The 51,543-nt window shown below is 64.1% G+C and carries 59 protein-coding genes; 37 read left to right on the top strand and 22 right to left on the bottom strand.

The genetic code is table 11. From position 1 onward, the window contains the following. A partial coding sequence (locus tag Q1L50_RS16115) for a hypothetical protein (RefSeq protein WP_300340583.1) occupies nucleotides 1-212 on the top strand: 212 nt, incomplete at its 5' end. A gap of 27 nt (nucleotides 213-239) precedes the next feature. On the opposite strand, the gene Q1L50_RS16110 is transcribed toward Q1L50_RS16115, so the two are convergent. The 4 genes from Q1L50_RS16110 to Q1L50_RS16095 form a co-directional block, all read right to left on the bottom strand. Beyond that, nucleotides 240-1,538: a type II toxin-antitoxin system HipA family toxin gene (locus Q1L50_RS16110; protein WP_300340581.1), complete on the bottom strand. Its 1,299-nt coding sequence runs from the start codon at nucleotides 1,536-1,538 to the stop codon at nucleotides 240-242. After that, nucleotides 1,535-2,458, bottom strand: a complete 924-nt coding sequence (locus Q1L50_RS16105; RefSeq protein WP_300340579.1) for a methylated-DNA--[protein]-cysteine S-methyltransferase — start codon at nucleotides 2,456-2,458, stop codon at nucleotides 1,535-1,537. Before Q1L50_RS16105 ends, Q1L50_RS16110 begins: the two co-directional genes overlap by 4 nt. After that, nucleotides 2,455-3,333 (bottom strand): DMT family transporter, encoded by an 879-nt coding sequence (locus Q1L50_RS16100; RefSeq protein WP_300340577.1) that lies wholly within the window; start codon nucleotides 3,331-3,333, stop codon nucleotides 2,455-2,457. Before Q1L50_RS16100 ends, Q1L50_RS16105 begins: the two co-directional genes overlap by 4 nt. A 94-nt stretch (nucleotides 3,334-3,427) precedes the next feature. Continuing rightward, the gene (locus Q1L50_RS16095) at nucleotides 3,428-3,592 is read right to left on the bottom strand and encodes a hypothetical protein (RefSeq protein WP_300340574.1); all 165 of its coding nucleotides are present in this window, start codon (nucleotides 3,590-3,592) and stop codon (nucleotides 3,428-3,430) included. Nucleotides 3,593-3,664: 72 nt separating this feature from the next. On the opposite strand from Q1L50_RS16095, the gene aroC reads away from it, so the two are divergent. The 21 genes from aroC (at nucleotide 3,665) to Q1L50_RS15990 (ending at nucleotide 25,753) form a co-directional block, all read left to right on the top strand. Further along, nucleotides 3,665-4,768, top strand: a complete 1,104-nt coding sequence (gene aroC / locus Q1L50_RS16090) for a chorismate synthase (RefSeq protein WP_300340573.1) — start codon at nucleotides 3,665-3,667, stop codon at nucleotides 4,766-4,768. A gap of 93 nt (nucleotides 4,769-4,861) precedes the next feature. Beyond that, on the top strand, nucleotides 4,862-5,113 hold the full coding sequence (locus Q1L50_RS16085) for a DUF465 domain-containing protein (RefSeq protein WP_300340570.1): 252 nt from the start codon (nucleotides 4,862-4,864) through the stop codon (nucleotides 5,111-5,113). A 103-nt stretch (nucleotides 5,114-5,216) separates the two neighbouring features. Beyond that, nucleotides 5,217-6,416, top strand: a complete 1,200-nt coding sequence (locus tag Q1L50_RS16080) for an MFS transporter (RefSeq protein ID WP_300340567.1) — start codon at nucleotides 5,217-5,219, stop codon at nucleotides 6,414-6,416. A gap of 8 nt (nucleotides 6,417-6,424) precedes the next feature. Further along, a complete protein-coding gene (locus Q1L50_RS16075; RefSeq protein ID WP_300340564.1) occupies nucleotides 6,425-7,264 on the top strand; it encodes a M48 family metallopeptidase in 840 nt (279 codons plus the stop codon). A gap of 134 nt (nucleotides 7,265-7,398) precedes the next feature. After that, complete coding sequence (gene leuC / locus Q1L50_RS16070) at nucleotides 7,399-8,805, top strand: 3-isopropylmalate dehydratase large subunit (protein WP_300340562.1); 1,407 nt, start codon at nucleotides 7,399-7,401, stop codon at nucleotides 8,803-8,805. A gap of 19 nt (nucleotides 8,806-8,824) precedes the next feature. Further along, complete coding sequence (locus Q1L50_RS16065; RefSeq protein ID WP_300340559.1) at nucleotides 8,825-8,953, top strand: entericidin A/B family lipoprotein; 129 nt, start codon at nucleotides 8,825-8,827, stop codon at nucleotides 8,951-8,953. A 21-nt stretch (nucleotides 8,954-8,974) separates the two neighbouring features. After that, nucleotides 8,975-9,613 carry a 3-isopropylmalate dehydratase small subunit gene (gene leuD, locus Q1L50_RS16060; RefSeq protein ID WP_300340557.1) on the top strand — a complete coding sequence of 213 codons (639 nt, stop codon included), beginning with the start codon at nucleotides 8,975-8,977 and terminating at the stop codon, nucleotides 9,611-9,613. A gap of 18 nt (nucleotides 9,614-9,631) precedes the next feature. Next, nucleotides 9,632-10,696 carry a 3-isopropylmalate dehydrogenase gene (gene leuB / locus Q1L50_RS16055; protein WP_300340554.1) on the top strand — a complete coding sequence of 355 codons (1,065 nt, stop codon included), beginning with the start codon at nucleotides 9,632-9,634 and terminating at the stop codon, nucleotides 10,694-10,696. A 57-nt stretch (nucleotides 10,697-10,753) separates the two neighbouring features. Next, the gene (asd, locus tag Q1L50_RS16050; RefSeq protein WP_300340551.1) at nucleotides 10,754-11,884 is read left to right on the top strand and encodes an aspartate-semialdehyde dehydrogenase; all 1,131 of its coding nucleotides are present in this window, start codon (nucleotides 10,754-10,756) and stop codon (nucleotides 11,882-11,884) included. A gap of 155 nt (nucleotides 11,885-12,039) precedes the next feature. Further along, the gene (locus Q1L50_RS16045) at nucleotides 12,040-15,090 is read left to right on the top strand and encodes a FimV/HubP family polar landmark protein (protein WP_300340548.1); all 3,051 of its coding nucleotides are present in this window, start codon (nucleotides 12,040-12,042) and stop codon (nucleotides 15,088-15,090) included. Nucleotides 15,091-15,177: 87 nt separating this feature from the next. After that, nucleotides 15,178-15,771 (top strand): CbiQ family ECF transporter T component, encoded by a 594-nt coding sequence (locus tag Q1L50_RS16040; RefSeq protein ID WP_300340545.1) that lies wholly within the window; start codon nucleotides 15,178-15,180, stop codon nucleotides 15,769-15,771. A 3-nt stretch (nucleotides 15,772-15,774) separates the two neighbouring features. After that, nucleotides 15,775-16,569 carry a tRNA pseudouridine(38-40) synthase TruA gene (truA, locus tag Q1L50_RS16035; RefSeq protein ID WP_300340543.1) on the top strand — a complete coding sequence of 265 codons (795 nt, stop codon included), beginning with the start codon at nucleotides 15,775-15,777 and terminating at the stop codon, nucleotides 16,567-16,569. A gap of 17 nt (nucleotides 16,570-16,586) precedes the next feature. Next, nucleotides 16,587-17,219 (top strand): phosphoribosylanthranilate isomerase, encoded by a 633-nt coding sequence (locus Q1L50_RS16030; RefSeq protein WP_300340589.1) that lies wholly within the window; start codon nucleotides 16,587-16,589, stop codon nucleotides 17,217-17,219. Nucleotides 17,220-17,375: 156 nt separating this feature from the next. Further along, a complete protein-coding gene (trpB, locus tag Q1L50_RS16025) occupies nucleotides 17,376-18,581 on the top strand; it encodes a tryptophan synthase subunit beta (protein ID WP_300340540.1) in 1,206 nt (401 codons plus the stop codon). Between the two features lie 2 nt (nucleotides 18,582-18,583). Then, nucleotides 18,584-19,408, top strand: a complete 825-nt coding sequence (gene trpA, locus Q1L50_RS16020; protein ID WP_300340539.1) for a tryptophan synthase subunit alpha — start codon at nucleotides 18,584-18,586, stop codon at nucleotides 19,406-19,408. Beyond that, nucleotides 19,405-20,277: an acetyl-CoA carboxylase, carboxyltransferase subunit beta gene (gene accD, locus Q1L50_RS16015; RefSeq protein ID WP_300340536.1), complete on the top strand. Its 873-nt coding sequence runs from the start codon at nucleotides 19,405-19,407 to the stop codon at nucleotides 20,275-20,277. The genes trpA and accD overlap by 4 nt, the downstream gene beginning before the upstream one ends. 85 nt (nucleotides 20,278-20,362) lie before the next feature. Further along, entirely contained in the window at nucleotides 20,363-21,637 is a 1,275-nt protein-coding gene (gene folC / locus Q1L50_RS16010) for a bifunctional tetrahydrofolate synthase/dihydrofolate synthase (protein WP_300340586.1), read from the top strand. Between the two features lie 26 nt (nucleotides 21,638-21,663). Then, nucleotides 21,664-22,521 (top strand): SPOR domain-containing protein, encoded by an 858-nt coding sequence (locus tag Q1L50_RS16005; RefSeq protein WP_300340534.1) that lies wholly within the window; start codon nucleotides 21,664-21,666, stop codon nucleotides 22,519-22,521. Then, on the top strand, nucleotides 22,518-23,006 hold the full coding sequence (locus Q1L50_RS16000; protein ID WP_300340532.1) for a CvpA family protein: 489 nt from the start codon (nucleotides 22,518-22,520) through the stop codon (nucleotides 23,004-23,006). The genes Q1L50_RS16005 and Q1L50_RS16000 overlap by 4 nt, the downstream gene beginning before the upstream one ends. Before the next feature lie 9 nt (nucleotides 23,007-23,015). Next, nucleotides 23,016-24,542 (top strand): amidophosphoribosyltransferase, encoded by a 1,527-nt coding sequence (purF, locus tag Q1L50_RS15995; RefSeq protein ID WP_300340530.1) that lies wholly within the window; start codon nucleotides 23,016-23,018, stop codon nucleotides 24,540-24,542. Between the two features lie 5 nt (nucleotides 24,543-24,547). Further along, the gene (locus tag Q1L50_RS15990) at nucleotides 24,548-25,753 is read left to right on the top strand and encodes an O-succinylhomoserine sulfhydrylase (protein ID WP_300340528.1); all 1,206 of its coding nucleotides are present in this window, start codon (nucleotides 24,548-24,550) and stop codon (nucleotides 25,751-25,753) included. Here the strand turns inward: Q1L50_RS15990 and Q1L50_RS15985 are convergent. Next, complete coding sequence (locus tag Q1L50_RS15985; protein WP_300340525.1) at nucleotides 25,750-26,049, bottom strand: hypothetical protein; 300 nt, start codon at nucleotides 26,047-26,049, stop codon at nucleotides 25,750-25,752. The genes Q1L50_RS15990 and Q1L50_RS15985 overlap by 4 nt on opposite strands. Before the next feature lie 361 nt (nucleotides 26,050-26,410). After that, nucleotides 26,411-26,902 carry a bacteriohemerythrin gene (locus tag Q1L50_RS15980; RefSeq protein ID WP_300340522.1) on the bottom strand — a complete coding sequence of 164 codons (492 nt, stop codon included), beginning with the start codon at nucleotides 26,900-26,902 and terminating at the stop codon, nucleotides 26,411-26,413. A gap of 375 nt (nucleotides 26,903-27,277) precedes the next feature. On the opposite strand from Q1L50_RS15980, the gene Q1L50_RS15975 reads away from it, so the two are divergent. Both Q1L50_RS15975 and Q1L50_RS20090 read left to right on the top strand, forming a co-directional pair. Further along, nucleotides 27,278-28,792 (top strand): SPOR domain-containing protein, encoded by a 1,515-nt coding sequence (locus Q1L50_RS15975; RefSeq protein WP_300340519.1) that lies wholly within the window; start codon nucleotides 27,278-27,280, stop codon nucleotides 28,790-28,792. A 243-nt stretch (nucleotides 28,793-29,035) separates the two neighbouring features. Beyond that, nucleotides 29,036-29,278 carry an aldo/keto reductase gene (locus Q1L50_RS20090; RefSeq protein ID WP_366145257.1) on the top strand — a complete coding sequence of 81 codons (243 nt, stop codon included), beginning with the start codon at nucleotides 29,036-29,038 and terminating at the stop codon, nucleotides 29,276-29,278. Between the two features lie 222 nt (nucleotides 29,279-29,500). Here the strand turns inward: Q1L50_RS20090 and Q1L50_RS15970 are convergent, their stop codons facing one another. After that, nucleotides 29,501-30,457 carry a transketolase C-terminal domain-containing protein gene (locus Q1L50_RS15970; RefSeq protein ID WP_300340516.1) on the bottom strand — a complete coding sequence of 319 codons (957 nt, stop codon included), beginning with the start codon at nucleotides 30,455-30,457 and terminating at the stop codon, nucleotides 29,501-29,503. Nucleotides 30,458-30,467: 10 nt separating this feature from the next. Next, a complete protein-coding gene (locus Q1L50_RS15965) occupies nucleotides 30,468-31,430 on the bottom strand; it encodes a thiamine pyrophosphate-dependent dehydrogenase E1 component subunit alpha (RefSeq protein WP_300340514.1) in 963 nt (320 codons plus the stop codon). Between the two features lie 390 nt (nucleotides 31,431-31,820). Here Q1L50_RS15965 and Q1L50_RS15960 point away from each other — a divergent pair, with 390 nt between their 5' ends. After that, on the top strand, nucleotides 31,821-32,846 hold the full coding sequence (locus tag Q1L50_RS15960; RefSeq protein WP_300340511.1) for a metal-dependent hydrolase: 1,026 nt from the start codon (nucleotides 31,821-31,823) through the stop codon (nucleotides 32,844-32,846). Between the two features lie 253 nt (nucleotides 32,847-33,099). Here Q1L50_RS15960 and Q1L50_RS15955 read toward each other — a convergent pair whose 3' ends face one another. The 5 genes from Q1L50_RS15955 to Q1L50_RS15935 form a co-directional block, all read right to left on the bottom strand. Beyond that, nucleotides 33,100-33,885, bottom strand: coding sequence for a PEP-CTERM sorting domain-containing protein (locus tag Q1L50_RS15955; RefSeq protein WP_300340509.1), 786 nt, complete (start codon nucleotides 33,883-33,885; stop codon nucleotides 33,100-33,102). 543 nt (nucleotides 33,886-34,428) lie between these two features. After that, nucleotides 34,429-35,640, bottom strand: a complete 1,212-nt coding sequence (dinB, locus tag Q1L50_RS15950) for a DNA polymerase IV (RefSeq protein ID WP_300340507.1) — start codon at nucleotides 35,638-35,640, stop codon at nucleotides 34,429-34,431. Next, nucleotides 35,637-36,848, bottom strand: coding sequence for a DUF1343 domain-containing protein (locus tag Q1L50_RS15945; protein WP_300340504.1), 1,212 nt, complete (start codon nucleotides 36,846-36,848; stop codon nucleotides 35,637-35,639). The genes dinB and Q1L50_RS15945 overlap by 4 nt, the downstream gene beginning before the upstream one ends. Before the next feature lie 11 nt (nucleotides 36,849-36,859). Beyond that, nucleotides 36,860-37,441 carry a DOMON-like domain-containing protein gene (locus Q1L50_RS15940; protein ID WP_300340502.1) on the bottom strand — a complete coding sequence of 194 codons (582 nt, stop codon included), beginning with the start codon at nucleotides 37,439-37,441 and terminating at the stop codon, nucleotides 36,860-36,862. 127 nt (nucleotides 37,442-37,568) lie between these two features. Next, on the bottom strand, nucleotides 37,569-37,874 hold the full coding sequence (locus Q1L50_RS15935) for a hypothetical protein (RefSeq protein ID WP_300340499.1): 306 nt from the start codon (nucleotides 37,872-37,874) through the stop codon (nucleotides 37,569-37,571). A gap of 46 nt (nucleotides 37,875-37,920) precedes the next feature. Between Q1L50_RS15935 and Q1L50_RS15930 the strand changes: the two genes are divergently transcribed. The 11 genes from Q1L50_RS15930 to Q1L50_RS15880 all read left to right on the top strand — a co-directional run bounded on the left by Q1L50_RS15930 (nucleotide 37,921) and on the right by Q1L50_RS15880 (nucleotide 46,717). Then, nucleotides 37,921-38,514 carry a tetratricopeptide repeat protein gene (locus tag Q1L50_RS15930; RefSeq protein ID WP_300340497.1) on the top strand — a complete coding sequence of 198 codons (594 nt, stop codon included), beginning with the start codon at nucleotides 37,921-37,923 and terminating at the stop codon, nucleotides 38,512-38,514. Nucleotides 38,515-38,735: 221 nt separating this feature from the next. Further along, the gene (locus tag Q1L50_RS15925) at nucleotides 38,736-39,749 is read left to right on the top strand and encodes a PEP-CTERM sorting domain-containing protein (RefSeq protein ID WP_300340494.1); all 1,014 of its coding nucleotides are present in this window, start codon (nucleotides 38,736-38,738) and stop codon (nucleotides 39,747-39,749) included. Between the two features lie 297 nt (nucleotides 39,750-40,046). Next, nucleotides 40,047-41,549: a DUF1538 domain-containing protein gene (locus tag Q1L50_RS15920; protein WP_300340491.1), complete on the top strand. Its 1,503-nt coding sequence runs from the start codon at nucleotides 40,047-40,049 to the stop codon at nucleotides 41,547-41,549. Beyond that, entirely contained in the window at nucleotides 41,546-41,893 is a 348-nt protein-coding gene (locus Q1L50_RS15915) for a transcriptional regulator (protein ID WP_300340488.1), read from the top strand. Before Q1L50_RS15920 ends, Q1L50_RS15915 begins: the two co-directional genes overlap by 4 nt. 70 nt (nucleotides 41,894-41,963) lie before the next feature. Continuing rightward, on the top strand, nucleotides 41,964-42,359 hold the full coding sequence (locus tag Q1L50_RS15910; protein ID WP_300340485.1) for a CBS domain-containing protein: 396 nt from the start codon (nucleotides 41,964-41,966) through the stop codon (nucleotides 42,357-42,359). Nucleotides 42,360-42,371: 12 nt separating this feature from the next. Continuing rightward, nucleotides 42,372-42,809, top strand: coding sequence for a hypothetical protein (locus tag Q1L50_RS15905; protein WP_300340482.1), 438 nt, complete (start codon nucleotides 42,372-42,374; stop codon nucleotides 42,807-42,809). A 235-nt stretch (nucleotides 42,810-43,044) separates the two neighbouring features. Then, on the top strand, nucleotides 43,045-43,488 hold the full coding sequence (gene queD / locus Q1L50_RS15900; protein WP_300340481.1) for a 6-carboxytetrahydropterin synthase QueD: 444 nt from the start codon (nucleotides 43,045-43,047) through the stop codon (nucleotides 43,486-43,488). 179 nt (nucleotides 43,489-43,667) lie between these two features. Further along, nucleotides 43,668-44,180 (top strand): inorganic diphosphatase, encoded by a 513-nt coding sequence (locus Q1L50_RS15895; RefSeq protein ID WP_300340478.1) that lies wholly within the window; start codon nucleotides 43,668-43,670, stop codon nucleotides 44,178-44,180. 127 nt (nucleotides 44,181-44,307) lie between these two features. Then, nucleotides 44,308-46,008 carry a DUF1538 domain-containing protein gene (locus Q1L50_RS15890; RefSeq protein ID WP_300340476.1) on the top strand — a complete coding sequence of 567 codons (1,701 nt, stop codon included), beginning with the start codon at nucleotides 44,308-44,310 and terminating at the stop codon, nucleotides 46,006-46,008. After that, entirely contained in the window at nucleotides 46,005-46,388 is a 384-nt protein-coding gene (locus Q1L50_RS15885; protein WP_300340474.1) for a P-II family nitrogen regulator, read from the top strand. Before Q1L50_RS15890 ends, Q1L50_RS15885 begins: the two co-directional genes overlap by 4 nt. Continuing rightward, the gene (locus Q1L50_RS15880) at nucleotides 46,385-46,717 is read left to right on the top strand and encodes a hypothetical protein (RefSeq protein ID WP_300340471.1); all 333 of its coding nucleotides are present in this window, start codon (nucleotides 46,385-46,387) and stop codon (nucleotides 46,715-46,717) included. The genes Q1L50_RS15885 and Q1L50_RS15880 overlap by 4 nt, the downstream gene beginning before the upstream one ends. Nucleotides 46,718-46,746: 29 nt before the next feature. Here the strand turns inward: Q1L50_RS15880 and Q1L50_RS20085 are convergent, their stop codons facing one another. From Q1L50_RS20085 to Q1L50_RS15860, 5 genes are all read right to left on the bottom strand, one after another. Next, nucleotides 46,747-47,133, bottom strand: coding sequence for a hypothetical protein (locus Q1L50_RS20085; RefSeq protein ID WP_366145256.1), 387 nt, complete (start codon nucleotides 47,131-47,133; stop codon nucleotides 46,747-46,749). 60 nt (nucleotides 47,134-47,193) lie between these two features. Then, a complete protein-coding gene (locus Q1L50_RS20080; RefSeq protein WP_366145255.1) occupies nucleotides 47,194-47,607 on the bottom strand; it encodes a transposase in 414 nt (137 codons plus the stop codon). A 221-nt stretch (nucleotides 47,608-47,828) separates the two neighbouring features. After that, nucleotides 47,829-48,227, bottom strand: coding sequence for an HNH endonuclease signature motif containing protein (locus Q1L50_RS15870; RefSeq protein ID WP_300340468.1), 399 nt, complete (start codon nucleotides 48,225-48,227; stop codon nucleotides 47,829-47,831). Nucleotides 48,228-48,569: 342 nt separating this feature from the next. Continuing rightward, on the bottom strand, nucleotides 48,570-48,827 hold the full coding sequence (locus tag Q1L50_RS15865; RefSeq protein WP_300340467.1) for a hypothetical protein: 258 nt from the start codon (nucleotides 48,825-48,827) through the stop codon (nucleotides 48,570-48,572). Then, nucleotides 48,820-49,299 carry a hypothetical protein gene (locus Q1L50_RS15860; protein ID WP_300340464.1) on the bottom strand — a complete coding sequence of 160 codons (480 nt, stop codon included), beginning with the start codon at nucleotides 49,297-49,299 and terminating at the stop codon, nucleotides 48,820-48,822. Before Q1L50_RS15860 ends, Q1L50_RS15865 begins: the two co-directional genes overlap by 8 nt. 59 nt (nucleotides 49,300-49,358) lie before the next feature. Here Q1L50_RS15860 and Q1L50_RS20075 point away from each other — a divergent pair, with 59 nt between their 5' ends. Next, nucleotides 49,359-49,682 (top strand): Lar family restriction alleviation protein, encoded by a 324-nt coding sequence (locus Q1L50_RS20075; protein WP_366145254.1) that lies wholly within the window; start codon nucleotides 49,359-49,361, stop codon nucleotides 49,680-49,682. Here Q1L50_RS20075 and Q1L50_RS15855 read toward each other — a convergent pair. The 4 genes from Q1L50_RS15855 to Q1L50_RS15840 all read right to left on the bottom strand — a co-directional run bounded on the left by Q1L50_RS15855 (nucleotide 49,668) and on the right by Q1L50_RS15840 (nucleotide 51,357). Then, nucleotides 49,668-50,177, bottom strand: coding sequence for an SHOCT domain-containing protein (locus Q1L50_RS15855; protein ID WP_300340461.1), 510 nt, complete (start codon nucleotides 50,175-50,177; stop codon nucleotides 49,668-49,670). The two genes, Q1L50_RS20075 and Q1L50_RS15855, sit on opposite strands and share 15 nt — an antisense overlap. 21 nt (nucleotides 50,178-50,198) lie before the next feature. Next, nucleotides 50,199-50,507, bottom strand: a complete 309-nt coding sequence (locus Q1L50_RS15850) for a hypothetical protein (RefSeq protein WP_300340459.1) — start codon at nucleotides 50,505-50,507, stop codon at nucleotides 50,199-50,201. Nucleotides 50,508-50,639: 132 nt separating this feature from the next. Beyond that, a complete protein-coding gene (locus tag Q1L50_RS15845; RefSeq protein ID WP_300340456.1) occupies nucleotides 50,640-51,038 on the bottom strand; it encodes a hypothetical protein in 399 nt (132 codons plus the stop codon). Between the two features lie 19 nt (nucleotides 51,039-51,057). Next, nucleotides 51,058-51,357 carry a hypothetical protein gene (locus Q1L50_RS15840; protein WP_300340454.1) on the bottom strand — a complete coding sequence of 100 codons (300 nt, stop codon included), beginning with the start codon at nucleotides 51,355-51,357 and terminating at the stop codon, nucleotides 51,058-51,060. Nucleotides 51,358-51,543: the final 186 nt, after the last annotated feature.

The following is a 51,543-nucleotide window of genomic DNA, read 5'->3' as shown; positions in this document are numbered from 1 at the left end:
TCCGGGTCGCGCGCCGCGGCGTGGCTGATCAGTTCGGCGAGCAGGTGGGCATCGGTCATGTCTGGGTGCGATGGGGCAATCGAGTAGTCGCCGATTTTAACGGGATGCGCAGGGGTGACCGTGAAATTATTCCCATTGGGTTGAAGGGCGCCGCCAGCAGGGCGGGAGTGCAGGCGGTCCCGCGCTTCCGAGTTGCCGGAACAAGGCCATGAACCTGCCGGCTGGCCAGGTTTACCGCTTCAGAGCGGCAGCAAATCGCCGCCGACTGCAGCCGCGCTGGCCGCCCCGAGCCCGGCGTCTCTGGCAAAACGGGGCCAGCAGGCCAGCGCGTCGCGCACATCGGCCAGAACATCGAATGCGCGAAGGACGCCGAAGCGCTCGGCTTCGATCAACAGGTCGGCACGCGTGATGCCTTCGAAGCGGCCGTTGATCGACAACTGGTGCTGACGGGTCCACTGGCCGCGTGGGTTATGGGCGTGGGTCAGGTCGTAGGCCGGAGCCAGTTCCCATTCGCCACCCTGCTTCAGCCGGAAGGAGAAGTTCTTGCTGTGGTCGTCACAGTTGCGCGCCATGACGTTGAACGCCATCCGGCGAAAAGCCTGGCCGACCGCCAGCGGACCCAGTCCGAGCCGGTCGATGACCGCAAACAGGCGGGCATAGGCGTGCGTCCGCCGCAGCTTGTAGTCGACGTGGTCGATGCCGCACAGCGTTTGCAGGTGGTGGCGGGCGCTGTGCTCGCCGGCCACCTGGCGATCGAATCGTCGGGTCATGAAATGGGCACGGCCGTTTTCCTCGAGCAGCCGGCACGGCGACATGGTGATCCCGGCCGCACCAGCCATCTGCGCGTAGGCGTACTCGATCCGGCCGTCTTCGCCGCCTTTTGCCTCGCCGACGCCGTCGAACTTGAGCAGCCAGTGCTCGAAACCCGCGTCGACGTCGAACTGGCCGCTGCGCAGCGCACCGGTGTGCGGGTTCCAGGCTACGGCCGCCTTGGCGCGCGCACCGCCGGCTGACGTGCCGACCCGGGTCAGCCTGGCCAGCGCGCTCCGCGCCAGGCGATCGCCGCCCGCACCCCTGGCCAGGTCGCCGTGCAGGACTCGCCGGGCGACCTCCACCAGCGAGGGCATCTGCAGCGCTTCGGCACTCTCGCGAGGCGCTCCGCGGGCTGGTCTGAACTCCAGCGCGCCGAAGCCACGCCGGCCGATGAAGGCCAGCCGGTCAAGCGCGCTGATGGCTGTTTCCGGGATGCCCTTGCTGTTCATCCAGGCCTCGATCAGGGCGTTGCCGAAGTCGTCCGGCAGGGCGTCGGCGAGCATCCCGGGCAGTCCGCGATAGCTCGCCGTGGACAGATCCGGGAAGGCGAAGCGGTCGCCGCCGGCCAGTGGCATGGTCAGCGGCGCCAGTTCGATGCCGGTACGCCGCCACCCCGGGTCCCAGGTGAATACCTGGCAGTCGCGCTGCGGGGCCGCCGCGACGCTGCCGACGCCCTGTCCCCAGATCCGGACCTCGACCGTCGGCGGTGTCGCTCGGGTGTTCATTCGGCGGCCGCGGGCGAGGCGCCGGAGGAGCGCCACCGATTCCTGGAGCGTTCAGCCTCGACCGCCAGCAGAGCGTGTTTGCGTTCGCTGCCCCAGCGGTAGTTGCCGATATCGCCATTCTCGCGGATCACGCGATGGCAGGGAATCAGCACCGCGAGCCGATTGCGCGCCAGCGCCGAGCCGACCGCGCGCTGGGCGCGCGGGTGGTCGATGATCGTCGCCAGCGTCCGGTACGAGACGACATTGCCGGGCGAAATGTTGATCAGCGCTCCCCAGACCTTGATCTGGAAGTTGGTTCCACGCAACAGCAGGTGCAGCGGTTGCTGTCCTTCGACGCCCGAAAAGACCCGCCCGATGGTTTCGGAAAGCGCTTCGTCGTCACGCTGCAGGCTGGCGTGTGGCCACTCCGACTGAAGTTGCGCGATGGCATCGGTGTCCTGGTCCGACGCGGTGAACTGCAGATGGCACAGGCCGCGCGGGGTGTTCCCGGCGATCACCCGTCCGAATGGCGTCGCCGCGAAGCCAAAGGTGATGCGCAAACCCTCGCCCAGCGAGCGGACCTCTCCCGGGGTCACCGCGTCGCAGGCGACCAGCAGGTCGTGCAGCCGGCCTGGCCCCGACAGGCCGGCCGCGTACGCTGTAGCGAGCACGTCGTTCTGCGCGCGTAATAGCGACCGCGCATGCGCGCTGGTCAGGTACTGCAGAAAACGTTTGGGTGAAATGCCCGCCCAGACGCTGAAGGTCCGTTGCAGGTGAAACGGGCTGACCCCGACATGCTCGGCGATCTCTTGCAGACCCGGCTGGTACGGGCGGTGCTGCCTGACGAAACGGATCGCTCGGGCGACCGTCTCGTAAGCCCCGCAGCGTTCGTCGAGTTCGGCGGTCGCGATGGCCGCTTTGGCGTTGCTGTCCTCGTTCATGCCGGCTGCCGTCGTGGTCCGAAGAGGCCGGCGGTGGTGGCAATGCCGGTCAGGATCAGCGCGCCGCCGAGCACGGTGTGCCAGCCGATGGCCTCGTCGAGGAACACGGCGCCCCACAGGACGCCGAAGACCGGGATCAGAAAGGTGACCGACAGCGCGCGTGTCGGCCCGACATCGTCGATCAGCCGGAAGTACAGCAGGTAGGCGGCGCCGGTGCAGACGATTCCCAGCAGCGACACCGCCGCCCAGTCGCCGGCGTCCGGGAACTGTCGAATCGGCGCGAACAGAAACAGCGGCAGGACGACCAGGGTGGCCATCCACATGCTGCCGTGGGCGTTGTTGAACGGTGTCGCCAGGCCAGGGCGGGACTTGGTGTAGATGCTGGCGACGCTGTACGACAGCGGCGCCAGCAGTCCGGCGGCTATGGCCGTCCACTCGCTGGTCCCGGCCAGCGCCAGGTTCTGGCCGACCAGCACGGTGACGCCCGCCAGGCCGCACGCCAGACCGACGGCGACCGCGCCGGTCAGGGGCGTGCGCAGCCAGAGGGCGCCGATCGCCGCGCCGAAGAGCGGCGAGGTGGCGTTGAGAATCGCCAGCAGCGAGGCCGGCAGCGACTGCGCGGCATAGGCAAAGAGGATGAACGGCAGCGCCGAGTTGAGGACGCCGATAATCAGGAAATGCCGCCACAGCCGGCCTGCTTGCAGGGGGTGTTTGAAGAACCGGCCGGCGAGCCAGAGAAATGCCGCGGCGATCCCGACGCGGAACATGATCAGCGCCACCGGTCCGAAAGCGGGGACGCTGACTCGCATGAACAGGAAGGAGGCGCCCCAGATCGCGGCGAGGAAGAACAGGCGGGTGATGCTGGCGGCGTCCATGATGGCTTTCATCGAGATGGGGATGCCCGGATTGTCGGTCCGGCAGGAGCCGTTGGCCACCCGATTCTTGCGCTTTGTGCTGCCGACCGGTGCGCTAGCGTCCGCCCTTGCTGCCACCCTTGTCCCAGCCATAGCGAATCGTTCGCTGCCAACGGTTTTCGGCCTGGCGCGGCGTCTTCCCGGCGGCCGCGGCAGGCCGCTGCGGCGGCGCCTTCGGCGTCGGCGTTGCTTTGCGGGGGCGTGCCAGCTTGGCGGTCATGGTGGTCGGCGCGGATCGGGCGGGAGCCGCTATGGTAGACTTTGCGCTCATTCTAACGCGCAAGAGAAAGCCATGTCCGGTAACACCCTTGGCACGCTGTTCACCGTGACGTCGTTCGGTGAGTCGCACGGTCCGGCGATCGGCTGCGTGGTCGATGGCTGTCCGCCCGGCCTGGCGATCAGCGCCGCCGACATCCAGGCCGAACTCGACCGCCGCCGGCCAGGGACATCGCGGCATGTGACGCAGCGGCGCGAGCCCGACGAGGTCGAGATTCTGTCGGGGGTCTTCGAGGGCCGGACCACCGGCACGCCGATAGGCCTGCTGATCCGCAATCAGGATCAGCGCAGCCGGGACTACGGCAACATCGCCGAAACTTTCCGTCCGGGCCATGCCGATTATGCCTATACGCAGAAGTACGGTTTCCGCGATTATCGTGGCGGCGGCCGTTCGTCGGCGCGCGAGACGGCGGTGCGCGTTGCGGCCGGGGCGATCGCCCGCAAGTGGCTGGCCGAGCGCTACGGCGTCAGCATCCGCGGCTGGATGAGTCAGCTCGGGCCGATCGAGATCCCCTTCGTTGCCGCCGCCGAGATCGCCGGCAATCCGTTTTTCGCGCCGAACGCGGCGATCGTTCCGCAACTCGAGGACTACATGGATCAGCTGCGCAAGTCCGGCGATTCGGTTGGCGCGAAGATCAGCGTTGCCGCCAGCGGCGTGCCGCCGGGCTGGGGTGAGCCGGTCTACGATCGCCTCGACGCCGAAATCGCCTACGCGATGATGAGCATCAACGCGGTCAAGGGCGTCGAGATCGGCGCCGGTTTTGCCAGTGTCGTCCAGCGCGGCAGCGAGCACGGTGACGAGATGACGCCGCAGGGTTTCCTCACCAATCATGCCGGGGGGGTTCTCGGTGGCATCTCCACCGGGCAGGAGGTGTTGGTCAATCTGGCGATCAAGCCGACCTCGAGCATCCGCCTGCCGCGACGCTCGGTCAGCCTCGATGGCACGGCGACGACGGTCGGAACGCATGGTCGGCACGACCCCTGCGTGGGCATCCGCGCGACGCCGATTGCCGAGGCGATGCTGGCGCTGGTCTTGATCGATCACGCGCTGCGTCATCGCGCGCAGTGCGGCGACGTGCTCTGCACGACGCCGCGGATTGCCGCCGCTGTCTTGCGGTGAGAGGCGAACGGTGACGGCGGAGAGCCGCATTGCTTATAATCGCATGGTCTGGTCGCGCATCGGTTCGGCCAGGATCAGCAAGGGGCCACGATCATGCACGTTGAACACCACGACCTTCAACACGACTTTCCCGAGTATCTGGATTCGATTCACGCTCTCAAGGCGTCGAGCGAGCATTTCGGCGGCCTGTACGACGAATACCAGAACCTGACCCGCGAGGTCGAACGCCTCGAGGAGGACGACCTGCCGGTCGACGATTTCACCATCGAGACGATGAAGAAGCAGCGGGTGCTGCTCAAGGACCAGATGTACCGGATGCTGGTCGCCCACCGGAACGGCGATTAGGTTGAATTGCTGGCGCGTGCGCGACGGCGCGCGATCGGGTACGCGCCAGCAGCGACACGGCGATACGGTCTGAAGCGTCCGATGCATCCGGTAGAATGGCCGGATGTCTGTCTTGCCGTATTGGCGCCTGTCCGGATATTACTTTTTCTATTTCGCCTTCATCGGCGCTTTCTCGCCGTATTTCGGGCTCTACCTCCAGTCGTTGAGCTTTTCGGCCTGGGACATCGGCTTGTTGATGTCGCAGATGCAGTTGATGCGCCTGTTCGCGCCGTATCTATGGGGCGCGCTCGCTGATCGTCTCGGCCGGCGGGTGGCGATCATCCGGCTGGCGGCCTTGCTGAGCCTGCTCGGGTTCTCGGTTTTCTTTGGCGTACGCAGTTTCGAGGCGATGCTCGTCGCCATGGCGGCGTTGGCCTTTTTCTGGAGCGCCGCGCTGCCGCTGGTTGAAACAGTGACTTTCGATCACTTGCGCGAGCAGCCCGCGCGCTACAGCCGGATCCGCCTATGGGGATCAGTGGGCTTCATCGTCGCCGTGATGGGCACCGGCGCGCTGCTCGATCAGCTGCCGCTGTTCGCCCTGCTGTGGGTAATTGTCGCGACGCTGGCCGGCATTCTGGGCTACGCGCTGGCCGTCCCCGAGGCGCCGACGCATGCGCCGGCCGACGATTTCCTGCCGGTCGGCCAGATTGTCCGCCAGCGCCGTGTCAAGGCGCTGTTTGCGGCCTGTTTCGCGATGTCGGCGGCGCACGGCGCACTGTATGTCTTTTACTCGATCCACCTCGCTGGACACGGCTACAGCAAGTTCCTGGTCGGCTGCCTGTGGTCGCTTGGCGTACTGGCCGAGATCGTGGTCTTCTTCTTCATGATCGGCTTGCTGCGCCGTTTCGGACTCCGTACCATTCTGCTGGTCAGCTTCGCGGCAGCGATACTGCGCTTCCTGATGATCGGCTGGGGCGTCGAGTGGCTGTCGGTGATCGTCCTCGCGCAACTGCTGCACGGTCTGACCTTCGGCGCCTACCATGCGGCGGCGATTGCCGCGGTCAACCGCTGGTTTCCCGGTCGCTGTCAGGCGCGCGGCCAGGCGCTGTATTCGAGTCTGTCGTTTGGCGCCGGCGGGTTGGCCGGGAGCTTGTTGAGTGGCTGGACCTGGGATGCCTGGGGTGCGGCGCCGACCTATACGCTGAGTTCGGCGTTCGCGGTCATCGGGCTGGTCCTGGTCGCGCTGGGCGTGCGCGCGGGCGATCTGGATGCTGGCGGCGAGCCACTTCCGGCCCCTCTTGCCGAAACGGCCCAGCGCTTATGAGGTGCGTGATGAGATCGTGTTTCCTTCGTCAATGGGCGCTGCCGGTCCTGGCAGCGGTTCTCGCGACGGCTTGCGCGACGACCCGGACTACCGGTGGCGGTAGCGTCGGCGTCGATCGCGAGCAGACCATGCTGGTTTCTTCGGCCGCGGTCGATCGCTCGGCGGCCAAGGCCTACCAGGAGGCAATGAGCGCTGCGCAAACCAGGAATCTGCTCAATCGTGATCCGCAGCAGCTCGAGCGGGTGCGGACCATCGTCAAGCGGCTGATTCCGGTAACTGCCGCTTTTCGCAGCGATGCGCCCGCCTGGCGGTGGGAGGTCAACGTTGTCAGCTCCAAGGAACTCAACGCCTGGTGCATGCCCGGCGGCAAGGTCGCGGTGTATACCGGCCTGATCGAGCAGCTGCGGCCCACCGACGACGAGCTCGCGGCGGTGCTGGGGCACGAGATCGCGCACGCACTGCGTGAGCACGGTCGCGAAAAGGCCGGTCAGGAAGCCGGCCTGAACGTTGCGGCAGCCGTCGGCGGGGCACTGATCGGCGCTTATTTCGGGATCGATGCCGGCCTCGGGCAGAGCATGATCGGTGGCGTTGGTGACCTCGCCTTCATGCGTCCCAATTCCCGCGAGATGGAGCAGGAAGCGGACCGGATCGGCGTCGAACTCGCCGCCCGGGCGGGTTACGACCCGCAGGCGGCGATCTCGCTGTGGGAGAAGATGGGCCGCGTCGCCGGCGGGCAGCCGCCACAGTGGCTGTCCACCCACCCGTCGCACCAGTCGCGGATCGCCGATCTGAGGGTCTATGCGCAGCGCGTGCAGCCGCTGTACATCGCTGCCCGCCGCTCGCTCTGAGCGGCGCAGACGGCCGCGCCACACGTGCTGGCAAGGCGGTCACCGGCGAGGCGGCGCTGACAGCGGCCAGCGCGGTGTGACATAATCCCGCTTCTATCGGCTCTCATGGCCGAACTTGCTCGGATCGCCGATCTATGCCACAGACCTTGTACGAAAAGCTTTGGCTGGACCATCTGGTGCATCAGGAAGCCGATGGCACGGCGCTGATCTATGTCGACCGCCATCTGGTGCACGAGGTGACCAGCCCGCAGGCCTTCGAGGGCCTCAAGCTGGCTGGCCGCAAGCCCTGGCGGGCTTCTTCGATCGTCGCTACGGCCGACCACAACACGCCGACCGACCACTGGGACCGGGGCATCGAGGATCCGGTATCGCGACTGCAGGTCGAGACGCTCGACGCCAACATCCGAGAAGTCGGCGCGCTGGCCTACTTTCCGTTCAAGGATCCCCGGCAGGGGATCGTGCACGTGGTCGGTCCGGAAAACGGCGCGACGCTGCCCGGGATGACCGTCGTCTGCGGCGACTCGCACACCAGCACGCACGGCGCTTTCGCGTGCATGGCGCAGGGCATCGGCACGTCCGAGGTCGAGCACGTGCTGGCGACACAGTGCCTGCTGCAGAAGAAATCGAAGACCATGCTGTTGCGGGTCGATGGCGTGCTCGGCAAGGGCGTTACCGCCAAGGACGTGGCGCTGGCGATCATTGCTCGCATCGGCACCGCCGGCGGCACCGGCTACGCCATCGAGTTCGCCGGCAGCGCGATTCGAGGCTTGTCGATGGAGGGCCGCATGACGCTCTGCAACATGGCGATCGAGGGCGGCGCGCGCTTCGGGCTGGTGGCGGTCGATGAACTGACGATCGACTACCTGCGCGGCCGCCCCTTTGCGCCGAAAGGCGAGCTGTGGGAGCAGGCCGTCGCGCACTGGCGCAGCTTGCACAGCGATGACGGCGCCGAGTTCGATTCCGTGATCGAACTGCCCGCCGGGGAGATCAGCCCGCAGGTGACCTGGGGTACCTCGCCGGAGATGGTGGTGGCGATCGATGGCTGCGTGCCCGACCCGGCGCAGGAGGGCGATCCGGTCAAGCGTGAGGGGATGGAACGGGCGCTGCTCTATATGGGTCTCCGTGCCGGCACACCGATCCGTGAGATCGCTCTGGACAAGATCTTCATCGGCTCATGTACCAACTCGCGCATCGAGGATCTGCGCGCCGCTGCTGGCGTCGTCCGCGGCAAGAAGGTCGCGAGCGGTATCCGCCTGGCGCTGGTGGTGCCGGGTTCGGGGCTGGTCAAGCGGCAGGCTGAAGCCGAAGGGCTGGACGATGTCTTCCGCGCGGCCGGCTTCGAGTGGCGTGAGCCGGGTTGTTCGATGTGCCTGGCGATGAACGCCGACCGTCTGGAGGCCGGCGAGCGCTGCGCCTCGACCTCGAACCGCAACTTCGAGGGGCGGCAGGGCGCCGGCGGGCGAACGCATCTGGTCAGTCCGGAGATGGCCGCCGCAGCGGCGATTGCCGGGCATTTTTGTGATGTACGCGAGTTGCTTTGACTCACTTGAAGGAGAAGCCATGAACAAGCTGACACGGATTCTGGTGGCCATCATCGCCGTCGTTTCGCTGGCCGCCTGCAACACTGTGCAGGGCGTCGGCAAGGATGTCGCCAAGGGCGGCGAGGCGATCGAAAAGGCAGCCAAGTAAGGCTGGAGCACAAGGAAACGCATGGACAGGTTCGTTCGTCTTGAAGGATTGGTAGCGCCGCTCGACCGCGCCAACGTCGATACCGATGCGATCATTCCCAAGCAGTTCCTGAAGTCGATCAAGCGCTCGGGCTTTGGCCCGAACCTGTTCGACGAATGGCGCTATCTGGACGCCGGCGCGCCAGGCCAGGATCCTTCGCAGCGGCCGCGCAACCCCGATTTCGTGCTCAATCAGGCACGTTACCAGGGGGCGCAGATTCTGCTTGCGCGCAAGAACTTCGGCTGTGGCAGTTCGCGCGAGCACGCGCCATGGGCTTTGCTCGACTTCGGCTTCCGGGCAGTGATTGCCGAAAGCTTTGCTGACATCTTTTTCAACAATTGCTTCAAGAACGGCATTCTGCCGATCGTCCTGCCGGCTGCCGAAGTGCAGGCGCTGTTTGTGCAGGTCGGGGAAACACCGGGTTACCGGTTGCTGGTCGACCTGCAGCGGCAGCGGGTGGTTCGTCCCGATGGCAAGCTGCTGCCGTTTTCGGTCGACGCTTTCCGCAAGGAATGTCTGCTCAACGGTTGGGACGATATCGGGCTGACCTTGCGTCACGCCGATCTGATCACCGCTTTCGAAGCGCAGCGCCGTCGTCAGCAGCCGTGGTTGTTCGCTTGAAAGACAGGAAATGACGAAATGAAGATCTGCGTCCTTCCGGGCGACGGGATCGGCCCGGAGATCATCGCCGAAGCGGTGCGCGTCCTGCAGGCGCTCGATCTGGATTGCGATCTGACGGAGGCGCTGCTCGGCGGTTGCGCGGTCGATGTTACAGGTGATCCGTATCCGGAGGAGACGCAGCGCCTGGCGCAGGACGCCGACGCGGTGCTGCTTGGTGCCGTCGGTGGTCCGCAGTGGGATGGCCTGCCGCGCGACCAGCGTCCCGAGCGCGGCTTGCTCGGCATCCGCAAGCAGCTCGGCCTGTTCGCCAATCTGCGCCCGGCGATCGTCTATCCCGAACTGGCCGACGCGTCGACGCTGAAGAGCGAGGTAGTCGCCGGGCTGGACCTCCTGATCGTCCGTGAGCTGACCGGCGACATCTATTTCGGCCAGCCGCGCGGGATCGAGACGCGCGAAGTCGATGGCCATCGGGAGCGTTTCGGCTTCAACACCATGCACTACAGCGAGAGCGAGATCCGCCGCATCCTGCGGGTCGCTTTCGAGGCTGCGCGCCGGCGCCGCGGCAAGCTGTGCTCGGTCGACAAGATGAACGTCCTGGAGACCACCCAGTTGTGGCGTGACGTGGCCAACGAGACCGCCGTCGACTATCCCGATGTCGAGCTCAGCCACATGCTGGTCGATAATGCGGCAATGCAGCTGGTGCGCAATCCCCGGCAGTTCGACGTGATCGTCACCGGCAACATGTTCGGCGACATCCTCTCGGATGAGGCGGCGCAGCTCACCGGCTCGATCGGCATGCTGCCGTCAGCGTCGCTGGACGCCGACGGCAAGGGCTTGTACGAGCCCTGCCACGGTTCGGCGCCGGATATCGCCGGGCTGGGAGTGGCCAATCCGCTGGCGACGATTCTCTCGGTGGCGATGATGCTGCGCTACACCTTTGCCCGGGAGGGTGCCGCCTTGCGCATCGAAAACGCCGTCGAGAAGGTCCTGGCCCAGGGCTACCGGACGGCCGACATTTGCCAGCCGGGGACGCGGAAGGTGGGAACGAGGGCCATGGGCGACGCGGTGCTGGCGGCGCTGTGAGTCCAGTGAGTCGCCTGAGTCGAGTGTTTGAACACGATTATTGACCGAGGGAAACGGATGAACAAGGTAGGTCTGGTTGGCTGGCGCGGCATGGTCGGCTCGGTGCTGATGCAGCGGATGGTCGAAGAGGGCGATTTCGAGCACATCGAGCCGGTCTATTTTTCGACGTCCGCGGCGGGCAGCAATGCACCGGCATTTGCTGGCAGGGAAGCGGGCACACTGCTCGATGCAGCGTCCATCGACGACTTGCGCCGGATGGATATCGTCATCAGCTGTCAGGGCGGTGATTACACCAAGGAGGTCTTTCCCGGGCTGCGTGCGGCTGGCTGGCGAGGCCACTGGATCGACGCGGCTTCGACGCTGCGCATGGCCGATGACGCGGTAATCATTCTCGACCCGGTGAACCGCGACGTGATCGACGCGGCGCGGGCCAGCGGCGGGCGCAACTGGATCGGCGGCAACTGCACGGTGTCGCTGATGCTGATGGGCATCGGCGGACTGTTCCGCCACGATCTGGTCGAGTGGGTCAGCGCGATGACCTACCAGGCTGCTTCGGGCGCTGGTGCGCAGAACATGCGCGAGTTGCTGCTGCAGATGGGTGCCCTGCACGAGGCGGTAAGGGCCGAATTGGCCGAACCCGACTCGGCGATTCTCGAGATTGACCGAAAGGTGGCCGCAAGCATGCGTTCGCCGGGCTTTCCGACCAGGAACTTCCGCAATACCGCGCTGGCTGGCAGCGTCATCCCGTGGATCGACGCACCGGTCGCAGGTGGCCAGTCGAAGGAAGAGTGGAAGGGTGGTGCCGAATGCAACAAGATCCTCGGTCGCCCGGCGTTCCGGACGCCAGGCAGCATTCCGGTCGACGGCCTGTGCGTGCGCGTCGGCGCGATGCGTTGTCACTCGCAGGGTCTGACCATCAAGCTCAAGCGCGACCTGCCGCTCGATGAAATCGAGGAGGTCATCGCGCTGGCCAACCCGTGGGTGAAGGTCGTTGCGAACGAGCGCGAAATCAGTGAGCGGGAACTGACTCCTGCCGCCGTCACCGGCAGCTTGACGGTCCCCGTCGGTCGGCTGCACAAGTTGGCGATGGGACCGGAGTATCTCGGCGCGTTCACGGTCGGTGACCAGTTGTTGTGGGGGGCTGCCGAGCCACTCCGCCGCATGCTTCGCATCATTATTGATAACTGATTGAAATAAAACATCAAAGCATTCTGATATAAGGCGCAGATCCGGCTTCCGGAGGGTCGTGATTCAAGAAGCATGTTTAGCTTGCATGGCTAACTTCATGATGTTATTTTAATAATTCCGATTTCGACGCTCAGGGTGGCGCCGTGGCCAAGACAATGCGTAAAACAGCAAACAATTTCAGCTTGCGGACTTCGGCCTTGGCGGTCGCGTCAACCCTGGTTTTCGCGGCTGCGCCCTGGGCTACGGCGGAGGCCGCCGGCCTGGGCAGGCTCAAGGTCTTCTCCGCCCTCGGTCAGCCGTTGCGTGCCGAGGTGGAAGTCTTTGCCTCGCGCGAAGAACTCTCCGGAATGAAGGTGCAACTTGCCGGCCCAGACGAATTCAAGCGGGCAGGGGTCGATTACTCGTCGACCCTGCTGGGGATCAGCTTCGCGGTCGCCAAAGGTCAGAACGGGCAGCCAATCATCAAGCTGAGTTCTGACAGGCCGATCAACGATCCCTTTGTTGACCTGCTGCTGGAGCTCAACTGGCCGTCGGGCCGCCTGATTCGGGACTATACCTTCCTGCTCGATCCCCCCGAGTTCGCCTCCAGGGCTGCGAGCGCTGCGCCGCCGGCGGTCGTCACCCGGCCGGTCGCGCCGGCCAGGAGCGTTGCCGAAGCGCGCCCGATCGAGGCCAGACCAGCAGCCAGGGCGGAGCCGCCGCGGCCGCCGCTGCCAGCGGCCCCGCAAGGCGCGGCTGGTGCTGGTGGCAGCTACGAAGTCAGGCGTGGCGACACCTTGAGCAAGATCGCCCGTGAAACTCAACCTGCCGGGGTGTCGCTCGATCAGATGCTGGTGGCCTTGTTCCGCGCCAACCAGGGTGCATTCGACCGTGGCAACATGAACCGGCTGCGTGCCGGCAAGATCTTGTCGATACCCCACAAGGGTACGCTGGAAGCGGTGTCGCCCGATGAAGCCAGGCAGGTCGTGCTCGCGCAGTCGTCGGACTGGGGCGCCTATCGCCAGAAGCTTGCGTCCGCGGCGGACGCTGCTCCTGCGGCAGAAGAGGCGGCCAGGCAACAAGCGGCCGGCAAGATCACGACCCGGGTCGAAGACAAGGCGGCGCCGGCTGCTCAAGCCAAGGATCAGCTGAAAGTATCGAAAGGCGAAGTGACCGCCGCTGGCAAGCCAACGGGCATGTCCGCTCGCAGTGACGAAGATCTGATAGCCAAGGAAAAGGCGCTCCGCGAAGCCAACGAACGCTTGGCGACCCTCGAGAAGAACGTTGCCGAACTGCAACGGCTGGTCGAACTGAAGAGCCAGAGTCTCGCCGACCTGGAGAAACAGGCTGTCGGCAAGGCGACTCCTGCTGTTCCGGCAGCCGCCAGCGCGGAGCCTCCGGCCGCGCCAGCTCCGGCGATGACCGCGAAAGCGGCGGACAAACCCGCAGACCAGCCGGCCGAGGTCAAGCCGGTCGAAGCGATCGCCCAACCCGAGCAAAAGCCGGCAGAGGCGAAGGTCGACGCCAAGCCGGAAGAGCCCAAGCCGGTCGAGCCGCCAAAAGCGAAGGTGGTGATGGCGCCGCCGCCAGTCGAAGAGCCGAGTTTCGTGGAAGAGCTGCTGACCAGCACGCCGTTCATGATCGGTGGTGGCGGCATCCTCGCACTGCTCGCCGCCTTCTGGCTGGCCAAGCGGCGTCGCCAGGGCGAGGATCTGTCGCTGGATACCAGCAGCACACTGGCGCCGCAGAGCGGTGACAGCCTGGTTGCCAACTCGGTATTCCGCAGCACGGGCGGACAGAGTGTCGATACCTCGAATTCGATGGCGCAAACGGATTTCAGCCAGGCGGGTCCCGGCAGCATCGATACCGATGAAGTCGATCCGGTTGCCGAAGCCGACGTGTACATGGCCTACGGGCGCGATGCGCAGGCTGAGGAGATCCTGCTCGAAGCCAGGCAGAAGGACCCCGGGCGCTATGCGATCCATCTGAAGCTGCTCGAGATCTACCTCGGGCGCAAGGATGCCAAGCCATTTGACGCGCTGGCGGCCGAGCTTTTCAATGCCACCGGCGGGGTTGGCGCCGACTGGGAAAAAGCGGCGGCGATGGGGCTGCAGCTTGACCCGCGCAATGCGCTGTTTGGCACGGCCATGCTGAAAACGGACCAGCCGCCGCTGCCTGACGCGCCGGAGGCGCCGGCCGCCGAGGAGGCGACGATCTTCGTTGAGCGCAAGCCTCAGGTGGCCGCGGTTCCCGACTCCTGGGTCGACACGGTTACCAAACCGGGCGAACTGTCACGACTGGCCGAGGGCGAGGAAGCAGCTGCCCGGCCGGCAGGCGAGGCGGCTGCCGGTGCCGGCGCGGTGGCAGAAGCCAGAACGGGAGCGAGCGATCTGGCGGACCTCGATTTCGATCTCGGCGCCGGCGATTCCAAGCACACTACCCCTAACGACGTTGACGAGCCGTTTCTCGAGACGACGCTGTCTTTCCCCAATCCGGCATCCGGGGACGCTCTGGATTTTGACTTTGCGACCTCCTTGCCCAAGCCCCTGCCGTCGGCCCATGCTGACGCCGACGTTGATGCGACGCTGGCTGGTGAGGACGACATGGCGCCAGAAGAGACGATGTTGATCGGCGCAGCCCTGCAAGCGACTTCGTCGCAACCCGGCGACGGTCTCGATTTTGATTTCGATCTGGGGTCCGACTTTCCCGGCGATCCGAGTGCCGAAACGCAGGCGATTGCGCTGGTCGATCCAGACGACATTCTCGACATCGGTTCGGCGACCATCGACTCGCTCGAGTTCGACGTCAAACTGACCGAGTCCACAGTCCTCGGCCAGGGGATGCAGCATCCAAATTTCGACATGTCGTCGATCAACCTCGATCTGGACGACTCGGCCGATGACCGTGCCGCCGCGCCTGCTGTGACCGATTCGTTGGTAGCCGGCTTCGAGACCGACGAGGATGAGGATACCGTAGTCAATCCGGATTTCTCGGTCGCACAGGCCGACAGTACGCTCGATGCCGCGTTTGCTTCCGATGCGGACGCGGCGGCCGAATCCGAGATCAGTTCCAACGAAGAGGTGGAGACCAAGATCGACCTGGCCAGGGCCTATCATGAAATGGGTGACCCGGAAGGCGCCCGCGAACTCCTGCAAGAGGTCCTCAAGGATGGTGACGCGGCGCAACGCGAAACCGCCTTGGCAATTCTTGCCGGGCTGCGCGAGTAGGTCGTCGGCAGGCAGTGCCGGCCGTAGCGCCTCCGGGGCTACGGCCTTTTCTTTCTCATGCGTCGACCGGCGAGCCGTGACCCTGCTGTGCATCCAACCACCTATCTTGTCGTCTGGCTCCTGACGCTGGTCGCCAGCCAGTCGCTGGATGGCCTGCCGCTGGCGGCGGCCTTGTCGCTTCTGCCGCTCTTTGGCGGGCCGGCCCTGCGGCGCTTTGGCCGGCTCGCATGGGGTACCCGGTGGCTTTTTCTGTCGCTGTTCGTCATTCTTGCCTGGGGCTCCGCCGGCGAGCCCGTCTGGAGCGGGGGCCTGGCACCGAGTCGCGAGGGGCTGGCGGAAGCCGCGACACATCTTGGCAGACTGCTGCTGGCCCTGATGGCGGTCGCGGCGCTGCTGGCGTGGATGCCGATGTCCGATCTGCTGACCGCCACGCACCGCTTGCTGGCGCCGCTGCGAGCGTGCGGCATCGATCCCGACCGCGGCGTTGTCCGCTTGTTGCTGGTTCTGCGTTACATCGAGACGATGCCGCGTCCTCGTGATTGGCGAATCCTGCTGGCGGTGCCGCCGAACAGCGGCGACGAGTTCCTGGACCTCGCCGATCACCGCTTCTCGTGGTTTGATGTGCTGACCATGGTCGTCGTCGCCGGTGCGGCGGCGATCGTCTGTCTGCGGCAGGCGTGAGGCATGCGGATCGCCCTGGCTGTCGAATACGACGGGAGTGGTTTCCGTGGCTGGCAGAAGCAGCCGGGTGGCGGCACCGTTCAGGATGCCCTGCAAGAAGCCCTGCAGGAGTTTGCCGGGACGCCGATTGGCGTCGTCTGCGCCGGGCGTACCGACGCCGGCGTGCATGCGCTGGGGCAGGTGGTGCATTTCGATACCGCTCTTGACCGGCCGATGTTCTCCTGGGTGCGCGGGATCAATACCTTCCTGCCGCCGGCCGTTGCGGTGCGCTGGGCGCAGGCGGTGAGCGACGATTTTCATGCGCGCTTCTCGGCGTACGCCAGGCGCTACCGTTATCTGCTGATCAACCGGGCGCACCGCAGCGGTCTCGGGCACGGCCGGGTCGGCTGGTATCATCAACCATTGGACTTGCCGGCGATGCAGGAAGCAGCCCGGCTGTTGCTTGGTGAGCGCGATTTTTCGGCTTTTCGGGCCGCCGAGTGCCAGGCCAACTCACCGATAAAAACCATGCACAGAGCTGATATTCAACGTTCCGGCGAGCTGTTCGTCTTCGATTTCGAGGCCTCTGCCTTTCTGCACCACATGGTGCGCAACCTGGTTGGCAGCCTGCTGCATGTGGGCAAGGGGAGGCGTCCGCCCGAGTGGATCGCGGAACTGCTGGCGCTCGGCGACCGCCGCCTGGCGGCGCCGACCTTCGCTGCCGCCGGGCTCTATCTCGCCGCAGTCAGTTACCCGCCACACTTCGATCTGCCGTCTGTCGACGAGACGCTCTTGCTGGCTGGCGGTCCGGGTCTGTGAGTCAGCACCCGGTGCAACTGCCGCCGCGCATCAAGATTTGCGGTCTGACGCGCGTCGAGGATCTCGAACAGGCGGTGCACGCTGGTGCCGACGCGCTCGGGCTGGTGTTCTATCCGCCAAGTCCGCGTTTCGTCGATCTGCCTACCGCGGCTCGGCTGGCGCGCGCCGTGCCGCCCTTTGTGACCCTGGTCGGGCTGTTCGTCAACGCCGACCCGGCGGTGGTGCGGGCCACCCTGGCGGCGGTGCCGATGCACCTGCTGCAATGGCACGGCGACGAAGACGAAGCGTATTGCCGGCAGTTCGATCGGCCTTACATCAAGGCGGCGCGCGTCAGGCCGGGGATCGATTTGCTACAATACGCGGCTGGCTTCCCGTCGGCACAGGCCATTCTTCTCGACGCCTTTGTCGACGGTTACGGAGGCGGCGGCACAGTCTTCGACTGGTCGCTGGTGCCGCGCTCGCTGGGCAAGCCATTGATCCTCTCGGGCGGGCTGGATGCCGACAACGTCGGCGAAGCCGTGCGCCGCCTGCAGCCGGACGCGGTCGACGTCTCGTCGGGCGTCGAGGCGAGCAAGGGGATCAAGGATGCCGAAAGAATCCGCGCCTTTGTCGCCGCGGTGAAGACCGCGGGGTCGGCGAGCGGCCGATGAGGAAGGTGATGAAGAGATGGTGTGGGCGCAGGGACCCGGGTGGGCGGACGCGGACTTGCTGGCGACGCCAACTCGCCAGACATACCTGACGCGGCGAGCTGGCCGGTCCGATGTTGTGCCAACCTTTTGTCGCCCGCCACCGCAAGGAGATTGTTGATGGCCGCAGCTGATTACGATTTACCCGACGCCAGAGGCCATTTCGGCCAATACGGTGGCGTCTTCGTCGCCGAAACACTGATCGCCGCCCTCGATGAACTGAAGGCGGCCTACGCCGCCGCGCAGGCCGATCCGCAGTTTGTCGCCGAGTTCGAGTACGAATTGAAGCATTACGTCGGCCGGCCCAGTCCGGTCTACCACGCCAGGCGCTGGTCGGAAGTGCTCGGCGGCGCGCAGATCTACCTGAAACGCGAAGACCTCAACCACACCGGCGCGCACAAGATCAACAACTGCATCGGACAGGCGCTGCTCGCCCGCCGCATGCACAAGCCGCGGGTCATCGCCGAGACCGGCGCCGGCCAGCATGGCGTCGCAACGGCCACCGTTGCCGCGCGCTATGGCATGGAATGCGTGGTCTACATGGGTTCCGAAGACATCCAGCGGCAGCTTGCCAACGTCTATCGCATGAAGCTCCTCGGCGCCACGGTGGTGCCGGTCAACAGCGGTTCCCGAACGCTCAAGGACGCGCTGAACGAGGCGATGCGCGACTGGGTGACGCACGTTTCCGACACCTTCTACATCATCGGCACGGTCGCCGGCCCGCATCCCTACCCGATGATGGTCCGCGACTTTCAATCGGTGATCGGCCGCGAGGCGATCGGCCAGATGCAGGAGCACTGTTCGCGCCAGCCCGATGCGGTGATCGCCTGCGTCGGTGGCGGCTCGAATGCGATGGGTATCTTCCATCCCTATATTCCGGTCGCGGCGGTGCGCCTGATCGGTGTCGAAGCGGCCGGTGAGGGCATCCCCACCGGAAGGCATGCGGCGTCGCTGACCGCCGGTCGTCCCGGCGTTCTGCACGGCAACCGGACCTATCTGCTGCAGGACGATAACGGCCAGATCATCGAGACCCACTCGATCTCGGCCGGCCTTGATTACCCCGGCGTCGGCCCCGAGCACGCCTGGCTCAAGGACAGCGGCCGCGCCGAGTACGTCAGCGTCACCGACGCCGACGCCTTGCAGGCTTTTCACGACCTGTGCCGTCTCGAGGGAATCATTCCGGCGCTTGAATCGAGCCATGCCCTGGCCTACGCCGCGAGGCTGGCGCCGACCCTGGCGAAGGACAAGATCCTGCTGGTCAACCTCTCCGGCCGTGGTGACAAGGATATGCACACCGTGGCCGACAAATCGGGCATTCAATTCTGACCATGGCGAAAATTGACGCTGTATTCGAGCGCCTGCAGGCGCAGGGGCGCAAGGCACTGATCCCGTTCATCACCGCCGGCGACCCCGATCCGGCGCTGACCGTCCCCTTGCTGCATACCTTGGTTCAGGCCGGCGCCGACATCATCGAGCTGGGTGTCCCGTTCTCGGATCCGATGGCCGACGGGCCGACCATCCAGCGCTCATCCGAGCGCGCGCTGGCGAAGGGCGTCAGCCTGCGGAAGGTGCTCGAAATGGTCGCCAATTTTCGCGCTGACGACAACGACACGCCGATCGTCCTGATGGGCTATGCCAACCCGATCGAGGCGATGGGCCTCGATGCTTTTGCCGCTGCGTCCTACGATGCCGGGGTAGACGGCGTGCTGGTGGTTGATTATCCGCCAGAGGAAGCGACCGACTTCGCCGAGACCCTGCATCGCCACGCGCTCGATCCGATCTTTCTGCTGGCGCCGACTTCGAGCGATGCGCGCATCGTGCAGCTTGGCGCGCTGGCCAGCGGCTACATTTACTACGTCTCGCTGAAAGGCGTTACCGGATCGGCCGCGCTCGACGTCGCTGCCGTCGCCGCTCGCGTCCCGGAGATCCGGGCCCGCACCGGCGTCCCGGTAGGTGTCGGTTTCGGTATTCGTGATGCCGCGACGGCTGGTGCGGTTGCCCGGATCGCTGACGCGGTGGTGGTTGGCAGCCGCATCATCGAAGAGATCGAACAGGCGCCTGTCGATCAGGCCTGTGAGAAAGTCCGTGCCCTGGTCGTCGAACTTCGGCAGGCGATGGACGCCGCCGCCAACGCGTCGCGAGGAAGACCATGAGCTGGTTGAGCAAGCTGCTACCGCCGAAAATAAAGAGAAACGCCGCTGGTTCGGTACGCAGGGCGGCCTTGCCCGAAGGTCTATGGAGCAAGTGCCCGAGTTGCGAGGCCGTGCTCTACGCCACCGACCTGGCGGCCAACTGCCATGTTTGCCCGAAGTGCGCCCATCACCTGCGAATCGATGCGCGCGCCCGGGTCGATTTGTTGCTCGATGCCGACGGGCGCAGCGAGATCGGCGACGAGCTGCTGCCGGTTGACACGCTGGCCTTCAAGGACAGCCGTCGTTACCCGGATCGCCTGAAGGATGCCACCGAGGCCACTGGCGAGACCGAGGCGCTGCTGGTCGTCAGGGGGTCGATCCACAAGCTGCCGGTGGTGCTGGCTGTTTTCGAGTTCAACTTCATGGGCGGTTCGATGGGCTCGGTACTCGGCGAGCGCTTCGTGCGTGGCGTACAGGCCGCTGTCGAGCAGCGCCTGCCTTTCATTTGCGTCACGGCTTCGGGTGGCGCACGCATGCAGGAAGGACTCTTCTCGCTGATGCAGATGGCCAAGGTGACGGCGGTGTTGACCCTGCTGTCGCAAGCAAAGCTGCCCTTCATTTCGATTCTTACCGATCCGACGATGGGCGGTGTGTCGGCGTCGTTCGCCTTCATTGGCGATGTGGTGATTGCCGAACCGGCGGCGCTGATCGGTTTTGCCGGTCCGCGTGTCATCGAACAGACCGTCCGGGAAAAGCTGCCGGAGGGTTTCCAGCGCTCAGAATTCCTGTTGGAAAAAGGCGCCATCGACATGATCGTCGATCGCCGCAAGATGAAGGACCGGGTTGCCAGCCTGCTGACCCTGTTGCAGAAGCAGCCCACCTGGCAGTGAGGAGCGGGTAGTGAATTCGGCGCCGAGCAGCACGCCGCCGGTGAACACCGATGCCGCCTTGCCAGCGCGCTCGCTGGCCAGCGGACTGGAGGGCTGGCTGGCACGGCTCGAAAGCCGCCACCCGCTGGGCCAGGCGGGAATCGAACTGGGTCTGGAACGTGTTCTGCGCGTCAAGGTGGCGCTCGGTCAGCAGCTCTGGTGCCCGCTGATCACCGTTGGCGGCACCAATGGCAAGGGTTCGACCTGCGCCTATCTGGAAGCGATCTATGCCTTCGCCGGCTACCGCGTTGGCTGCTACACCTCGCCGCATTTGCTGGCGTACAACGAACGGGTGCGCATCGATCGCGCAGCGGTCGGCGACGAGGAACTTTGCGAAGCCTTCGCCACGGTCGAGGCGGCACGACTGGCGGCCGGTGAAGTGGCCCTGACCTATTTCGAGTTCGGTACGCTGGCCGCCCTGGAAGTCTTTCGCGCGCGGCAGGTCGAGGTGCTGATTCTCGAGGTCGGCCTGGGGGGGCGACTCGATGCGGTGAATGCCTACGACCCTGATTGCGCCGTGGTCACTGGGATCGCCCTCGATCACACCGACTGGCTGGGTCCGACGCGGGAGTCGATTGCTTTCGAGAAGGCTGGCATTTTTCGTGCCGACACGCCGGCGCTGTGTGCGGATCCCGACCCGCCGTCGTCGCTGGTCGAGCACGCGCGGGCCATTGGCGCCGACCTGCACGTCCTGGGACGCGATTTCGGTTACTTCGGAGACCAGGTGCAGTGGACTTTCTGGCGTCGTGACGGCCTGCGTCGTGGAGGCCTGGCCAACCCCGGTTTGCGCGGTGCTGCTCAGCTGCGCAACGCCTGCGTGGCGCTGGCCGCCGTCGAATTGCTCAAGCCGCGCCTGCCGGTGTCGATGCAGACGGTGCGGCGCGGGCTGATCGAGCCGGAGCTGGCGGGACGTTTTCACGTCTTGCCCGGTCGCCCGGCGGTCGTCCTCGACGTTGCTCACAACCCCCAGGCGTTTGGCGAACTGGCCGACAACCTCGGCGGTATGGGCTTCTTCGCCAGGACCATCGCGGTGGTCGGGATGCTCGCTGACAAGGACATCGCTGGCTCACTGGCGCCATTGGCCGGCAAGGTCGACCTGTGGTTGCTGGCCGATCTCGGGGTGCCGCGCGGTGCGTCGGCTTCGGTCCTGGCTGCGGTGGTGACCGGCGCCAGCCTTGGCGGCAGCATCGAGTGTCTGGCTTCACCTGCGCAAGCCTTCGCTCGCGCTGTCAAGCTGGCCGGCGAAAATGATAGAATCGCGGTCTTTGGATCGTTCTATACGGTCGCTGCCGTCATGCGCAAGATCAAGGACGGTCGCTGACCGAAGCGACACGAGTGGATTCCACGATGCCGACGACTGAAACATCCGACCCCCAGCTGCACCTCAAGAAGAAAGCCCGTCGTCGCCTGGTGGGTGCCGTGGCCATTGCCGGATTGGCTGCCGTCATCCTGCCAATGGTCATGGACGAGGAGCCCCGGCAGCCGGTGCAGGGCGTCCAGATCAGGATTCCCGGCCAGGATCAGCTGCAATTCGACCCCAAGGAACTGGCGGCCCGTTCCGCCCCGCCCGCCGCCGCGGTAGGCGAGGAGCACGACGGCATGGCGCCTGGTGGTGTAGCAGCCGCGAAGGGCGCCGCCAGCGGGTCGATCGACCAACTCGCTGCCGCCGCGCCGCCTGCGACCAAGCCGATCGACAAAGCGCCGGAGGGCTCTGCCGAGAAGCAGGCGGCCGAGAAGAAGGCGGCTGAACAGGCGGCAGAGAAGAAAGTTGCCGAGAAGAAGGCCGCCGAGAAGAAAGCCGCCGAGAAGAAGGCTGCGGAGAAGAAGGCGGCCGAGAAGACCGCCGCTGAGAAAAGAGCAGCCGAGAAAAGCGCGGCCGAGAAAAAAGCGGGCAGGCCCGCCGACAAGCCAGTCGAAGCACCTGCCGCCGCCGACGCCGGCAGGGCTGTCGAAGCGCCGCCGGCCAGGTCCGACGGCCAGCAGGTGATCCTGATCGGTGCCTTCGCCGACCCGGAGAACGTCAAGAAGCTGCTGAGCAAGATCGGCAAAGTGGGTGTCCCGACCTACACCGAAGCGCTCAATTCGCCGGATGGCACCAGAACGCGCGTGCGCGCCGGCCCGTTCCCGAACCGCGAGGCTGCCGAGAAGGCGCTCGAAAAGCTGAAGGGCATTGGCGTTGGCGGAGTCGTCGCCGGCAAGCCATGACCGTCTTCGACTACGTCGCGCTGTTGATTGTCGCTGTTTCCCTGCTGCTTGGCATGTGGCGAGGCGTCGTCGGCGAGATCATCGCCTTGGTCGCCTGGGTGCTGGCCTTCTTCGCCGCCCGCTGGTGGGGTGCCCTGGTCGCACAGGGGTTCACCTCGATCGCCGATCCGGTGTTGCGTATCGTCGCCGGCTGGGTGGCGGTATTCGTCGCCGTGCTGGTGGTCATGGCGCTGCTTCGTCTGGCCGTGCGCGGTCTGCTCAAGGCACTGGGGATGACTTTGACCGATCGTCTGCTGGGGATCATTTTTGGCGTCGCCCGCGGCCTGGTGATCGTCCTGGTCCTGGTTGCCGTAGGCGGCATGACCTCGCTACCCAGAGAGAAGTGGTGGAGTGAAGCATATTTTTCTGCCCCGCTCGAGACCGCGGTGCTGGCCAGCAGACCGTGGCTGCCACCGGAAGTGACCAAACGAATCAGTTTCGGCTAGGGAAAGACTATGTGCGGGATTCTTGGGGTTGTCGCAACTTCGCCGGTAAACCAGTTGCTGTACGACGGCCTGATGGTCTTGCAGCATCGCGGCCAGGACGCCGCCGGGATCGCCACCGCCGAACGCGACGAGTTTCACTTGCACAAGGCGTCCGGTCTGGTTCGCGACGTCTTTCGCACACGCAACATGCGCGCCTTGCCGGGGAACATGGGGATCGCCCATTGCCGCTACCCGACGGCCGGCTCAGCGTTCGACTCTTCGCTGTCGCAACCCTTCTATGTCAATTCACCATTCGGCATCGTTCTCGGGCACAACGGCAACCTGACCAACACCGAACAACTCAAGGAAGAGATGTACCGCCAGGACCTGCGGCACATCAATACCCACTCCGATTCGGAGGTGCTGCTGAACGCGCTGGCGCATGAGTTGCAGGCGACCGCCAAGGGTTTTCGCCTGGACCTGGACACGATCTTTGGCGCAGTGGCCGCTGTTCATCGCCGCTGCCGCGGCGCGTATGCGGTGGTGGCGATGATCGCCGGTTATGGCATGCTCGCCTTTCGGGATCCCTTCGGCATTCGTCCGCTGGTTTTTGGCAGCAATGAGACGCCTGACGGTACCGAGTACCTGTTCGCCTCCGAGTCGGTCGCGCTCGACACCCTGGGCTTCAAGGTGCTGCGCGATGTCGCTCCGGGCGAGGCGATCTTCATCGACTTCGATCACCGCATGCACCAACGGCAATGTGCGCAAAGTTCGGCACTGGCCCCGTGCATCTTCGAGTTCGTGTATCTGGCACGGCCCGACTCGGTGATCGACGGGGTATCGGTTTACGAAGCGCGCTTGCGGATGGGTGAGCACCTGGCCGACAAGCTGGTCAAGCATATTCCCGTCGACGAGATCGACGTGGTGATCCCGATCCCCGATTCGAGCCGTCCGTCGGCGATGCAGTTGGCGCAGCGCATCGGCGTCCCGTATCGCGAGGGTTTCGTCAAGAACCGGTATATTGGTCGCACCTTCATCATGCCGGGTCAGGCGACGCGCAAGCGGTCGGTTCGCCAGAAGCTCAACACCGTCGCGCAGGAGTTCAAGGGCAAGCGCGTCCTGCTGGTCGACGATTCGATCGTCCGCGGCACGACCAGCCGTGAGATCGTTGAAATGGCGCGTGCCGCAGGTGCGCTGAAGGTCTATTTCGCTTCCGCGTCGCCGCCGGTACGCTACCCCAACGTGTATGGAATCGACATGCCGACCCGCAGCGAGCTGATCGCGACCGGCCGCACGGGCGAGGAGATTGCCCGTGAAATCGGTGCCGATGCGCTGGTCTACCAGGATCTGGACGCGCTGAAAGCGTCGATTCGTGAGTTGAAGCCGTCCTTGTGCCGTTTTGACACCTCGTGTTTCGATGGCACCTACGTCACCGGCGACGTCAGCCCGGAGTATCTGCGGGCGATCGAACTGGCTCGCGAAGGGTACGGTGCAGCGGCCAAGGACGATCCCTGGATGTCCAATCAGTTGCAGCTCAACCTGATGTCTGTGGAATGAAGCGGATGGAGCCGATCGTGCAGCCGATGGTGGATCTGACTGGCAACTATGCGCTCGAAACACTGGCAGTGCGCGCGGGCCACCAGCGTAGCCAGTTCAACGAGCACAGCGAGGCGCTGTATCTGACCTCGAGCTTCGTCTTCAACAGTGCCGCACAGGCCGCCGCGCGCTTTGCCGGCGAGGAGGAAGGCAATGTGTACTCGCGGTTCACCAATCCGACGGTGTCCACCTTCGAAGCGCGCCTGGCGGCTCTCGAAGGCGCCGAGGCCTGTGTCGCGACCGCTTCGGGGATGTCGGCAATTCTCTCGCTGGTGATGGCATTGTGCAGCAGTGGCGACCACATCGTTTCGTCGTCTGGCCTTTTCGGCGCGACCCAGCAGTTGCTCGGCACGATCATGCCGCGCTTCGGAATCCAGACCAGCTTTGTCGCGCAGACCGATGTCGCCGCGTGGCAAGCCGCCATACGGCCGGAAACCAAGCTGTTCTTTCTTGAGACGCCGTCGAATCCCTTGACCGCGATCGCCGACATCGCTGCGCTGGTCACTATCGCGCACCGTCACGGCGTCCTGGTGGTGGTCGATAACTGCTTCTGTACGCCGATCCTGCAGCGCCCGCTGGACCTCGGCGCGGACCTGGTGCTGCATTCGGCGACCAAATTCCTCGACGGTCAGGGACGCGTGCTCGGCGGCGCCGTCGCCGGACCCAAAAGACTGACCGACGAAGTGTTCCGCTTTCTGCGCACCGCCGGCCCGACGCTCTCCGCCTTCAACGCCTGGGTCTTGCTGAAAGGCCTGGAGACGCTGCAGATTCGCCTGCAGGCGCAGTCCGCCACAGCATTGCAGCTGGCGCAGTGGCTGGAGCAGCACCCGAGCGTGACGCGGGTCTACTATCCGGGCCTGAGCTCGCATCCACAGTACGACCTGGCGCGCCGGCAGCAGAAAAGCGGTGGGGCGATCGTCTCCTTCACGGTCAAGGGGACCCGAGCCGAAGCCTGGAAGGTCGTGGACAGCTGTCGCTTGCTGTCGATTACCGCCAACCTCGGCGATACCAAGACGACCTTGACGCACCCGGCGTCGACAACGCACGGCCGAATCACGCCGGAGCAGCGGGCGGCGGCAGGGGTGAGCGAGGACTTGCTGCGGATCGCCGTCGGTCTCGAAGCCGTCGTCGACCTGCAGAACGACCTCGACACCGGTTTGTCCGCGATCTAGCGGCCACCCACGCCGGGTTCCCGGCGTTTCGGCCGGGCCAGGTCTTCGCGCTCGCCGGCCGCTTTCTTGAGCGCCTCCTTGGCCTGGTTCGGCATCATCAGGTAGGTCATCAGGCTCGATCCGATGCAGACCAGCCAGAAAAGCAGAAAGCCGGTCGAGTAGGTGGCCGTCACCGACCACTCGACGCGTTGCCCGAAGAGGTACAGCTGCTCGGGATCGATCATCGTGAAGAAGATCGTTTCGGCGATCCCGGCCGCGATGAACGCCGGCCACATCACCCAGATCACGTATTTCATGTTCTCTCCCATTGACTGGCGGTGGGGCCAGGCACTATTGCCGAACTACGGCGAGTGAAGACCCGGCCGCGGGGGCTGATTGCGCCAGCGGGCCGCGCTGCCTGAGCGTCGGTCAAACCTGAGCAGCGACGGCGCGCCCCAAAAACCGGATGATCGGTGATCAGCGGTCGGACCGAACCGGCGCATATAAGGCAGGAAATGTCGCACAGACAGCGCTGGCGTTCAAGCGGAAACTGCCACCAGCGTGGAGCAGCGTGGCACTGGCGGCGGTGCCGATGCCCGCGTCGATGTTCCCGGCGGTGACGATTGGCTCAGCGGGTGCCAGGCAACTCGACACCTTTCTGCCTTGGGTAGCAGCGCGCTAGGCTTCGTCGTGCGGCGCTGCGCCTTTGGCTTCATCTCCCCCTTTGGCTTTAGCTGCGTCACTGGCATTCTGATCACGTGTTGCCTGCTCGGCGCGCGTCGCCAAGTAATCGGCAAACTGCAGATCGTGCGTCAGGATGTGGCTGACCAGCCAGTTGCGCAGAAAGCTGTGCGTGTCCATGGTAATCGACGAAGAGTCGGCGGCCAGTTCCTCGCTCAGGCGAAAGAGCGCCAGATAGAGCTCCTCGTGCATGCCGCAGTGTGCGGACAGCCCTGGATATTCGTTCTCCAGCATGGTTTCTTCTTCGTGGCGAAAATGCTCTTCCGAGTATTGCACCAGATCGTTGAGCATTCTCTGGAGTTCGCGGGGCTCGGCGCCGCCGCGGTGACCATCGTGGAACCTGTTGATCAGGTCGAAGAGATAGCGGTGCTCCCGGTCTATACGTTCGAGTCCGACACGATACTGGTCTCGCCAGCTCAGAAAGGCCATTGTTGCTCCCGCTCAAGTGGCTTCCCGGCGCTGCCGGGCGGTGAATCGGTCTGCTGCGGTCATTCTCGCAAAGCTTGATCCTGCCACAATATCGGGCGCCTGGGTCGGCGAGTTCCCCTGGCGTGCGCCCAAGCCGGTCACAGCGATCGATGGTCCGTCCGTACTGGGGACGGACAGGCCCGTTCTTTCTGCGGTTGGCGCCGACAGCGCGTCCCTTCGATGCGTCAGCACCTTCCGGCTCAGGCACGGGGCGAAGGCGCAAGGTCGGCCGTTCGCCCGCCTAAGAGCGGTGAGGGGTTGCGCGCTTGCGACACTCGGGGCATGAGCAGTGCAGGAGAAAGGCGAGAAGACTTGTCAAGTTCGCCCGCGATGTGTTTGAGTGCACCGCTGCAGTCAGAAAGCAAACCTGTGAAATCACAACAGAGGAGACCGACGATGACCAACACCGCAGAGATTTCGTTGCCGAACGATGCACGGTCTGAGACCGTTCCCACTGTGTTGTCGACCGAGTCGCTGGAAGCGCCGGCGACCGGCGTTCCGGTCATTGAACCGGAGATGGCTCGCCTGCTGGAACTGACGCGAGCAAACGATTCCAGTCTGACGCCAAAGGAAATCAACGCGCAGCTTGACCGTGTGCTGCGCAACTACGACGAGCTGACAGCACTGTACGCCGAAAACAATCGTCGTATTGACGGTGAGTTGGCCGAAATCCGCCAGTCGGGTGGCGCGGTGTCGAGCCAGGTGCACCGGCTCGGCGCTGACCTGCAGCAGCAGAGCCGGTCATTGGCCGCGCATGCCGCCACTGCCGAACAACGGCTCGCTGCGGTGCGGGGCGAAGCCCGCGGTTGGCTGGCCGACACAGAGCAGCGCTGGGACACCCGGCTCGCGAGCAACAACGCCCGCATCGGTGCGGAGGTGGCGCGGCTCGATACGGGGATCGCTTCGCTGGAAGGCCTGTTCAAGGCCCAGGAGCAGATCATCGCCGAGCAACGCCTCCGTCTTGATCAGTTTGACATCGCCCACGAGCTGTTGGAAACCGCGACGCGCGGCAACAAGAGCCGTATCGAGGCGGTGCGTGAGCAGGCGGAGAAGCAGCAGTTGCTCGTCGAGGCGCGGATCGACGGTCTGAGCGCCTTGCAGCGCGAGCACTATGCCGAGTTTCAGACTTTGCAGGGTCTGGTCGGCGTGCTGCGGTCGGAGACGCAGCGCCTGGAGGTGGCAATCGCCGAGCTTGCCGCCGCGCTGGTGGACCACCAGGGTGCTACCCGCGAGAAGTTCAAGCGGACGCATCTGGCCATTGCCGGCTTGCTGCTGCTGACCGTGCTGGGATTCGCCCTGGTCAAGTGGGTGCCTGCCTTTGCCCCCGCAAGCACCGAGTCGATGATTGCGCGAAGCGAGAGCCAAATCGCCGAAGTCAGCGGTCGGGTCGCGGCACTCTCCGCAGGCGAAGCGGCCCGAGAGAAGAGCGCTGTACTGCAGCAAGAGCGAATTGACGAAGTCTCCGGCAAGGTTTCAGTTTTGGAGAAAAGCCTCGGCGACTTGCGCGCTGCGCTGCGGAAGGTGCGCGTACAAAGCGCGGGAGTTGGGGTGGTGCATGACAGCCAATGGTTGCTTCGGCAAAATCCGAAGGCTTATACCGTGCAGTTGGTGGAGTCGCCGAGCCAGGGCGACATGGCACGTTTCATCGACCGCCACGTCGAGCAGTTGGCGCTGAATTCCCTGGCCTTTTCCGTTACCGAGCGCGGCCAGCGCGAGCGCTACAACCTGTTCTTCGGCGTATTCAATACGGTAACCCAGGCGCGCGACGCCATTGCCGCGCTGCCGACTGAGTTGCATGCGAACCGGCCGTGGGTGCGCCAGTTCCAGTCGGTACAGGATTCCTTGCGCTAGCAACGCGAAGACCGCGGCGGGGCGGCCAATTCTTTCCGTCGAATGAAATACCGGCAGGCCTCGCCCCGCCGGTTTACGGGCAGCATGGCGCATGCTGCCCCGATCTTGCTGAAAGGCGCAGTCGGCCCGGATCAGCCGCGACTGCCGCCAGGTACGGTTCCAAGGCCGGAGGGTCAGCCGATTGACTCGGTTTGCCGGGGCTGTCTCTCGAGACGGTCCGTGGGTATCGGCGCTTGACCTGGGTTGGATTCGGATAGGTGTTTTCTATGGTGGCGCGACGGCGCTCAATCGGTTCCCGCCATCCACACCATCCACAGTGCGCTGGGCCTCGGCATCAGCTTCCTCGATACCTCCGACATCTACGGCCCGCATACTAACGAGGAACTCATCGGGGCGGCGATGGTGGCGGACTCGGGCCCAGGGTTTGCGGGTGGCCGGAAAGGCCGCGACCGAAATCCAGTTCCGGGCCGTTGGCAACCATCTTGAAGGGAGTGTGGCAGTCCACGTAGCCGCCGACGCCGACCAGAAAGGCGCTGCGCTTGATGCTTGCCTGGTCCGCGGCCACTGCCGGAACAGCGGCCGCCAAGGCCAGCGTGAGGAGCGTAGCGACAGGCAGGATCAGGCCGGTCGTGGTTTTCTTGACTGGCCCTCCATTGCGTGCGGGATGACCCGCCGCCTACGGGGTAGCGTGAACCCGAGCGCTGGCGTTCAGGCGCAGATACTCCTTGCGGCCGCGCAGATGGCCTCTGCGCCGGGCGCGTAGGCCTGTTCGAGCGGGTGGCTGGCCGCCGCCGGGGCATCGGGACCGCCCAGGCGGATGATCGGGGCGCGCAGGTCGGCAAAGGCGCGTTCCGCTACCTGGGCGGCTATCTCTGCGCCGACGCCGGCCATCTTCGCCGCTTCATGCGCCACTACCAGCCGGCCGGTCTTGTGGACCGAGGCCATGATCGCCTCTTCGTCCAGGGGCTTCAGGCTTCTCAGGTCGATCACTTCGGCGGATATGGCGGCTTCGGCGAGTTGTTGCGCGGCCGCCAGGCAGGCGTGTACGGTCTTGCCATAGGAAACCAGAGTGACGTCGCTGCCCGTCCGCAGGACGCTGGCTTTACCCAGAGGCAGCAGATGTTCGCCTTCCGGCACCTCGCCAGCCTGATAGAGCAGTCCCAGGTCGATAAAGAATAGCACCGGGTTGTTGTCGCGGATCGCTGCCTTGAGCAGGCTCTTGAAGTCGGCTGCGGACGACGGCATCACCACTTTCAGCCCCGGGCTGTGGACAAACCACGCTTCGTTGTTGTGATTGTGCTGCGCGCCGACACCCCAGCCGCCACCGGTCATCGCCAGGGTGACCATGGGAAAGGCGAACTGGCCGCCGGAGATGAAACGCAGCTTGCCGGCGCTGTTAACCAGCTGGTCCATGGCGTAGCACAGGAACGGCGCGAACAGCAGGTCGATCACCGGCCGCAATCCGGTGGCCGCGGCGCCGACCGCCGTCCCGGCGATGATTCCCTCGGCCAGTGGTGTGTTGCGCACCCGGGCTGGGCCGAATTCGTCGAGCAGATCGTGGCGCTTGGTGGCGACGCCTTCGCCGAAGATCAGCACTCTCGGGTCGCGGCGCATTTCCTCGGTGAGCGCGGCGCCGATGGCTTCAAAAGGGGTGATCACGGGCATGGCGGCAGCCTCAGGCGTAAACATCGGTGGTCAACTGGTCCAGCGACGGGAAGGGCGACGCCTCGGCGAAAGCCATCGCGCTGGCGATGCGCTGACGCGCCCGCGTTGCCAGCGCTGCCGCGTCCTCGCTGGTCAAGCGACCGCCGCCGATCAAGCGCTGGCGGGAGATCTCGATCGGATCCCGGGTCAGCCACGCGGCGTGTTCGGCGGGGTCCACGTAAGCCTGGTCGTCTGGTTCGAAGTGACCGCGGCTGCGGTAGGTCCAGGTTTCCAGCAGGAACGGGCGGCTGCTGCCGCGGACCCGCTCGGCAGCCTCCGACGCCGCGCGCTGAACCGCCACTACGTCGTTGCCGTCGACCGTCGCGCTGTCGATCCCGTAGGGCGCTGCCCGGTCGGCAATGTGCTCGCTCCTCATGGTTTCCCGGCGATGCACGAAAGCCTGCCACTGATTGTTCTCGCAGACGTAGAGTATCGGCAGTTCCCAGACTGCGGCCAGGTTCAGCGATTCGTGGAAGACGCCCTCGCAGGCTGCTCCGTCGCCGAAAAAACAAGTGACGATTCCGGGCCGGCCGAGCATCTTCTGGGAAAGCGCAACGCCGGTTGCCAGGGACAGCTCGCCGCCGACGATGGTCGAAGTCAGCACCACGCCGAGTTCGCGAACCGAGATGTGCAAGGATCCACTCTTTCCCCGGCAGTAGCCGCCACTGCGCCCCATTACCTCGGCCAGCAGACGGTCCGGGTCGGCACCGCGGGCCAGCAGGTGGGCGGCGCTGCGGTGGTTGGTGAGGATCAGGTCGTCGCCACCGAGCGCACTGACGACGCCAACTCCGGCCGCTTCCTGGCCGACCGAGGTGCAGGTTCCCGGCACCGTGCCGGCGACATGGCCGGCGACAAGCGCTTCCTCGTACGCGCGGACCAGCAGCATCCGTTCGAACAGCGGCGTTTCATCGATAGCTTGCCATCCTGGATTCATCGCTTCTTCCTGTGTGGGCCGTAGTAGTGCCGGTGTAGAAGGTCGGAGAATTGGCGCAAGAGGGCCGCCGTGCGCCAACCAAGAGTTTAAGAAGCCTTGAGGAAAGATTCAAGAAAGCGTCGGCGCCGCAGGCAGCGAGGTTGATCGCCACCCCGGTCTGAATGAAGGCGGCGTTGTCGCCATCGATCATGGGTGCTATCACCGATACAGGTGACGGCGATTTTGCCGGCTCATGGTCATTGCTGGCGAGGGCTTTATTCTGCGCTGGGAGTCGCATGCCTCGGGGGCGCTGGTGCGCGCGGCGAACAGCGTCGTTGCGCACGGACGAGAAGATTGACACACTGGCGTCGCGGCCGCTTCGATCAATCGCCGACGCCACTTGGAGCTTGAATGGACCCCTTGACTCATGCGCTACTCGGCGCCAGCGCCGCGCAAGTCGCCTTTGGCCCGCGCCTCGGTCGGCAGGCGTGGCTGCTTGGTGCCGTTGGTGGCGTCCTGCCTGATGTCGACATCCTGATCAGGAGTTCCGCGGACCCGCTGCTGGCAATTCAGTACCACCGCCACTTCACGCACGCCCTGGCGTTCATCCCGGTCGGCGGAATCGTGGCCGCCACGCCTTGGCTGGCGCAGCAACGCTATCACCCGAACTGGCGGCCGATCGTCGCGGCGACCACCATCGGCTACGCGACGCACGCGCTGCTCGACGCCTGCACCAACTACGGAACCCATCTGCTATGGCCGTTCTCGCCGCTGCGGGTGGCCTGGCACTGGATCACCACAATCGGTCCGCTGCTCACTCTGATGCTGCTGATCGGCCTGGTTTTCGCCGTGCGTCGGCGCTCGCGCTTTCCGGCGGCGCTGGCGCTGCTGCTGAGCCTGGTTTACATCGGCACCGCCGCCTGGCAGCGCGAGCGTGCGTTCGAGGTGCAACTGCGGATCGCTGCCGCGCGTGGCCATCCGGTGGACCGCGCCGAGATGTTCCCGACGGTGGGTAATCCGCTGCTCTGGCGATCGGTCTACCAGTCGGGCCAAACGCTATACACCGACCGCCTGCGGGTGGTCGGCGGCGACCGCACGCGCTGGCAGCCGGGCAGCACGGTCGACGTGCTCGTCGAGCACGACCTGTCGCCGCAGGCCCTGGCCGACGACCGCGTGCGCCGCGATTTTGCGCGCTTCAGCTATTTCTCAGCCGGCTGGGTCGCGCGTGCCGGCGCCGACCCGACGGTCATCGGCGATGCCCGCTATTCGCTGCGTACCGACGGCTTCGAGCCGATCTGGGGCGTTCGTTTTCATCCGGGCACGGCAGCACCGACCGAGTGGGTCGATCGCACCGCCAGCAACCGCGTTCCGATCAGCGAACTGTGGCGCGAGATCAGCGGCAGCGCTGTTTCTTACCGGCCAGTTCCCGACCGATGACGATTCTCGGTCAGCAAAGCGACATGACGATGGCGCTCGTGCGGGGCATCTCGCGGGGGGCAACGGAATTTCCCGTTGGTCGGTCTCCGTGCGGGCTGCGGATTGAAGTGAGGGGCTGGTGCCAGGGTAGCCTGGCCTGTCACCTGTTCATCCCGGAACGAGTCTGCGACTGAGTAAGAAACAAGGCGGGAATTACCCGCCTGGTGGTCATGCACGGTACGCTACGCGCCCTCGATGTTGAAGCCTGTCATCGCTAAAAGGTACCGCGTCTGCGCCTGGTGGCCCCCCCGAGTACTGCCAGGCTCAATCCCATCAGGGCAAGAGTCGTCGGTTCGGGCACTTCGATTCTGAGACTATTCCAAGCATTCCAGGCTGGACCCGCGCCCGTCGGGTTGATGGGGAACGGTTGGCTCACCATCCCGGATTCGTCGAAGCGTACGGCTACCACCTGGGTGATGTCGAAGAGCGGGTCGCTCCAATAGAACGAGAACGGGTTCTGCAAGCCCAGATTCGGGCTGATCCAAAAAGTATCCCACACATTCGCGGGCCCAAACCGGAACCAACCGCGGGAACGCCCATTGCTATCAATCAGTTCGAGCGACAAGTCCCATACCCCGGGCGGGGGGTAAACGGAGAAATGGATCATGCTGCTGCCCGTCTCCATGTTCAGCGGTGTGTTGAACCGATAGTCCCACCAGGCGATGGCAAGGGCATTGCTCGTTGGTAGATCCCACGACATCACTAACGTGTTGTCAATCGTTGTCTGGCCGTCGCTCACACCATTAACACCCGGCGTCAGCGTCGCCCCGACGACTTCCAGGGGAACGTTCTGGGGAAGGTAGAATTCCAGAGCCGCCTGCGTCAGGGCGTCGCCGTTGGCAGAAGGGACGATGTTGCCGGCCGTGATGGCCTGCTGCCAGGAGGGGCTGGCGGGGATGTCAACCACCACCGTGGCGACAGCCGTTGCTGACCATAGCATGGCCAGGCCAGCTACGAGAAAGCCAAACCCTCTCTTGGTGTACGTCTGCTTGTGAGTCATTGGTTCACCTCCACTGAGTTAGACACCAACACCGTTAGCGGATTGACTTGCCGGCCACCGAGAAATGACGCAGTCAAGTCTGCCAAGGAAAACATTCCGCTAATGGAAGGTCCGCCTGTGCGTTCGCTAACCGCGCTTCAGGCACCGGTTAGCGTGCTGGCCTCCTTGACGGAGATCGGCTCCGCATGCTAACCGTAGCTACACGAAGCAAGAATCAAACCGAACAAGGAAAAGTTGTTACAAATCAATTGCAGTCTGTTTGCGGGTGGAAGTTGACGGCTGCAGATCCGGAGCAAGTGTAAAAAAAACCGACACTTCTCCTGGGAAATCCTAGTTATATCAGTGTCCGGCGCGGACGGCGCGAGTGCGCGCGGCGAGCCTGTCGTCAGGTCCGGGCGGGGGCGATGGCTCATCGCTCGGGCTCCGTTGCGGCCCGGCGAAGGAGCTTTTCGCCGCCTGCCGAATGGTTGGCGGGTGGTGGCTCGGCGGCACCGTCGCGGCGTGCATGAAACCGAGGCTCCCGTCGTACGGCGCCGCCTCTGGTCAGTCCAGGTGCTCCTCCAGACGGCCGGTCAGCGCCAGCTCGCCCTGCCGCGGCGCATGATCTTCCGTGGCGCGCCGTGTCGAAAGTGTGCTGACGCGGACGCCGAGCAGCCGCAGCCTGCGATCGAGCACGATCCGGCGCAGGCATTCGCCGGCGGCGCGGCGGATGGCTTGCGGGTCGCCGGTCGCCCCGGGCAGCGTCAGGTCGCGGGTGACGGTCTGGAAGTCGGCAAAGCGCAGCTTGATGCCGATCGTCCGGCCCAGATAGTCCTTGCGTCGCAGATCGTCGGCGACGCGCGTGCACAGCGTCGTGAAGATCTCGCTCAACAGCGCGCGGTCGTGGCGCGGATGCAGGTCGCGGTCGAAGGTTGTTTCGCGGCTGATCGATTTCGGTTCGGACGAAGTGATCAGCGGTCGGTCATCGATGCCGTGCGCCGCCGCGTGCAGCCAGCTGCTGTAGCCGTCGCCGAAGTGCTGGCGCAGGGTGGTCGCTTCGGCATGCGCCAGTTCGCCGATCGTGCGGATGCCCAGCTTGCACAGGCGGTCGCTTGCCTTGGGGCCGATGCCGTTGATCTTGCGCACCGGTAGCGGCCAGATCCGCTGCGCGACATCGGCGGCATCGAGGATCGTCAGGCCGTCCGGTTTGTCGAGATCCGAGCCGATCTTGGCGAGCAGCTTGTTGGCCGCCACGCCGATCGAGCACGACAGTCCGGTGGCCTCGCGGACGGCGTCCTTGATACGTTGGGCGAGCGCCCGGGTGTCGTCGGCGAGTGCGCTGAGGTCGAGGTAGATTTCATCGATTCCGCGGTCTTCGATCAGCGGCGCCAGGCGCGCGACAGCGGCCTTGAACAGCCGCGAGTAGTGGCGGTAGGCGGCGAAATCGACCGGCAGCAGGATCGCTTCCGGTGCCAGTCGGGCCGCTTTCATGATCCCCATCGCGGAGAAGACGCCGAGCGCACGCGCTTCGTAGGTGGCGGTGGTGATCACGCCGCGGCCCACATAGTCGCGCAGGCGAGCGAAACGGCGGCTGCCGTCGGCGAGTTCTACCGGCTGTTGCTCGCGGCTGCCGCCAATGACCACCGGCAGGCCACGCAGTTCCGGATAACGCAGCAGTTCGACCGACGCGTAGAAAGCGTCCATGTCGAGATGGGCGATGCGCCGCTGTGGCGGCGAGTTCACGGCTGGCGCTGCCAGGCGGTCCGCAGGCGTCAATACAGGAGGAACTCCTGCCGCTCCTCTTCCCAGGCGTCTTCGTCGGCCCGGCTCAAGGCGTCGAGGTCGGCCGGCGTCGCCTGCGGCTCGTCGACCCACTCGCGCAGCAGCGGTGAGCCGTTGATCAGGTCGATCGCCAGCCGCTGGTGTTCGTACTCGTAAGCGAATTCGCGCCACAGCGGGTAGTCCGGTTGCAGCTGCCGTAGGGCTTTGAAAGCCAGGCTCTGCAGACGCCACGGGCGAAACCAGGGATGTTGGTAGCGGCCGTCGTCGACATGGATCTGCACCCCCTGGCACAGCGTGCCGGCGTGCTTGTGGAAGGTCGGCTCGAAGTAGCAGGGGCGCAGCCGGCAGCCGAGCAGCCAGTGCGGGGCGAGCGCGTCCATGGTCGCGATCAGCCGGCCGGCTTCGATGTCGGGCGCGCCAAGAAGCTCCAGCGGCCGGGTCGTGCCGCGCCCCTCGGAGAGCGTGCTGCCTTCGAGCATCACCGTGCCGGCGTAGCAGCGCGCCATCGACAGGTTCGGTGCGTTCGGGCTGGGGTTGATCCAGCACCGCTCACCGAGCGGCCAGCCGTAGCCAGGGCCCGCGCCGGGGTTCCAGCCGCGCATGCTGATCACCGTGCAGTCGACGTCGAGGGCGAGCGTGCTGACGAACCAGCACGCCAGTTCACCCATCGTCAGACCGTGGCGCATCGGCAGCGCGCCGGCGCCGACGAAACTCTCCCAGCCCGGGCGCAGGCGCAATCCCTCGACCGGGCGTCCGACCGGGTTGGGACGGTCGAGGATCCACACCGCCTTGCCGGTCGCGGCGGCGGCTTCGAGCAGATAGCGCAGGGTGGTGATGAAGGTGTAGATCCGGCAGCCGAGATCCTGCAGGTCGACCAGCAGCACGTCGAAGCTGTCGATCATCGGCGGCGTCGGGCGGCGCACGGCGCCGTACAGGCTGAACACCGGGATCCCGTGCAGCGGGTCGACGAAGTCCGGCGATTCGACCATGTTGTCCTGCTTGTCGCCGCGCAGGCCATGCTGCGGGCCGAAAGCCGCCGTCAGCTGCAGATCGGGCAGGGCGGCCAGCGCGTCAATGGCGTGCGTCAGATCGGCGTCCACCGACGCCGGGTGTGCGACCAGCGCCAGGCGGCGACCGTGCAGCGGCTTGCGCAGCTGCGGATCCTTGAGCAGGCGGTCGAGGCCGAATTCGATGGCGGGCATCTGCGTTTCCTTCAAGCAGCCGCTTGCGGCGCCGCCAGTTCGAAGGCGAAACCGTCGCGATGGTGAAAATCGGGCAGCGCCGCCGGATGGCGCAGCGCCCAGTAGCTGTGGCTGCCATCGATGGTGTCGGCGGCTTCGACCACCGCCGCCAGACCGAGCTGCAACGTCTTGCCGGCCGGCGCTGTCGGCAGGACGGCGGGCGCGATCGTCGCCTCGAGTTCGAGCCGGCCGGCCGACAGCCTGGCGCTGATCTTCGGCGGCGCGAGCAGCACCCGCGTTTCGTCGCGCTGGCGATAGCCGGAGAAGGCATACGCGGCCCATTGGCCAGACGGCGAAAGGTTGAACTCGCGGTAGGCCGGGTCGCCAGCAACGCCGATGAAGACCTCGAAACAGGTATGTTCCCACAGGTCATCGACGCGGCCCGGCGGGCGTGTCTCCGGGATCAGCAAGCGCGCCATGTCGCCGCGCAGACACCAAGCGAGTTCGAGATCACCGTCGGCGCCGAGCCCGGCGTGAACTTCGAGCAGGCGTACCACCGGTGCGGGCGTTGCCGGATGGCGTAGCAGGGTCAAGGTGAAGGAGGTCGGGAACATCGGTCGTGGACAGGGCGCAGGGGCAGGTGGGGATTCTAGCTGCTTCGACGGCGTTCCCGCTGCGCTTTGCGCAATGCCTTGCCAGTGCACAGCTCCTGCTTCCAGGATCAGATGGGCGAGTCTGGCGTCAGCACGCCGCGAGACCGTGCGACTGGCAAAGGACCCGCTTGACGTAGGCGAGCAGGATCCACAGCCAGAACATCAGGAAGCATGCCACAAAGGGCAGGTGTCGATCGACGATGAGCGTCGGCGTCAGCCGGCGAGTCAGCCGGATCGCCGGCCGGGTGACGATCTGGAACAGGCGGTAGATCGGATTGCTCGTCCGCCTGGCGCCGGCCAGCAGGCCGACCACGCCCTGGCCGAGCAGGCTGAGGAGCGCTACTTCGACCAGCGCGCGCAGCGTCGAGACGATGAACAGGTCGGGGTGGCTCATGGTATCTTGGCGCTATCCTTCTTGCCTGGAAGCCGTGGGGCTGTCGATGAATTTCGAGTACTGGCGTCATTATGCCCGGGCCTCGCTGTGGCGCTTCGTCGGCAGTGAGGAAAAAGCTTTTGCCGCGTATCTGATCGCGTTTCGCTGCCGGCCGGATGACGCGCAGTCGGCCCGGCATCTGGCGTGTATCGCTGCCGATGGACAGCGCTACGAGGTCGCCGCGAGGTGGTTCGGCGAAAGCCTGCGTCTGGCCCCCGAAGACGCCGACACGCACTACAACCATGGCTTCGTCCTCGAACAGGCGGGCCGTCCACAGGCGGCGCTCAGCGCGTTCGCCGAGGCGCTTCGCCGCAAACCGGCGCTCGACCGCGCGTGGTACGGCATGGGCCTGGCGCACGCACGGCTGGGCGAGCATGCGGCGGCGGCGGCAGCATTTGCCAGCGCCGTCGCGTTGCAGCCGCTGCACGGCGAAGCGTACTACCTGTGGGGTATGGCCTGTCATCGGGCGGACCAGCGTGCGCAGCTTGCGAAAGTCGTCGAGCGGCTGGCCAGCTTCGACCCGCGACTGGCCAACAGGCTGGTGCGCGAGGCAGGGCGGCAAGACGATCTGGGGCCATTGATTCCCGAGTTGCCGTTCTGATCGCCTCGGCGTTGGGGATGGTGGGTTTGCTCGATCGGAGCCGACAGCAGCAGCGTCAGGCGCGGCTGGTCTATACTGGTTTTGTCACGGCCCCCGCTCGGCCGATCCCGGGCGCAGCATGCGTGGCTGACCGTTCGGCGCCGCTTTGCCGATGAATGGCAGCCCGGGCTCTCGCCGGTAGCGTCTTCACGGCACGCGGGCCGGCGACGAGGAGATCAACGATGGAGCGCTTGGCAATCAATGTCGATGCACCAAGGGGAGTTCTTTGGCTAGCCCGACTGCTTGCCTGCGGGTTGCTGGCGCTCGCCAGCACCGCGCAGCCTGCGGCGCTGACCGGGATCCAGGACTACCGTTATCTGGTCAATGGCCTGCCGTCTCCAGAGCGGGAATTCCCGGCGCTGGTCCATGAATTCGAAGGCCTGGCATTCACCGATGACGGAAGTCTCTGGGCCTCGATCGCTGCCGATCCGCTGGGCACCCGGAGAGACTTCTGGCGGCTGGACGTGCGCGACAATGTCGTTCACCAGGTCATTGCCGACACGCGTTTCGAACCAACCGCAAGGTTTGCCAACCCGGTCGCGCTGGCTGGCGCGGGTTCGCGACTGATTGTCGGCGAGAACTTCGCCGCCTTGCGAGCGAGCGGCCTGGCCATCAATGACGTCCTCTGGGCATTCACCCCGGGCGTCAGCAGCCCTGAATTGCCCGACTGGACCTTCTCGCTCCCGGCGACCGAATGCGATGAAGTGGAAGGTGCTGCCACGGCCGGGGGCAAGCTCTACGTGAGCTGTCAGACCGACGGGACGATTATCGAGATAGACCCGCAGAGCGGTCAGATCGGCAAGAAATTCCCGCTCGATGCGCAATTGCTCGGCCTCGAAGCGCTCGATGACGGTCGCCTCCTGGTCGGCGACTACAGCAACCACCGCTTGCTGGTCTTCGATCTGGCGCTGCAGCAGGTCACCGACTCGATCGACCTGGCAAGCCTCTTCACAGGGCCAGACAGCGACTATTTCCGCCTTGTCGGCGAGGAGTACCTGGTGCAGGTGGTCCCGTCGGAGGGTTTCAGGAGAGTTCCGGATCCGGATGGCCTCGCCTATCGGGACGGCACGATCTACATGGCCTTTGATGGCGACTTGCGGATTTTCGCCATCGCCTTGCGTGTGCCCGAGCCGACGACAGTGGTGCTCCTGGGCCTGGCATTGCTCTGCCTGGCCTGGATGTTTCGCCGCCGCTAGGCCGCACCTGGCCGACCGCCTGGTCGTTACGCAGCCTTGGCGTGTGTCATATGCCTTATACATGGTTCGTCTACGGGGTGCGGGTGCAGCCCGGCAAGCCGCCAGTCGTCCGGACGCTAACGACTTTCATGCCGACAGCCTTGCCGTGTTGAGCGATCTGCGGCATGATCTGGCTCAACGCCGACGACGGCGGTCTCCTCGACCAATCTTCCGAAGAGCCAATGACCCTCCCGCGCCCACGCCTTTCAGCCGTGCCGAGCCCCGCCTTGCGGGCAGCAGCAGACGTCTAGGGCGCGCGTGGGTTCGCTGCTGCGCCTGATCCGGGAACTCCTGCACGACGCTGCGCGAGACCTGGCGCCGACGCTGATCGTGGTCGCGATCTTCCAGGCTTTTTTCATCCAGCGCATGCCGGACAGCCCGGGCGCACTGATCGGCGGGTTTGCCGCCGTGCTCATCGGCCTGGCCTTGTTCGTCAAGGGGCTGGACGCGGCGATCTTTCCGGCCGGCGAGACGATGGCCTTCGATTTCGCGCGCCGCGGTTCCTTTCTGTGGTTGATGCTTTTTGCCTTCTGCATCAGCTACGCCTCGGTCGCCGCCGAACCGGCACTGATGGCCGTGGCCTACAAGGCGGAGGCTGTTTCCGGCGGCAGCATGGGCGCGATGACCCTGCGCATGGTCGCCGCCCTGGCTGTTGGGCTGGCGGTGATGGTCGGCGTCTGGCGCATCGTGCTGGGGCATCCGATCGCCCACTACCTGATTCCGGGATACCTGATTGTCGTCGCACTGACGGCCGTGTCGCCGCCGGAACTCGTCGGCCTGGCCTTCGATTCGGGCGGGGTCGTCGCTTCGACGGTCACCGCGCCGCTCCTGACGGCGATGGGTGTCGGCCTGGCGGCGACCATCCGAGGCCGCAATCCGATGCTCGACGGTTTCGGCCTGATCGCCTTCGGTGCTCTGGCGCCGATGATCGTCATCCAGCTCTACGGAATTCTCTTCTTTGTTGCCGTCGATCCGGGCGTCGCGGTGGTGATGATGCCCACCGATGACCAGCACCACCTGGGGGCGATGGCGATGCTTGGCAACTTTCTGGGAATGGTCAAGAACCTGTTGCCGATCATCGCCGTGGTCCTGTTCTCGAGTTTCGTGATCCTGCGGCGACCGCTCGCCGACCCCAAGGGTCTGGCCGTCGGCATGCTCTTCGTTGCCGTCGGCCTCTACCTTTTCGACGAAGGCTTGCAGGTTGGACTTTTTCCGCTTGGCGACGAGATGACCAGTGGGTTGATGCAGGACGGGGTGGCCATATGGGTGCTCTATCTCTATGGTTTCCTGATCGGATTCGCGACGACGATGGCCGAACCGGCGCTGATTGCGCTGTCGATCAAGGCCGACGAAGTGAGCCTGGGCCAGCTCAAGGGCTTCTGGCTGCGCTCGCTGGTTTCGGTTGGGGTCGGCGTTGGCCTGGTGATTGGTTGCGCGCGAATCGTTGACGGTACGCCGATCGCTTACTGGCTGATTCCCGGCTACCTGCTGGTGATCGCCATGACCAAGCTGGCGCCGCGATTCATCATCCCGATCGCCTTCGACTGCGGTGGCGTGACCACTTCGACGGTGACCGTCCCGCTGGTGACGGCACTTGGCGTGGGGCTCGCCGAGCGCACGCCTGGCCGGGACCCGATGATCGACGGATTCGGCCTGATCGCCTTCGCCTCGCTGCTGCCGATGATTATTGTGATGTCCTATGGCATCGTCGCCACCTTGCTGCGGACGCCAAGGAAACAGATCAAGGAGAAAGCACCATGAAATTTTCCGCTGTCGTGCTGATCGTCCCCGACGAGGACGAGAACCGTGCCGTCGAGCTTCTCAAACAGGCTGGCGCTGCCGGCATCACCATTCTCAAGGGCAAGGGTTTGCGGCACAACGAGCGCAAGACCTTTCTCGGTCTTGGTCTGGAGCGCAAGGAGTCATTGTTGCTGTGCGTCACCGAGCAACAAATGGCGATGCGCATCCTGAAGGCAGTGAAGCTGCAGATGAAGCTCGAACTCCCGGGGGGAGGGCTGGCTTTCTCGATAGCGCTGGGCAGCGTCGTCGGGATCGGTCTGGAGCAAATGAAGCTCTTTCGCCGCGAAGTGGAAGAGGGCATGTGAGCCGCGCCGGACATCGGCGGCGTCCCGTGCCGATTGCTGAGGATGATCATTGAGTGAAGGAGTACTAGCCATGTTGGTTGCCGCAATCATGAAGAGAAACGTCATCACCATCAACCCGCTGGCGACCGTGCGTGAAGCGCTGATGGTGATGAAGGAGCGTGGCGTCAAGTCGCTGGTCGTGGAAAAGCGCCATTCAGGCGACGCGCACGGCTTGATCGCCTATCGTGACGTGGCCCGGGCGGTTATCGCCGACGATGGCGACATCGACCTGCTCAACGTCTATGACATCGCGCAGAAACCGGCGCTGCAGGTCTCCCAGCATCTCGAGGTCCGCTATCTGGCTCGCCTGATGATCCAGTATTCGGTGAAAAGCGTGCTGGTGATCGACAACAACGATCTGCAGGGCTTCGTTTCGGATACCGACGTGGTCGCCAGTCTGATCGACCGGGCAGCGCAGGAAACATAGAACTGACTGGCCATGGAAAAAAACGTTCGCCGTTATTCTGCCTACATTCCCCGCTGGTGCCAGGCATTTGGTGACCACGCCCCCGACCCTGGTGGTGAAGGCCGCGCCGTCGAGTGGTTGGTGGGCGCCGATGCCGTCGGTGTCGTGGTCTTGCCGGATGTTCGACGCCTGCTGACGCACGAATTGCTCGGTGCGAGCAGACCCGAACTGGAGTTTGGCAGGCATTCGGTGCGGCTCAACCAGCGAACCTTCGACCAGATGAACATTCTCGGGCATCCGGGTTACGCGGCCTTGCGCGAACTGCTGCTCGGCGCCGAAGACGCGCACATGTACCTGACCTACCACCTGATCCACCCGCCGGGGACGCGGATCATCACCATTTCGCGCAAAGCCCCGTTGCCGCTGCTGTACAAGGAGATGGCGCCGCTGCGGATCACGGTCTGCGAGTGAGTAACCGCGGCGTCACCGGAGTGATCGCCATGGCGGTCTTCCGTGCGACGCCCCCGTGCGTGGCCGCAGCCGACTCATGGTCCGACGCCAGCGGCGGAACACGCGCCACTGAGCGGCGTACCGGGGACACGAACGGGCCGGTGTGCGTCATCGCCATCGGGCCTGCCTGGCGCCGGCGAGCGGCGGGGAGCGGGGGCGGTGCTATAATCGCCGCTCATTTCCTCGCGTTTTTTCGATGCTAATCACCCGCCGTCTCGAGTTTGACGCAGGTCACCGTATTCCCGACCACAATAGCCAGTGTCGTCATCTGCATGGCCATCGCTATGTCGTCGAGATCACGCTCGGCGGCGACATCATCCGCCGGGCTGGCGATCCGGCCAATGGCATGGTGATGGATTTTTCCGAGGTCAGGGATCTGGCCAGGCAACATCTGGTCGATGCCTGGGATCACGCTTTTCTCGCCTGGGTCGGCGACGAACCGGTGGTGGACTTCCTGCAATCGCTGCCGGAACACAAGACGGTGTTGCTCGATTGCGTGCCGACCGCCGAGAACCTTGCCCAGAAAGCGTTCTCGATTCTCGATGAGGTCTATCGCGATAGCTACGGGAACCACCTGCAGCTGGAACGTGTGCGTCTCTACGAAACGCCGAACTGCTGGGCTGAGGCGATACGCGGATAGCCGGCGCAATCATGCCGCTCAAGTGTTGAAAAGATGCGGCAACGGGGGCCTGAAGTGACCCGGCGTACGGATGATCAAAGGCGGTTGCGTCACAGGGTGGAGCGGCCGGGCCGCCGCAAGGCGAAAGCAAGTCCCGGAATGCGCCACCCCGCCGGTGCGCACGTGCGGGGAAGATGGTCATGACCGACGCGCATGGGCCACTGCAGCGGGCCAGAGGATCGGACGGCGACCCGCCCGAACTCGAGGTGATGATCGAGGTGCCGCGCGGCAGCTTTCTGAAACGCGGATCGCTTGGTCGCATCGATTTCGTCTCGCCCTTTCCGTGCCCGTTCAACTATGGATCGGTCCCGACCCTTCTGGGACTCGAAGGCGACCTGCTGGATGCGCTGGTACTCGGCCCGCGCCTGCACCTGGGCGCGCGGATACGGGTCAGGGCGTGGGGCGCGGTGACGCAGACCGACCGCGGCATGGTTGACGACAAACTGGTGTGCAGCCTTTACCCGCCGAGCCCCGCGGAGCAAGCGGCGGTGCTCCGTTTCTTCCATTTTTATGCGAAGTGCAAGGGCTTGCTGAACGTGGTGCGCGGTCGACCTGGGCGCAACGCGTGCGATGGCTGGTGTTCCGCCGCGCAAGCGATGGCTAGGGCGAGGCCGCGGCCGGAGTCGTGGAAGGGGTCGGCGGTCAGGTACTGACCGTGCGTGGCGAACAGGACTAGGAAAGGCGTTCGGATTCTGGACTGCGTCGGGGCCCGCGCGCAGCGACCCAGGTGTGGCACGAGATTCATTCTTCTGTGGTAGATTCCCGCAAGGAGAAAAAGCATTGGTAGAACGCAAGGTTCGTTACGGCATCTATCTTGGCGCCATCCAGCGCCATAAGCGACAGATCAGCTTTGCTGCGCTTCTGGAGGCCGAGCGACTGCGGCCCAAGCGTCCCGCACTCCGGCCCATCGATCTGCACCGCCTGCTGACTCCGTACGTTTCCATCCGCTTTGCCGAGCAGTTGCGTGCGGTTCTGCCGCTGGCGTTGATGCTGATCGGCTTTCAGGCGCTCGCCCTGCGCACGTCGCTGCTCGACGCCCAATCGGTCACTTTGGGCATCGTCGCGGTGATGGTCGGCCTGATGTGTTTCATGGAAGGCGTCAAGATCGGCTTGATGCCCTTCGCCGAGAATGTCGGCTTCCAGATGCCGGGCAAGACACACCCGACCGTGCTGCTCTCCTTCAGTGTGCTTCTGGGCGCCGCGGCGACCTTTGCCGAACCGGCGATCGGGGCGCTGCAGGCCGCCGCCAGTGCCATATCGCCGGAGCGCTCGCCCTGGCTGCGTCAACTGCTCGGCCCATATTCCCATTGGCTGGTCCTGGCGGTCGCCGGCGGGGTTGGCCTGGCGGTCAGCCTGGGGATGCTGCGCACGATGTTCGGCTGGCAACTCAAGACGATGGTCCTGCTGATTATGCCACCGACCCTTGGCCTGACCGCGTGGTGTGCGCAGCAGCCAGAACTGGCGCCGATCATCGGTCTCGCCTGGGACTGCGGCGCGGTCACCACTGGTCCGGTCACGGTGCCGCTGGTGCTGGCGGTCGGCGTCGGCGTGGCGGCTTCGACTGGGCGCAGCGACAACCCGTTGTCGGGCTTCGGGATCGTCACCCTGGCGTCGATCTTCCCGATTCTTGCGGTGCTCAGTACGGCAATCTATCTGACCAGCCAGGGTGCCGGGGCGATGCTGCCAGTGCTGCCGCCAAGCCTTGACGGCTGGTACAACCAGACGCCTTTTGCCGAGATTCTCGGCGCCTTGCGTGCCATCGTGCCGTTGGTCCTGCTGCTGGTGCTGGTCCAGACCGTGCTGCTGGGCCAGAAGATCCGACAGCGCAACATCTTCGTCTACGGCGTGTCGATGGCGCTGGTCGGTATGTTGCTCTTCAATCTTGGTCTTACCGCCGGCCTGGTGGCGCTCGGTGAGCAGGCGGGCAACAACGTTCCGTGGGCCTTCTCGCCGCACCGGGAAACCGGCGCGCCGCCGCTCTATCCGTTCGCGCTGGGAATCGGTTTGACCCTCGCCTTCGCCTTTGCCATCGGCTTTGGCGCGACCATTGCCGAACCGGCGCTCAACGCGATGGGCATGACTGTCGAGAATCTAACCGACGGTGCCTTCCGCAAGCGCATGCTGATCCATGCCGTCGCAGCTGGCGTTGGCATCGGCGCTGCGCTGGGAGTTGCGCGCATCCTGTTTCACCTGCCGGTATGGACGCCGCTGCTGGGCGGCTACACGATAGCGCTGGCCTTGACCGTCGTCTCGCGCGAAGAGATCGTCAACCTCGCCTGGGACAGCGCCGGCGTCACCACTGGTCCGGTTACCGTGCCGCTGCTGCTGGCGCTGGGCATTGGCCTTGGCGAAGTGGTCGGCGCCGCCGAAGGCTTCGGCATTCTCGCGATGTGTTCGGTCGGCCCGATCATCTCGGTGCTGGGCACCGGCCTGTGGATTGACATGAAGACCCGCGGACCAACAAGGAGCAAGAAGTCATGAGCAAGGCGAACGAACTGATCGTGCTGACCGATGTGATGCTGATCACCGTCGTCGTTCAGCGCGGCATCGCCGATCTGGTCGTCCAGGTCGCGGTTGAAGCCGGTGCACAGGGGGCGACCGTCTTTCATGCCCACGGCACCGGCGTCCGGCAAAAACACCTGGGTATCCTCGGCCTGACGGTCAACACGGAGAAGGAAATCATCTACATCGCGGTGCCATCGGAGCAGGCGGACAGCATGTTCGAACGGATTTTCGTCTCGGCGAAGATGGACACGCCGGGGATGGGCATCCTGTGGATGACGCGACTCGACAAGATGGCCACCTACGTGCCGCACGAGGTGGCTGCCCGCTTCGGGGTACACACGGAGCGCGGTGGATGAGCGTCCTGGCGCACATCGGCTACGGCGTCGAGAAGAAGCTGATCACGGCGATCGTCGTCAGCGGCCGCGGCATGAAGCTGACCAAGCTGGTCGAGAACGAGCCTGGCGTGCTGTCGGTCAGCCACCACCATGCCCGCGGCACCGGTCGCCGGAAGCCCGGATCACTGTTGTGGAGCGAGCGGGACGTGGTGATGGTGCTGGTCGAGGAACCCCGTTCCGACGAGATCTTTGCCCAGATCTTCGCGGCCGGCAAGATCGGCGAACCACATCAGGGCGTCATCTTCATGGAGACGGTGTGCCGCGGGCACCCGATGATGCCCTTTGTGTAAGGGGGTCACATCTGTAAGGGGGGTCACATCTAACATTGCGACATCCCTCCGCTGTCCCGTTCAAACTTGCGGACCGCGCGACTTACCGTCATGTAATGTACCGCGAAGTGACGGCCAATCTCGGCCATCGTGTAAGCACCGGAGAGGTAAGCCTGAGTCATCGCTTGATCCCGCTGCGGGTAACGCTCTTGATACTCGTCCAGCGACCACGCGATGGACCTTCGATGCGCCTTTGAAACTTCCAGCAGGTCTTCCGGAGGGCAGGCCTTGCGGTGCCCTTCGACAAATGCCTGATCGCCGAGCAAGAGCTGATGACGCGTCTCCAGCATGGGGCTAGGCAAGTCCCTGCCGGCCATCACGAATTCGCGGTAGCGCTCGCGTGCGCTGGCGCGCCGCGTACCAAACTGGCCAAGCAACCCGTCCGTGTTCAGCCACGGAGGCGGTACCGCCTGTCCGATGAGGAAGGGAAAACTGCTCTAGCACCAGTCATCAAGCAATTCCACCATCCCGGCGCGTAGCGGATTTAGTACGATATAGCGCGTCAACTCCAGCAAGTGGGCCTCCTTCTGTACCAGGATCGCCTTGTAGCGCCCCTGAAAGAGATGTCCCACCTGGCCATGGCGGCGGTTGAAGCGCTGCGTATAGAGGCCGTTAAGTTGCCGCATCCCCGCGGACAGATTGCCGTCTACCGTCTCCACCAGCAAATGATAGTGGTTGGTCATCTGGCAGAAAGCATGCACCACCCAGTTGAAGCGCGCACACACCGTGTTCAGCACGTCCAGCCAATCATTGCGGTCATCGTCGTTCAGAAAGATATTTTCCCGACGATCGCCGCGCGAGGTGACGTGATAGAGGGCGCCTGCGAATTCGAGTCTGAGTGGTCTGGCCATGGATGGAGTGTAACAAAAAATGTGTGAATGTTAGAACTGACCCCGATTCCGACCCCGATTCCGTGCTCCTATTCTGTGGTTGGTTGCAATTTACTTGCAGTAGCTGCACGCACTGCTTCGGAATTGCCGGATAGCCACGCCTCTATGAGGCGCTCGCCTTTTTCCGAAATGCGAACTTCAAACCAATCTTCATTTAGACCGCCGCGCAATCGACCCTTTAATCAATACTCGGCGAACCCGGAAAAGATGAGCGAGGCGTAACGGCCGATGCCGTCTCCAGAGACGGCAAGTGTTTCTTGGCCGTTTTTCTTGAGGTCTCGAAGCAGCAGAAGTGAATCTATCGCTGCGCGATCAAACGCAGCGTTAAGGCTAACCAACATTGCCTTCCATGCACGGACCGCCTCTGGATCTATTTTTCCGCGCTCGTGCATAGCGTGACATGTCGGGCACAGCGCCAAAAGATTGCCAGCAGCGTTTTCTCCGCCGTCTCGAACTGGAACCAAGTGATGGAGATCGAGTACTAGAAGCGCACGGCAAGTGGGGACGGCGCATCGATACCCCGCCTCAATTAGAACAGCACGGCGAATATCTTCTGGTATCGGGGTGCGTTTAGCAGCCATAGGCGGAATTGTTCTGATATGCCCAACGTCCAAGCTCAGGGACGCTGCGCGGCTTTATCGCGCAGCGTCCCGCTGGAGCGCCGGGTTGGGCGAAGGACTGAAAAGTGCCCAGCCACTGCTGACCGGCATGCCAACGTGGCCACGGGTCAGCGTCCCTGCCAACCACACGGCGACGCAAGTGAGTAGGCCAGTCAGGCCGCAGGGCAACGACGGCAGCCCAGCACGCCGCCGTGCCAGCCGCTACGAGACGACCACCGGCGAGCGCCGCGCCCGGCAACGCGCCAGCTTGCGGGCAAGGCCTTCGGCCGCAACAGCGCAGGGTCATGATTTGGCCTCAACCGGTCATAGATGAGCGATGACCGTTGCAGGGATGCTATGGATCATTAGGCAGTGGGGCTTACTAGTTGGAGTAATCGCTAATATCTCCGTCAAGCTCTGGGAGGTTGCTTGGCTCCGCTCTCCCTTCCCTAAGTTGGCTGCCTTGACATGCTTCAATGCCCTATCTTTCGCCTGCTGTTCGCTGGTGGCGGTAACAATATATTCCCGAACACTTTCATCGCCCTGGGTATGCAAATAGACACGGTATAGCTGATCAGCCATTGTTATTCTCCATAGTGATGGTAAGTGTGGCGTAAGGCACTGCGTTCCAAAAGCAAGGCGCCAAATAGCCGTAGGACTGAGACGCCCAACGTAGAGCTAACCGGCGCTGCGCGGCTTTATCGCGCAGCGTCCAGCGACCGAAGGGAGCGAGGTTGAGCGCCATGTTATGCCTTGCGAGTACCGTTGGCGTTCGGGGTAACAAGATCGTGCCACCGTTTATGGCATGCCGGACACAAGAACGACTGTGGCCAACTGTTTGCGTCATTTCCAAACAAATGCCACGGCGCCCAATGATGGTTTTCAGCTCCTTCACTTCCGCAAACCTCACAGATAAACGGAAGCTGAAGTGGGTGAAGTTGCTTGATTTCAATATTCGATTGTTCGACCGCTTTTCGTTTCGCAAACCCAGGTATCCGTTTTCTGCAATTGAGGCAATAGAACGGGTATTTCGGATTTCCGCCGGCGTCGACATAGTGCCCAACACCCCACCCAGTAGAGCCGCAGTACTTGCACGGATGCTCCGGGTATTTGATGTCATTCTTCCATGAGGTATTAACCATGAAGCCATGCCCTTTTTGCGGTAGTGAGAACGTCGGATATTCCTACGGGGCGCACCCAGATGGTAGAGAACTCTCCTTCATCTCGTGTAGCGACTGTGGTGCACGTGGCCCTGCCCGGACGTACCTTTGTCTGGCCGACGACGACGAATCAGAGGGGGCATGGGATACAAGGCATAACGTCCAAGCTCAGGGGCGCTGCGCGGCTTTATCGCGCAGCGTCCCTTGGAGCGCAGTGTTAGAACTTGCCGCGATGGTATGCGGCTCACGAAAACCCAAGACATTAGGCGCCGAGTAACCGCGCTTTCTGCCCATTGAACTCCTCCGGAGTCAAAAGCCCTTGGTCTCTGAGAGCAGCGAGCTTTACAAGTTCGTCGGCGACTGATTGCGTCGGCTGTGTCGGTGGCGCTGATGTCTGCTGTTGCAACCCCATTTCGTTGAGCCATTCAGAACCGCGTTGCACCAATAGGTCCGAGGTGCGCCGAATGACTTCCTTCACGTTCTCACGATTCTTGCCGTGGGTTGTGGCCGATCCAAATATGGTTTTCGCACCAGATTGCACCGAAACTATTGCGGCGCTTGGTCCGTTCCCGGTGACTACGATAGACACTTTCTCACCCCAAGAAAATGCGCTCATGCCGGTCTTTACGTCTACGCGACAGGCGAGCTCATCACGACTTTCAATATTCATCCCGCTCAAACCTTCAACGGCGGCAGCGACTGCGCGGAATACCACTTGCTTGGGGAACGGAAATTCAGCATTCCCAGATCGATCAAATGTGTCAAATAGCATTGCCACTCCCTGGCTTTTTGGTTATGAATTGAAATTAAAATCAACCCACGTATTGCCCTTGTGCTGGGCAACAGTGAGCATTGGTGTTGCTGAACAATGCTCGCAGGCGAAGTGAATACGTAAGCCGTGACGCCTGCTGCTTGGGTTGCCCGATAGATCCTTATCGATCGCAGCCGTGCCATCAGCAACGACAACGTGAAGGCCTATGTCTTGATCTTCCAGTCGGTCGAAGATCTCCACTTTGCCGTGATGCAGATGGTTGCCATGGCACGACGGGCACTCTAACAAGCTGCCGCTACCTTCTATGTATTGCTCGAACGCTAATTGCATTTTGGTCTCCTGAAGAATTGACAAAAAGTTCTAACGTCTGAATTCACCGAACTGCGCGGCTTCTTGCGCAGGTCCGGTGGAATGATGGGTTGGGCGGCGTCTTACCAGTGCTGACTTTCTTGAACGCAATAATCACGGCCAAAGTTTTGAATGCTGTGGGAGTTTTTCAATCAACCCGTCTTTATCGTACACGCCCAATCGCCCATCTTTTTCAATGACGTAATGGTCGCCGTGACTGCTTCCCTCCTTCTTCCTGAACGCCTGCAATCCCCCTTTCGAGAACTTGCTGAGTTCGTTCCCGTCCTTTCCGCCGCTTCCATCGGAACATCTGTCGGTCATGAAATAGGTGTTCTTCGCCTTGCTGAACTCAATTGAGCGAGCACAAGTGCCCAGCCAGGTTCCTATGGGTTGAGCGTCCTTCGGCAACGAAGAAATACCAAGCAGTTGTTTCATTTCGGGCGAAAGCTCTTTTGCCCCGGCATTTGCTAAAGAACTGAACGAGAGCAACAGAATCAAAATTACGTTTTTCATCGTGGGCTCCAATGAACGGTTACCGGACTGCCTCTGAAGGGGTGAACAATTTCACCCCGTTGTAGCGGATGGTCGCAACCATAAACCCTGGACTAATGACTGAGACCGCCGAGCCCACCGATAACATGGTGCACTTGCCGGCCAGCAGTAATTGGCGGGCACCGTTGTTATCCCCCTTGGTTGCATACGTGATGAATTCGTCAAGAAGATCTTCTGAAACACAAGCGGGCAAATTGCGTTTTACTTGCTCGGCAGATGCAGGAGATGTCGTAAGGAGAAGCGCGACAGATGCGGTAGCAAGAAATACATTTTTCAACATGGAAATTCCTTTCTTGTGATTTTCGGGGACTCTGCTCCGCTAGCCCAAAGTTACGACGCCCAACGAATAGCGTTTATCTGCCGCGCCGAAAGCGCTGTGTCCAACGCGCTGGCGTATCCGCGGCAGATAAACCTCGTTGGACTGAAGCGCCTCGACGGCGGTACTTATGGGGATTGTAAGCGTCCC

Source organism: Accumulibacter sp., from assembly GCF_029255145.1.
Taxonomy (GTDB): Bacteria; Pseudomonadota; Gammaproteobacteria; order Burkholderiales; family Rhodocyclaceae; genus Accumulibacter.
This window is presented reverse-complemented; position numbering and strand designations above follow the sequence as displayed.

Bases quoted from the DNA above. Each gene is read 5' to 3' on its own strand.
- Q1L50_RS16110 (WP_300340581.1), bottom strand. From the start codon at position 1,538: ATGAACACCCGAGCGACACCGCCGACGGTCGAGGTCCGGATCTGGGGA.
- Q1L50_RS16105 (WP_300340579.1), bottom strand. From the start codon at position 2,458: ATGAACGAGGACAGCAACGCCAAAGCGGCCATCGCGACCGCCGAACTC.
- Q1L50_RS16100 (WP_300340577.1), bottom strand. From the start codon at position 3,333: ATGGACGCCGCCAGCATCACCCGCCTGTTCTTCCTCGCCGCGATCTGG.
- Q1L50_RS16095 (WP_300340574.1), bottom strand. From the start codon at position 3,592: ATGACCGCCAAGCTGGCACGCCCCCGCAAAGCAACGCCGACGCCGAAG.
- aroC (WP_300340573.1), top strand. From the start codon at position 3,665: ATGTCCGGTAACACCCTTGGCACGCTGTTCACCGTGACGTCGTTCGGT.
- Q1L50_RS16085 (WP_300340570.1), top strand. From the start codon at position 4,862: ATGCACGTTGAACACCACGACCTTCAACACGACTTTCCCGAGTATCTG.
- Q1L50_RS16080 (WP_300340567.1), top strand. From the start codon at position 5,217: ATGTCTGTCTTGCCGTATTGGCGCCTGTCCGGATATTACTTTTTCTAT.
- Q1L50_RS16075 (WP_300340564.1), top strand. From the start codon at position 6,425: ATGAGATCGTGTTTCCTTCGTCAATGGGCGCTGCCGGTCCTGGCAGCG.
- leuC (WP_300340562.1), top strand. From the start codon at position 7,399: ATGCCACAGACCTTGTACGAAAAGCTTTGGCTGGACCATCTGGTGCAT.
- Q1L50_RS16065 (WP_300340559.1), top strand. From the start codon at position 8,825: ATGAACAAGCTGACACGGATTCTGGTGGCCATCATCGCCGTCGTTTCG.
- leuD (WP_300340557.1), top strand. From the start codon at position 8,975: ATGGACAGGTTCGTTCGTCTTGAAGGATTGGTAGCGCCGCTCGACCGC.
- leuB (WP_300340554.1), top strand. From the start codon at position 9,632: ATGAAGATCTGCGTCCTTCCGGGCGACGGGATCGGCCCGGAGATCATC.
- asd (WP_300340551.1), top strand. From the start codon at position 10,754: ATGAACAAGGTAGGTCTGGTTGGCTGGCGCGGCATGGTCGGCTCGGTG.
- Q1L50_RS16045 (WP_300340548.1), top strand. From the start codon at position 12,040: ATGCGTAAAACAGCAAACAATTTCAGCTTGCGGACTTCGGCCTTGGCG.
- truA (WP_300340543.1), top strand. From the start codon at position 15,775: ATGCGGATCGCCCTGGCTGTCGAATACGACGGGAGTGGTTTCCGTGGC.
- trpB (WP_300340540.1), top strand. From the start codon at position 17,376: ATGGCCGCAGCTGATTACGATTTACCCGACGCCAGAGGCCATTTCGGC.
- trpA (WP_300340539.1), top strand. From the start codon at position 18,584: ATGGCGAAAATTGACGCTGTATTCGAGCGCCTGCAGGCGCAGGGGCGC.
- accD (WP_300340536.1), top strand. From the start codon at position 19,405: ATGAGCTGGTTGAGCAAGCTGCTACCGCCGAAAATAAAGAGAAACGCC.
- Q1L50_RS16005 (WP_300340534.1), top strand. From the start codon at position 21,664: ATGCCGACGACTGAAACATCCGACCCCCAGCTGCACCTCAAGAAGAAA.
- Q1L50_RS16000 (WP_300340532.1), top strand. From the start codon at position 22,518: ATGACCGTCTTCGACTACGTCGCGCTGTTGATTGTCGCTGTTTCCCTG.
- purF (WP_300340530.1), top strand. From the start codon at position 23,016: ATGTGCGGGATTCTTGGGGTTGTCGCAACTTCGCCGGTAAACCAGTTG.
- Q1L50_RS15990 (WP_300340528.1), top strand. From the start codon at position 24,548: ATGGAGCCGATCGTGCAGCCGATGGTGGATCTGACTGGCAACTATGCG.
- Q1L50_RS15985 (WP_300340525.1), bottom strand. From the start codon at position 26,049: ATGAAATACGTGATCTGGGTGATGTGGCCGGCGTTCATCGCGGCCGGG.
- Q1L50_RS15980 (WP_300340522.1), bottom strand. From the start codon at position 26,902: ATGGCCTTTCTGAGCTGGCGAGACCAGTATCGTGTCGGACTCGAACGT.
- Q1L50_RS15970 (WP_300340516.1), bottom strand. From the start codon at position 30,457: ATGCCCGTGATCACCCCTTTTGAAGCCATCGGCGCCGCGCTCACCGAG.
- Q1L50_RS15965 (WP_300340514.1), bottom strand. From the start codon at position 31,430: ATGAATCCAGGATGGCAAGCTATCGATGAAACGCCGCTGTTCGAACGG.
- Q1L50_RS15960 (WP_300340511.1), top strand. From the start codon at position 31,821: ATGGACCCCTTGACTCATGCGCTACTCGGCGCCAGCGCCGCGCAAGTC.
- Q1L50_RS15955 (WP_300340509.1), bottom strand. From the start codon at position 33,885: ATGACTCACAAGCAGACGTACACCAAGAGAGGGTTTGGCTTTCTCGTA.
- Q1L50_RS15945 (WP_300340504.1), bottom strand. From the start codon at position 36,848: ATGCCCGCCATCGAATTCGGCCTCGACCGCCTGCTCAAGGATCCGCAG.
- Q1L50_RS15940 (WP_300340502.1), bottom strand. From the start codon at position 37,441: ATGTTCCCGACCTCCTTCACCTTGACCCTGCTACGCCATCCGGCAACG.
- Q1L50_RS15935 (WP_300340499.1), bottom strand. From the start codon at position 37,874: ATGAGCCACCCCGACCTGTTCATCGTCTCGACGCTGCGCGCGCTGGTC.
- Q1L50_RS15930 (WP_300340497.1), top strand. From the start codon at position 37,921: ATGAATTTCGAGTACTGGCGTCATTATGCCCGGGCCTCGCTGTGGCGC.
- Q1L50_RS15925 (WP_300340494.1), top strand. From the start codon at position 38,736: ATGGAGCGCTTGGCAATCAATGTCGATGCACCAAGGGGAGTTCTTTGG.
- Q1L50_RS15915 (WP_300340488.1), top strand. From the start codon at position 41,546: ATGAAATTTTCCGCTGTCGTGCTGATCGTCCCCGACGAGGACGAGAAC.
- Q1L50_RS15910 (WP_300340485.1), top strand. From the start codon at position 41,964: ATGTTGGTTGCCGCAATCATGAAGAGAAACGTCATCACCATCAACCCG.
- Q1L50_RS15905 (WP_300340482.1), top strand. From the start codon at position 42,372: ATGGAAAAAAACGTTCGCCGTTATTCTGCCTACATTCCCCGCTGGTGC.
- queD (WP_300340481.1), top strand. From the start codon at position 43,045: ATGCTAATCACCCGCCGTCTCGAGTTTGACGCAGGTCACCGTATTCCC.
- Q1L50_RS15895 (WP_300340478.1), top strand. From the start codon at position 43,668: ATGACCGACGCGCATGGGCCACTGCAGCGGGCCAGAGGATCGGACGGC.
- Q1L50_RS15885 (WP_300340474.1), top strand. From the start codon at position 46,005: ATGAGCAAGGCGAACGAACTGATCGTGCTGACCGATGTGATGCTGATC.
- Q1L50_RS15880 (WP_300340471.1), top strand. From the start codon at position 46,385: ATGAGCGTCCTGGCGCACATCGGCTACGGCGTCGAGAAGAAGCTGATC.
- Q1L50_RS20080 (WP_366145255.1), bottom strand. From the start codon at position 47,607: ATGGCCAGACCACTCAGACTCGAATTCGCAGGCGCCCTCTATCACGTC.
- Q1L50_RS15870 (WP_300340468.1), bottom strand. From the start codon at position 48,227: ATGGCTGCTAAACGCACCCCGATACCAGAAGATATTCGCCGTGCTGTT.
- Q1L50_RS15865 (WP_300340467.1), bottom strand. From the start codon at position 48,827: ATGGCTGATCAGCTATACCGTGTCTATTTGCATACCCAGGGCGATGAA.
- Q1L50_RS15860 (WP_300340464.1), bottom strand. From the start codon at position 49,299: ATGTCGACGCCGGCGGAAATCCGAAATACCCGTTCTATTGCCTCAATT.
- Q1L50_RS20075 (WP_366145254.1), top strand. From the start codon at position 49,359: ATGTCATTCTTCCATGAGGTATTAACCATGAAGCCATGCCCTTTTTGC.
- Q1L50_RS15855 (WP_300340461.1), bottom strand. From the start codon at position 50,177: ATGCTATTTGACACATTTGATCGATCTGGGAATGCTGAATTTCCGTTC.
- Q1L50_RS15850 (WP_300340459.1), bottom strand. From the start codon at position 50,507: ATGCAATTAGCGTTCGAGCAATACATAGAAGGTAGCGGCAGCTTGTTA.
- Q1L50_RS15845 (WP_300340456.1), bottom strand. From the start codon at position 51,038: ATGAAAAACGTAATTTTGATTCTGTTGCTCTCGTTCAGTTCTTTAGCA.
- Q1L50_RS15840 (WP_300340454.1), bottom strand. From the start codon at position 51,357: ATGTTGAAAAATGTATTTCTTGCTACCGCATCTGTCGCGCTTCTCCTT.